General features: G+C 64.4%; 56 protein-coding genes and 2 tRNA genes (2 of these 58 running past the window's edge). 25 read left to right on the forward strand and 33 right to left on the reverse strand.

The genetic code is table 11. The annotated features are described in order from the left end of the window. From D4754_RS02155 to hslO, 5 genes are all read right to left on the reverse strand, one after another. On the reverse strand, positions 1 to 337 hold the start of the coding sequence (locus D4754_RS02155) for an ABC transporter ATP-binding protein (protein ID WP_240453718.1). The gene continues 1,532 nt to the left of window position 1, outside the view; only the first 337 of its 1,869 coding nucleotides appear in the window; it begins with the start codon at positions 335 to 337; its stop codon lies off the left edge, out of view. After that, on the reverse strand, positions 334 to 2,205 hold the full coding sequence (locus tag D4754_RS02160; protein WP_121061162.1) for an ABC transporter ATP-binding protein: 1,872 nt from the start codon (positions 2,203 to 2,205) through the stop codon (positions 334 to 336). The genes D4754_RS02155 and D4754_RS02160 overlap by 4 nt, the downstream gene beginning before the upstream one ends. 130 nt (positions 2,206 to 2,335) lie before the next feature. Next, positions 2,336 to 3,493 (reverse strand): CCA tRNA nucleotidyltransferase, encoded by a 1,158-nt coding sequence (locus D4754_RS02165; RefSeq protein ID WP_121061583.1) that lies wholly within the window; start codon positions 3,491 to 3,493, stop codon positions 2,336 to 2,338. Positions 3,494 to 3,500: 7 nt separating this feature from the next. Further along, positions 3,501 to 4,256, reverse strand: a complete 756-nt coding sequence (locus D4754_RS02170) for a CoA pyrophosphatase (protein ID WP_121061164.1) — start codon at positions 4,254 to 4,256, stop codon at positions 3,501 to 3,503. After that, positions 4,225 to 5,241 (reverse strand): Hsp33 family molecular chaperone HslO, encoded by a 1,017-nt coding sequence (gene hslO, locus D4754_RS02175; protein ID WP_121061166.1) that lies wholly within the window; start codon positions 5,239 to 5,241, stop codon positions 4,225 to 4,227. The genes D4754_RS02170 and hslO overlap by 32 nt, the downstream gene beginning before the upstream one ends. A 78-nt stretch (positions 5,242 to 5,319) precedes the next feature. Between hslO and D4754_RS02180 the strand changes: the two genes are divergently transcribed. From D4754_RS02180 to D4754_RS02205, 6 genes are all read left to right on the forward strand, one after another. Beyond that, positions 5,320 to 5,748: an NUDIX hydrolase gene (locus D4754_RS02180; protein WP_121061167.1), complete on the forward strand. Its 429-nt coding sequence runs from the start codon at positions 5,320 to 5,322 to the stop codon at positions 5,746 to 5,748. A 147-nt stretch (positions 5,749 to 5,895) separates the two neighbouring features. After that, positions 5,896 to 6,504, forward strand: coding sequence for a hypothetical protein (locus D4754_RS02185; RefSeq protein WP_121061169.1), 609 nt, complete (start codon positions 5,896 to 5,898; stop codon positions 6,502 to 6,504). Between the two features lie 152 nt (positions 6,505 to 6,656). Then, a complete protein-coding gene (locus D4754_RS02190; protein ID WP_121061171.1) occupies positions 6,657 to 7,823 on the forward strand; it encodes a glycosyltransferase family 2 protein in 1,167 nt (388 codons plus the stop codon). 143 nt (positions 7,824 to 7,966) lie between these two features. Beyond that, positions 7,967 to 8,857 (forward strand): hypothetical protein, encoded by an 891-nt coding sequence (locus D4754_RS02195; protein ID WP_163025747.1) that lies wholly within the window; start codon positions 7,967 to 7,969, stop codon positions 8,855 to 8,857. A gap of 31 nt (positions 8,858 to 8,888) precedes the next feature. Then, complete coding sequence (locus tag D4754_RS02200) at positions 8,889 to 11,228, forward strand: glycosyltransferase family 2 protein (protein ID WP_121061175.1); 2,340 nt, start codon at positions 8,889 to 8,891, stop codon at positions 11,226 to 11,228. Positions 11,229 to 11,335: 107 nt separating this feature from the next. Next, complete coding sequence (locus D4754_RS02205) at positions 11,336 to 12,946, forward strand: glycosyltransferase family 2 protein (RefSeq protein WP_121061177.1); 1,611 nt, start codon at positions 11,336 to 11,338, stop codon at positions 12,944 to 12,946. Between the two features lie 53 nt (positions 12,947 to 12,999). Here the strand turns inward: D4754_RS02205 and D4754_RS02210 are convergent, their stop codons facing one another. Genes D4754_RS02210 through D4754_RS02225 form a run of 4 tightly spaced genes read right to left on the reverse strand, consistent with a single transcriptional unit; the run spans position 13,000 to position 16,561 of the window. Then, positions 13,000 to 13,380, reverse strand: a complete 381-nt coding sequence (locus D4754_RS02210; RefSeq protein ID WP_121061179.1) for a nuclear transport factor 2 family protein — start codon at positions 13,378 to 13,380, stop codon at positions 13,000 to 13,002. 2 nt (positions 13,381 to 13,382) lie between these two features. Further along, positions 13,383 to 14,114, reverse strand: a complete 732-nt coding sequence (locus D4754_RS02215; RefSeq protein ID WP_121061181.1) for a proteasome-type protease — start codon at positions 14,112 to 14,114, stop codon at positions 13,383 to 13,385. A 49-nt stretch (positions 14,115 to 14,163) separates the two neighbouring features. Beyond that, positions 14,164 to 15,144, reverse strand: a complete 981-nt coding sequence (locus D4754_RS02220) for an alpha-E domain-containing protein (protein WP_121061182.1) — start codon at positions 15,142 to 15,144, stop codon at positions 14,164 to 14,166. Then, the gene (locus tag D4754_RS02225; protein ID WP_121061184.1) at positions 15,137 to 16,561 is read right to left on the reverse strand and encodes a circularly permuted type 2 ATP-grasp protein; all 1,425 of its coding nucleotides are present in this window, start codon (positions 16,559 to 16,561) and stop codon (positions 15,137 to 15,139) included. The genes D4754_RS02220 and D4754_RS02225 overlap by 8 nt, the downstream gene beginning before the upstream one ends. 114 nt (positions 16,562 to 16,675) lie before the next feature. Here D4754_RS02225 and D4754_RS02230 point away from each other — a divergent pair, with 114 nt between their 5' ends. Continuing rightward, positions 16,676 to 20,047 (forward strand): transglutaminase family protein, encoded by a 3,372-nt coding sequence (locus tag D4754_RS02230; protein ID WP_121061185.1) that lies wholly within the window; start codon positions 16,676 to 16,678, stop codon positions 20,045 to 20,047. A 103-nt stretch (positions 20,048 to 20,150) separates the two neighbouring features. Here D4754_RS02230 and hemP read toward each other — a convergent pair whose 3' ends face one another. The 4 genes from hemP to D4754_RS02250 all read right to left on the reverse strand — a co-directional run bounded on the left by hemP (position 20,151) and on the right by D4754_RS02250 (position 24,164). Then, entirely contained in the window at positions 20,151 to 20,309 is a 159-nt protein-coding gene (gene hemP, locus D4754_RS02235; RefSeq protein ID WP_420837190.1) for a hemin uptake protein HemP, read from the reverse strand. A 355-nt stretch (positions 20,310 to 20,664) separates the two neighbouring features. Beyond that, positions 20,665 to 22,212 (reverse strand): sialate O-acetylesterase, encoded by a 1,548-nt coding sequence (locus tag D4754_RS02240; protein ID WP_163025748.1) that lies wholly within the window; start codon positions 22,210 to 22,212, stop codon positions 20,665 to 20,667. An 84-nt stretch (positions 22,213 to 22,296) separates the two neighbouring features. Next, positions 22,297 to 23,112, reverse strand: coding sequence for a hypothetical protein (locus D4754_RS02245; RefSeq protein ID WP_121061191.1), 816 nt, complete (start codon positions 23,110 to 23,112; stop codon positions 22,297 to 22,299). Continuing rightward, on the reverse strand, positions 23,112 to 24,164 hold the full coding sequence (locus D4754_RS02250) for a GSCFA domain-containing protein (protein WP_163025749.1): 1,053 nt from the start codon (positions 24,162 to 24,164) through the stop codon (positions 23,112 to 23,114). The genes D4754_RS02245 and D4754_RS02250 overlap by 1 nt, the downstream gene beginning before the upstream one ends. Positions 24,165 to 24,300: 136 nt before the next feature. Between D4754_RS02250 and D4754_RS02255 the strand changes: the two genes are divergently transcribed. The 6 genes from D4754_RS02255 (at position 24,301) to D4754_RS02280 (ending at position 28,260) form a co-directional block, all read left to right on the forward strand. After that, positions 24,301 to 24,915: a ribonuclease D gene (locus D4754_RS02255; RefSeq protein ID WP_121061195.1), complete on the forward strand. Its 615-nt coding sequence runs from the start codon at positions 24,301 to 24,303 to the stop codon at positions 24,913 to 24,915. Positions 24,916 to 24,976: 61 nt separating this feature from the next. After that, positions 24,977 to 25,642, forward strand: a complete 666-nt coding sequence (locus D4754_RS02260; protein ID WP_163025750.1) for a hypothetical protein — start codon at positions 24,977 to 24,979, stop codon at positions 25,640 to 25,642. Then, entirely contained in the window at positions 25,629 to 26,156 is a 528-nt protein-coding gene (lptA, locus tag D4754_RS02265; RefSeq protein WP_240453720.1) for a lipopolysaccharide transport periplasmic protein LptA, read from the forward strand. Before D4754_RS02260 ends, lptA begins: the two co-directional genes overlap by 14 nt. Next, the gene (lptB, locus tag D4754_RS02270) at positions 26,153 to 26,914 is read left to right on the forward strand and encodes an LPS export ABC transporter ATP-binding protein (RefSeq protein WP_121061201.1); all 762 of its coding nucleotides are present in this window, start codon (positions 26,153 to 26,155) and stop codon (positions 26,912 to 26,914) included. The genes lptA and lptB overlap by 4 nt, the downstream gene beginning before the upstream one ends. Before the next feature lie 260 nt (positions 26,915 to 27,174). Further along, positions 27,175 to 27,738 (forward strand): ribosome hibernation-promoting factor, HPF/YfiA family, encoded by a 564-nt coding sequence (hpf, locus tag D4754_RS02275; protein WP_121061203.1) that lies wholly within the window; start codon positions 27,175 to 27,177, stop codon positions 27,736 to 27,738. Positions 27,739 to 27,795: 57 nt separating this feature from the next. Beyond that, a complete protein-coding gene (locus D4754_RS02280; protein ID WP_121061205.1) occupies positions 27,796 to 28,260 on the forward strand; it encodes a PTS sugar transporter subunit IIA in 465 nt (154 codons plus the stop codon). 4 nt (positions 28,261 to 28,264) lie between these two features. Here D4754_RS02280 and D4754_RS02285 read toward each other — a convergent pair whose 3' ends face one another. Continuing rightward, the gene (locus D4754_RS02285; protein ID WP_240453741.1) at positions 28,265 to 29,515 is read right to left on the reverse strand and encodes a PP2C family protein-serine/threonine phosphatase; all 1,251 of its coding nucleotides are present in this window, start codon (positions 29,513 to 29,515) and stop codon (positions 28,265 to 28,267) included. Positions 29,516 to 29,771: 256 nt separating this feature from the next. Between D4754_RS02285 and D4754_RS02290 the strand changes: the two genes are divergently transcribed. Further along, positions 29,772 to 30,092, forward strand: coding sequence for an Hpt domain-containing protein (locus D4754_RS02290; RefSeq protein WP_121061207.1), 321 nt, complete (start codon positions 29,772 to 29,774; stop codon positions 30,090 to 30,092). A gap of 11 nt (positions 30,093 to 30,103) precedes the next feature. Here the strand turns inward: D4754_RS02290 and D4754_RS02295 are convergent, their stop codons facing one another. Then, positions 30,104 to 30,865, reverse strand: coding sequence for a hypothetical protein (locus D4754_RS02295; protein ID WP_121061209.1), 762 nt, complete (start codon positions 30,863 to 30,865; stop codon positions 30,104 to 30,106). A gap of 135 nt (positions 30,866 to 31,000) precedes the next feature. Between D4754_RS02295 and D4754_RS02300 the strand changes: the two genes are divergently transcribed. Beyond that, positions 31,001 to 32,224 (forward strand): argininosuccinate synthase, encoded by a 1,224-nt coding sequence (locus D4754_RS02300; protein WP_121061211.1) that lies wholly within the window; start codon positions 31,001 to 31,003, stop codon positions 32,222 to 32,224. Positions 32,225 to 32,360: 136 nt separating this feature from the next. On the opposite strand, the gene D4754_RS02305 is transcribed toward D4754_RS02300, so the two are convergent. The 5 genes from D4754_RS02305 to D4754_RS02325 all read right to left on the reverse strand — a co-directional run bounded on the left by D4754_RS02305 (position 32,361) and on the right by D4754_RS02325 (position 37,486). Further along, positions 32,361 to 32,585, reverse strand: coding sequence for a DUF2798 domain-containing protein (locus tag D4754_RS02305; protein ID WP_121061212.1), 225 nt, complete (start codon positions 32,583 to 32,585; stop codon positions 32,361 to 32,363). Positions 32,586 to 32,895: 310 nt separating this feature from the next. After that, positions 32,896 to 33,372: an Hsp20 family protein gene (locus D4754_RS02310; protein ID WP_121061214.1), complete on the reverse strand. Its 477-nt coding sequence runs from the start codon at positions 33,370 to 33,372 to the stop codon at positions 32,896 to 32,898. A gap of 158 nt (positions 33,373 to 33,530) precedes the next feature. Further along, positions 33,531 to 34,835 carry a glycolate oxidase subunit GlcF gene (glcF, locus tag D4754_RS02315; protein WP_121061216.1) on the reverse strand — a complete coding sequence of 435 codons (1,305 nt, stop codon included), beginning with the start codon at positions 34,833 to 34,835 and terminating at the stop codon, positions 33,531 to 33,533. 8 nt (positions 34,836 to 34,843) lie between these two features. Beyond that, positions 34,844 to 35,968, reverse strand: a complete 1,125-nt coding sequence (locus D4754_RS02320) for an FAD-binding protein (RefSeq protein WP_121061218.1) — start codon at positions 35,966 to 35,968, stop codon at positions 34,844 to 34,846. Between the two features lie 72 nt (positions 35,969 to 36,040). After that, entirely contained in the window at positions 36,041 to 37,486 is a 1,446-nt protein-coding gene (locus D4754_RS02325) for an FAD-linked oxidase C-terminal domain-containing protein (protein WP_121061220.1), read from the reverse strand. Positions 37,487 to 37,645: 159 nt separating this feature from the next. On the opposite strand from D4754_RS02325, the gene D4754_RS02330 reads away from it, so the two are divergent. Further along, on the forward strand, positions 37,646 to 38,005 hold the full coding sequence (locus D4754_RS02330) for a hypothetical protein (RefSeq protein WP_121061222.1): 360 nt from the start codon (positions 37,646 to 37,648) through the stop codon (positions 38,003 to 38,005). 31 nt (positions 38,006 to 38,036) lie between these two features. On the opposite strand, the gene rlmH is transcribed toward D4754_RS02330, so the two are convergent. From rlmH to D4754_RS02345, 3 genes are all read right to left on the reverse strand, one after another. Then, the gene (gene rlmH, locus D4754_RS02335; RefSeq protein WP_121061224.1) at positions 38,037 to 38,507 is read right to left on the reverse strand and encodes a 23S rRNA (pseudouridine(1915)-N(3))-methyltransferase RlmH; all 471 of its coding nucleotides are present in this window, start codon (positions 38,505 to 38,507) and stop codon (positions 38,037 to 38,039) included. 47 nt (positions 38,508 to 38,554) lie between these two features. After that, positions 38,555 to 38,980 carry a ribosome silencing factor gene (gene rsfS, locus D4754_RS02340; protein WP_121061226.1) on the reverse strand — a complete coding sequence of 142 codons (426 nt, stop codon included), beginning with the start codon at positions 38,978 to 38,980 and terminating at the stop codon, positions 38,555 to 38,557. A gap of 90 nt (positions 38,981 to 39,070) precedes the next feature. Next, positions 39,071 to 40,459: a mechanosensitive ion channel family protein gene (locus tag D4754_RS02345; RefSeq protein ID WP_121061228.1), complete on the reverse strand. Its 1,389-nt coding sequence runs from the start codon at positions 40,457 to 40,459 to the stop codon at positions 39,071 to 39,073. Between the two features lie 269 nt (positions 40,460 to 40,728). Between D4754_RS02345 and leuC the strand changes: the two genes are divergently transcribed. The 5 genes from leuC to D4754_RS02370 all read left to right on the forward strand — a co-directional run bounded on the left by leuC (position 40,729) and on the right by D4754_RS02370 (position 46,119). Continuing rightward, the gene (leuC, locus tag D4754_RS02350; RefSeq protein ID WP_121061230.1) at positions 40,729 to 42,132 is read left to right on the forward strand and encodes a 3-isopropylmalate dehydratase large subunit; all 1,404 of its coding nucleotides are present in this window, start codon (positions 40,729 to 40,731) and stop codon (positions 42,130 to 42,132) included. Between the two features lie 141 nt (positions 42,133 to 42,273). Further along, positions 42,274 to 42,798 carry an HdeD family acid-resistance protein gene (locus D4754_RS02355; RefSeq protein WP_121061232.1) on the forward strand — a complete coding sequence of 175 codons (525 nt, stop codon included), beginning with the start codon at positions 42,274 to 42,276 and terminating at the stop codon, positions 42,796 to 42,798. A 286-nt stretch (positions 42,799 to 43,084) separates the two neighbouring features. Continuing rightward, positions 43,085 to 43,690 (forward strand): 3-isopropylmalate dehydratase small subunit, encoded by a 606-nt coding sequence (leuD, locus tag D4754_RS02360; RefSeq protein ID WP_121061234.1) that lies wholly within the window; start codon positions 43,085 to 43,087, stop codon positions 43,688 to 43,690. Positions 43,691 to 43,911: 221 nt separating this feature from the next. After that, a complete protein-coding gene (locus D4754_RS02365; protein WP_240453721.1) occupies positions 43,912 to 44,919 on the forward strand; it encodes an endonuclease/exonuclease/phosphatase family protein in 1,008 nt (335 codons plus the stop codon). 144 nt (positions 44,920 to 45,063) lie between these two features. Then, the gene (locus D4754_RS02370) at positions 45,064 to 46,119 is read left to right on the forward strand and encodes an MBL fold metallo-hydrolase (protein WP_121061236.1); all 1,056 of its coding nucleotides are present in this window, start codon (positions 45,064 to 45,066) and stop codon (positions 46,117 to 46,119) included. Between the two features lie 173 nt (positions 46,120 to 46,292). Here D4754_RS02370 and D4754_RS02375 read toward each other — a convergent pair whose 3' ends face one another. Genes D4754_RS02375 through D4754_RS02405 form a run of 7 tightly spaced genes read right to left on the reverse strand, consistent with a single transcriptional unit; the run spans position 46,293 to position 51,073 of the window. Beyond that, positions 46,293 to 46,874, reverse strand: coding sequence for a GNAT family N-acetyltransferase (locus D4754_RS02375; RefSeq protein ID WP_420837191.1), 582 nt, complete (start codon positions 46,872 to 46,874; stop codon positions 46,293 to 46,295). Further along, positions 46,874 to 47,335 carry an arsenate-mycothiol transferase ArsC gene (locus D4754_RS02380; protein ID WP_121061240.1) on the reverse strand — a complete coding sequence of 154 codons (462 nt, stop codon included), beginning with the start codon at positions 47,333 to 47,335 and terminating at the stop codon, positions 46,874 to 46,876. Before D4754_RS02380 ends, D4754_RS02375 begins: the two co-directional genes overlap by 1 nt. A gap of 2 nt (positions 47,336 to 47,337) precedes the next feature. Then, positions 47,338 to 47,817, reverse strand: coding sequence for a UPF0262 family protein (locus D4754_RS02385; protein WP_121061242.1), 480 nt, complete (start codon positions 47,815 to 47,817; stop codon positions 47,338 to 47,340). 15 nt (positions 47,818 to 47,832) lie between these two features. After that, positions 47,833 to 49,131 (reverse strand): histidinol dehydrogenase, encoded by a 1,299-nt coding sequence (gene hisD, locus D4754_RS02390; protein WP_121061244.1) that lies wholly within the window; start codon positions 49,129 to 49,131, stop codon positions 47,833 to 47,835. A gap of 4 nt (positions 49,132 to 49,135) precedes the next feature. Continuing rightward, positions 49,136 to 49,615 carry a DUF2948 family protein gene (locus D4754_RS02395; protein ID WP_121061245.1) on the reverse strand — a complete coding sequence of 160 codons (480 nt, stop codon included), beginning with the start codon at positions 49,613 to 49,615 and terminating at the stop codon, positions 49,136 to 49,138. Beyond that, positions 49,612 to 50,880, reverse strand: coding sequence for a UDP-N-acetylglucosamine 1-carboxyvinyltransferase (murA, locus tag D4754_RS02400; protein ID WP_121061247.1), 1,269 nt, complete (start codon positions 50,878 to 50,880; stop codon positions 49,612 to 49,614). Before murA ends, D4754_RS02395 begins: the two co-directional genes overlap by 4 nt. A gap of 4 nt (positions 50,881 to 50,884) precedes the next feature. Further along, positions 50,885 to 51,073: a hypothetical protein gene (locus D4754_RS02405; protein ID WP_121061249.1), complete on the reverse strand. Its 189-nt coding sequence runs from the start codon at positions 51,071 to 51,073 to the stop codon at positions 50,885 to 50,887. 84 nt (positions 51,074 to 51,157) lie between these two features. Between D4754_RS02405 and D4754_RS02410 the strand changes: the two genes are divergently transcribed. Beyond that, positions 51,158 to 51,232, forward strand: a tRNA-Thr gene (locus D4754_RS02410). A gap of 134 nt (positions 51,233 to 51,366) precedes the next feature. Further along, positions 51,367 to 52,005, forward strand: a complete 639-nt coding sequence (locus D4754_RS02415) for a DUF998 domain-containing protein (protein ID WP_163025751.1) — start codon at positions 51,367 to 51,369, stop codon at positions 52,003 to 52,005. A gap of 92 nt (positions 52,006 to 52,097) precedes the next feature. Here the strand turns inward: D4754_RS02415 and D4754_RS02420 are convergent. Beyond that, positions 52,098 to 52,174: transfer RNA gene (locus D4754_RS02420), tRNA-Pro, on the reverse strand. Between the two features lie 161 nt (positions 52,175 to 52,335). On the opposite strand from D4754_RS02420, the gene D4754_RS02425 reads away from it, so the two are divergent. Further along, entirely contained in the window at positions 52,336 to 52,890 is a 555-nt protein-coding gene (locus D4754_RS02425; RefSeq protein ID WP_121061250.1) for a putative pterin-binding protein, read from the forward strand. Positions 52,891 to 52,893: 3 nt separating this feature from the next. Here D4754_RS02425 and leuB read toward each other — a convergent pair whose 3' ends face one another. After that, entirely contained in the window at positions 52,894 to 54,000 is a 1,107-nt protein-coding gene (gene leuB / locus D4754_RS02430) for a 3-isopropylmalate dehydrogenase (protein WP_121061252.1), read from the reverse strand. Positions 54,001 to 54,123: 123 nt separating this feature from the next. Here leuB and D4754_RS02435 point away from each other — a divergent pair, with 123 nt between their 5' ends. Further along, positions 54,124 to 54,663, forward strand: coding sequence for a redoxin domain-containing protein (locus D4754_RS02435; RefSeq protein WP_121061254.1), 540 nt, complete (start codon positions 54,124 to 54,126; stop codon positions 54,661 to 54,663). A gap of 214 nt (positions 54,664 to 54,877) precedes the next feature. Here the strand turns inward: D4754_RS02435 and D4754_RS02440 are convergent, their stop codons facing one another. Beyond that, positions 54,878 to 55,409, reverse strand: the final stretch of a protein-coding gene (locus D4754_RS02440) for an S-(hydroxymethyl)glutathione dehydrogenase/class III alcohol dehydrogenase (protein ID WP_121061256.1). It continues 596 nt past the right edge of the window; only the last 532 of its 1,128 coding nucleotides appear in the window; its start codon lies beyond the right edge, outside the window; it ends in the stop codon at positions 54,878 to 54,880.

Here is a 55,409-nt window from a genome sequence, read left to right on the forward strand (position 1 = left end):
GCACGGCGATCGAGTTCACGGCGGACGAGGCCGCGAAGAGGATCGGCCGCATGATCAGGAAATAGGCCAGCGCCATCCCGTAGACCCACAGGTTGGCAGGCGAAAACGCGCCGTCCGGCCCGGCCGACACGGTGACGTCGATCACCTGGCCCATGATGTAGGCGTTGGCGACTTCCATGCCGCCGGCGACGGCCGAAATGGCGGCCGCGGCCCACAGGCCCGGCCACGCGCCCGACAGGCACCACGCCATGAACGCGCCCAGCTTTTGCGGCGGGGCACCGGGGGCGGGTTTGAAGGCATCGATCCAGTTGCCCATATCGAGCCATTTCGAGATCATTCCGCCGCCTCCGTCTTCGTTTCGCCGTTCTCGTCGTCGCTGTCGGTCAGCAGGAAGCCTCCCGATTGCCGTGCCCAGAACTGGGCATATAGCCCGTCCTGCGCCAGAAGCTCGTCATGCGTGCCCTCTTCCACGAGGCGGCCCTGATCCATGACGAGGATCCGGTCCATCTGCGCGATGGTCGACAGCCGGTGCGCAATCGCGATCACCGTCTTGCCTTCCATCAGACCGTACAAGACCTGCTGGATCTCGGCCTCGGCCTCGCTATCCAGCGCGCTGGTGGCTTCATCGAGCAGCAGGATCGGCGCGTTCTTGAGCATAACGCGCGCCAGCATGATCCGTTGCCGCTGCCCGCCGGAAAGCTTCACGCCGCGCTCGCCGACATGGGCCTCGTACCCCGTGCGGCCCTTGGGATCTTGCAGTCCAAGGATGAAGTCATGCGCGGATGCCTTGCGGGCGGCTTCGATGATCTGCTCATCGGTCGCGTCGGGGCGGCCATAGAGGATGTTGTCGCGCACCGACCGGTGGAGGAGAGAGCTGTCCTGCTGCACCATGCCGATCTGCCGCCGCAGGCTTTCCTGCGTGACATGGGCGATGTCCTGCCCGTCGATCACGATCTTGCCGGTTTCGGCGGCGTAGAACCGCAGCAGCAGCTTCACCAGCGTCGACTTGCCCGCGCCGGACCGCCCGATCAGGCCGATCTTTTCGCCCGGCCGGATCGTCAGGTTGATCCGGTCCAGCCCGCCCGCGCCGCGCCCGTAATGGTGCGACAGGCCGTCGAGTTCGATCAGGCCGTCGGTCAGCTGAAGGTCGGTCGCGTCCTTGTCGTCGACCAGGTCGATGGGCTGGGCGATGGTTTCCATCCCTTCGGCCACGACGCCAAGTTCGCGGAAGAAGGTCGTCAGCGCCCACATGATCCAGCCGGTCATCGCGTTGAGCCGCAGGCAGAGCGCCGTCGCGGCGGCCACGGCGCCGACGGAGGTCACACCCTGACCCCACAGCAGCATGGCCCAGCCCACGACACCGACGATAAGCAGGCCGTTCAGCGTGAACAGGCCGAAATCCATCACCGTGTAGATCCGCATTTCCTTGCGGACGGTGGTGCGAGTTTCCTCGATCGCGTCCTTGGCATAGGCCAGTTCGCGGTCGTGATGGGCGAACATCTTGACCGAATGGATGTTGGAATAACTGTCCACGATCCGCCCCGTGAGGGCCGACCGCGCATCCGATGACGCCTGGCTGGCGGGCCCGACGCGCTTCACGGTCCAGACCATCAGCGCGAAATAGGCGAGGCTCCACAGCGCCAGCGGGATCAGCAGCAGCGTGTCGGCGGCAGCCAGCAGGACCGCGGCGCCGACAAGATAGGCCAGCGCGAAGGCGATGGCATCGAAGACCTGGAACATGACCTCGTTCGCGGCCATGGGGGTCTGCATCACGCGGTTGGCGATGCGACCGGCGAAATCGTTCTCGAACCAGCCGACCGACTGGCGCAGCACGTGCCGATGCGCGCGCCAGCGGATCATGGTGCCGAAATTCGTCATCAGCATGTTGTTCAGCAGCAGCACCGCCACCAGATGTACGCCGGGCCGGATCAGCATGATGAACAGCGCGACCATCAGCAGTTCGAAACCATAGTTCTGCCAAAAGGCCACCGGCCCTTCGGGCAGCAGGTCGACCAGGCGGCCCATGTAGTGGATCAGCCAGATCTCGATCACCGCGACGATCACCGCCACCAGCGCGGCAAAGGCGAAGACACGCCGGAAGGGCTGCGCATAGCCCAGCATGTTCGGCCAGAGCCGTGTCGGAGGAGAATCGTCCTGAACATAGTCGACATAGGGGTCGACGAGGTTTTCGAAGAACCGGAACATGAGCAAATTTTGCAGAGTTTTGGACCCAGACGCGGAACCGATGGGAACGGCGGCGGGGCCTCACTGAATCAAACGTTTGGCTTGGTATAGGCCGGATGGGTCTTCAGGACCAGACAGAGGCCTGCACAGGTCAGCCGCGCTGGGCGAACAGCTCGTCCCTGGTCAGGGTGAATCCCGACGCGATCCACAGGTTTTCCAGCCGTTCGAGAGTGTCGCCCAGTTCGGGGCCCTGCAGGTCGGGCATCAGGTCGCGGGCCTTCAGCGGGAACCTGGCAGCCCGGCCCGCGGCCAGCCCGTCTTCGCCATGCCACGGCGTTTCGGTCAGGGCACAGCGCAGCAGCCAGCCGTCGCGCGCGTCGGCCTTCAGGCGATAGCCCATTTCCTCGGGGCTCTGGATCTCTTCCGCGGCGGTGCGGATCCGGTCGATCCGCTTGATCTCGGCCTTGGGCAGCCGCAGCGATTCCGCCACCCAGCCACCGCCAAGGGCCGCCAACCGGCGGGCGGCATCGGGTTTGACCCCGGCTTCGCCTTCAAGATGGATCAAGGGCGCCATCGCGCGATCATCGGCCCCCGGCAGCAACGCCCCCAGCGCCCCGCATTGCCGCATCGCGGCCACGGAAGGGGCGGGGTTCACGGCTTCCAGGAAGCGGTGCATCTCGTGGCCCACACGCTCGCGCGAGATCTTGTCGAGACCGTCGAGCGCATCGCCGATGGCGGCCAGCGCCTCGGGGTCCATCCCGGCGTCATGGTCGCCGTACCACGCGTGAAAGCGGAAATAGCGCAGCGCGCGCAGGTAATCTTCGTGCAGGCGGTCATGCGCGTTGCCGATGAATCGCACGCGCCGGGCTTCAAGATCCGGCATGCCGCCCAGCGGATCCAAGACCGTGCCATCGGGCCGGGCATAGAGCGCGTTCATCGTGAAATCCCGCCGGGCGGCGTCGTCGGCCACTTCGGTCGAAAAGGCCACCACGGCGCGCCGCCCGTCGGTGGCGACATCGCGGCGGAAGGTCGTGACCTCGAACCCTTCGTGGCCCGCGACCACAGTCACCGTCCCATGAGCGATGCCGGTCGGCACGGCTTTCAGCCCGGCGGCTTCAACCAGTTCGATCACGCGTTCCGGGACGGCATCCGTCGAAATGTCGATATCCCGCAGCGGCACTTCCAGCAGCGCGTTCCGCACGCAGCCACCTACAAAAAGCGCCTGCGCCCCGCCATCGGTCAGCGCGCGGCAGACGGCCTGCGTGTTCGGGGCAAAGACCCATTCGGCGTTGATGCGCTCCCGCGTCATCGGCCCGTCACCCGTCCGCAACAGACGCGCCGCGGCGGGCACGTTTGCCGATGTCTTCGACGGGCTCTTCGCCGCAAGCGATGGCGGCCACGGCTTCCATCCGTCCGGCCAGCCCGCGCAGCATCCGCGCGGTGGCGCCCCAGATGTAATAGGGCCCGTAGGGAACAGTGAAGTAGTGCCGCCGCACCCCGCGCCACAGGCGGCTTTCGATGATGTATTTCTCGGGCGTCATGACGTGGGAGAAGGGCACGCGGAACACCTCCTCCACCTCTCCCGGTTCGGGGGTGATGGTGAAGGGTTCGCGCACCAGCGCGATCACGGGGGTAACGTGAAAGCCGGTGACCGTCTCGTGCGCGGGCAGCACGCCCAGCACCTCTGGCAGTTCGAAGGGCAGGCCGATCTCCTCGCGCGCTTCGCGCAGCGCGGCGGCGGAGACATCGGCATCGGCCTCCTCCTGCTTGCCGCCGGGAAAGGCGATCTGGCCCGGATGGTGGGCAAGGTGCGAGGATCGTTTCGTCAGGATCAACTGCGGTGTGGCGCCCGTCACGTCGATGGCCACCAGCACACCGGCGGGCCGCAGCGATTTGGGCCGCATCTTCGCGACTTCTGCGGCCGCGGCCGGGTTCAGGTCGAAATCGGTGCTGTCATCGCCCGGCCGCGCGATCGCATCGCGCAGGGCATCGACCAGTGCGGCAGGGTCCTGCGGCACCGGTCGGGGCGCCGCAGAGGCATTACCGCTCGTCGTCCGGCCCGGAGGTGCCATCCCGGTTCTCCTCTGCCTCGAAGCCCAAGGTCGCCGGGTCCATATCGTAATGCGCGCCGCAGAACTGGCAATCCGCCGTCACGCGCCCTTCGTCCGTCGTCATCGTGCCGATGTCGCGGGCCGAATAGATCGACAGGCTCTGCCGCACGCGCTCTTCCGAGCAGGTACACCCGAACCGTACCGCCTGCGCATCGTAGACCCTGGGTTGTTCTTCGTGGAACAGCCGCACCAGAAGGTCGGTCGGTGGGACGGTGGGGCCGATCAGTTCGATATCCTCGACCGTGTTCAGCAGCACGTTCACGCGGTTCCAGTTCTCGGCCTCGTCCCCATCCAGGATGTCGGACGGCATGAGAACCGAGCCTTCTCCGCTGCCGCCACCCGATGCCACGAAGGGCGAGGCCTTGGGCATGTGCTGGAGCATGATACCGCCCGCGCGCCAGCGTTCTTCGGCACCGGGTTGGCGCGACCGTCCATAGGACAGGGAAAACCGCGTCGGAAGCTGTTCGGACTGGGCGAAATAAGCCTCCGCACAGCGCGCAAGCGATCCGCCCGCCAGCGGGGTGATGCCCTGGTAGGGTGTCGTGCCTTCGCCCTGGTCGATCAGGATCGCGAAATAGCCTTCGCCCACCTGGTCGAAAGGCGCGCCCTTTTCCAGACGGTCGGCATCGAAGGTGGCATAGGCGCGGATACGGGCCGGCATGCCTTCTTCTTCCGGGGCGAAATAGTCGGTCGCGATCATCCGCACGGGGCCGTTCGACTGCACCTGCAGCGACAGCTTCCAGCGCAGCGCAACGGTCTGGCCGATCAGCGCCGTCAAGAGCGCCATCTCGGCCACCAGCGCTTCCACCTTGGGCGGGTAATCGTGTTGTTTCAGGATACCGTCCAGTACCCCGTCAAGACGCGCGACCCGGCCACGCATGTCGCAGGCGTCGAGCTGGAAGGGCAGGACAGCGTCGTCCCACGCAAGTTTGTCACCGATGGTCATGGGGTTTCCTTGTGCGCCCGGGGTTGGCATACCGCCGCTATATAGGCTCAGCAAGGCTCGTTGAAAGGGGTCGATGATTTGCGACGTTTCGGAAACCCCCCGCTTCCCGGGCAGACTTACCGCCGCCGGACCGGCGTCTACGCATTGCTACCGCGGAATGGAAAACTGCTGATAACCGAGCAATTGCGGCCCGAACCGGACCTGCAGCTGCCCGGTGGCGGCATCGATCCGGGCGAAACGCCTGTCGCCGCGCTCCACCGCGAGGTGATGGAGGAAACCGGCTGGCGCATAGCGGGTCCTCTCAGGCTGGGATCCTTCCGGCGGTTCGTCTACATGCCGGAATATGACATGTGGGCAGAAAAGATCTGCCTGATCTACATCGCCCGCCCCACGCGCACCGTCGGACCGCCCAGCGAGCCGCACCACCTGCCCCTGTGGATGGACGCGGACGTGGCGGCGCGAAAGCTGGGGAATGCGGGCGACCGTTACTACGCCGGGTTGCTCTGACCGTGCTGCACAAGACGGCCCGAGAGATCCGGTGAACGCCCGGCTTTCGCTATCAGGGCTGCTGCCGCAGTTGCGGCGCAGGATTCCTTGGGCCTATATAACTCCTGAGGCGGAAGTTATCTGGTGAGCGTGCAAGGAGTTGCGTAGATGGAAAAACCTGTCCTGACCTTCCCCGAAGACGTGGCCGATTGGGTTTGCGCTCATTATGCCGAGGCCGATGTGATCCTTGAATATGGATCGGGCGGATCGACCGTTTACGGCTCGGAAATGGAAGGCAAGACGATCTATTCCGTCGAAAGCGATGCGGACTGGGCGACCAATCTGCAGCACTATCTTGACCGGTCTCCCGAGACCAGGTCGCATCCGCTCCTGCAGCATGTCGATGTCGGCAAGGTGGGACGCTGGGGGCGACCGGTCGATAACACAGGCTGGCGGCAATACCACAAGTACCCGGTGTCGATCTGGGACCGGGAAAATTTCGTGCAGCCGGAACTCGTGCTGGTCGATGGCCTGTTCCGCGTGGCCTGCGTGCTTACGACGATGGTCAAGACGAAGGCCACGGTCGAACTTCTGTTCGACGATTTCATGAACCCGCGCGAGGATCTGAAGACGGTGCGGCCGCGTTGGCAGGCGCTTCTGGATTTCATCGAGCCGGTCGAGATCAAGGGCCGGATGGCAAAATTCATAATTGAGCCGCAATCTCTCCCTCCTGAGCACTTTGCCACCGCTTTGGCGATGTTTTTTCGACGGTACTGACCGAACAGACCCCAAAATTGGCCGATACTCGCAGTGATCCCTGATGATGCCTGTTTCTTAAGGCGTCGGGATTGTCTATAGACGTGACGTGAAATTGGACCCAGGACAGGCCGCCGCGCCCGCCCGGACCAAGACAGGAAGGCAGTGGCAACGTGCACGCGAATGTTCTGGATCTGACCTTGTCGTCCTACGTGTTCCAACCCGGCAACGTGGTATTGACGCGGGACCGGCTGGGAACGTGGGAGTCCCGCTCTCCCGGCTATGACGAGCGGTTCGACTACTACACCTTGATCTACGACGTGTTCTACGACGAGACCGCACAGAAGGTCATAGCCATCTGCCCGGCCCTGATGAATTTCGAACGCCTGATCAACGAAGCGGAATTCGCCATCGACAACGATTCCGTTCCGGTCGCGTCGATCGAAAAGACGTCGAAGGGCACGGCGCGCGGCAGCCTGATCATGTTCGATTGGCCGCAGGACAAGGGCATTCCGCAGTTTCTCGAGATCAAGCACCCGCTGTTTTCCGGTGTCATGGCCATCAACCGGACGCACCGCGATCACTTCAAGGGCTGCAACGCGCTCTACGCGATCTCGAAGAACAACCGTCTTGACTGGATCGCCGACTGGCTTGCCTATCACGTCGCCGAACATGGCGCCAACGCGGTGGTCATCTACGACAACAACTCGACAGACTACACGATGGACGCGCTGGCCGACACGATTGCCGGTGTCGACGGGATCGAGCGTGCCGCCATCGTTCGCGCGAATTTCCCGTTCGGTCCGTCAGGCGAACAGCAGACGAACTACAATTCCAAGTTCCTGCACATGACGATGGTGGAATATGGCCGCCGCACCCTTCTAACGGAAGCGCGGGCGGTGCTGAACGTCGATATCGATGAACTGGTCTACTCCAAGACAGGGGAATCGATTTTCGACGCCACGGTGAAGTCGGAAAAAGGCTATGTCCGCATGAAAGGGCAGTGGGTCTATACCCCGCGGCCCGAACAGGGACAGGGGCATGCTGTGCGTCACGCCGATCACTGCTTCATCCGCACCGATCTGCGCCGCGGCGTGCACCGCAAATACTGCGTGGCGCCGAAAGGGCCGCTGGAAGGGTGGCCGTGGCTGACCCACCGCATCGTGTCGCGCAAGGACGTGCCGAATTCGGACTTCGGGCTTTGGCACTTTCGCGGTGTCTCCAACAGTTGGGATTACGACCGGGCCGATTTCGACGATGCGGTGCTGGAAAAGGATGATCGGCTGATCAAGACCATGGCGCGGAATTTCGGGCCCGGCGCCACCGCCACCGTGGCATGAACCGTTCCGGACGACGAAACGGAACTGCGATCAGGAGCGACCTGTGTTGATGGTGATCGATTGTCCTTGCGCCAGTTGCCCGGCCTTTGCCGGGATGCCCGCGCGAGGGATGATGTACTTCAGGACGAACGGCAAAGAATAACATGCCGACCAGACCAACGCTTGCTTTGCATATCGGCACGATCCACGACGGGGCCGACGGGCTGACCCCCGCGCTGCGCGACAATGGCGCGCTTCTGACGCCGCTTGGCAGTGCCGTGCCGCGCAAGCGGTTCTATTCCGCCCGGCTGGAAGAGGTCGCCTTCACGCAGGTGGAGAAGCCTGCAACGCTGGGTGAACTGGCCCCGTTGTGGAAAGGCACCAAGGACGGCGCACGGCCGCTTCACCGGTTCATGTCGATGCCGGATACCATCGGCGACGAGGCGGACCTGTCGCAATCGCAGGCTTTCTTCCCCGGTGCCGCGGCCGGACCGACCGCCCTGCGCCGGTATTTCGAAGGCGAAATCGACACGACCTTCCTGCTCGGCCTCGTCAATCCCGCAACCCTGATCAGCCGTGCCTGTGCGGGCGCCGAAGATGAAGCGTTGTCTGCCGGGCTTTCGACGATCCCGCCCGACAGCCTGTCGTGGCTGGACGTCGTCACCGCGATTCGCGTGGCCAATCCCGAGACACCGATCGTGATCTGGACCCGGGAACAGCTTCCGTTTGTCTGGCCGCAATTGATGCATGTCGCGGCCGGGCTCGATACCATGGTGATGACCGAACGGACAACCGACGGGCTGATCGGGCTTCTGCCGGACGAGGCAATGACATCGCTGAAAGAGTTCGTGGCCCGGGAAGACCTTGTCGAGCCATCGTCGCTGGCGAGGGTGTTCAAGATCTACATGGAGCATTTCGCCGATCCGGAAACACTGAACGAAGTGATCGAGGTGCCGGGCTGGGATGCGGAAACCGTGCGGGGGATCACCGAACGTTATCACGAGGACGTGGAGGCGATCGCGACGCTGGATGGCGTCACGGTGCTGACCGCATGATCCGGACCTCCGGATACACACGGGGATCGCGATGCCGATCCTGATCCGGACCTTTGGAAGCCATGGGCTGACCTCACCGGGCGATGGGCTGGGACATGTGCTTCAGGCCCTGCGCGAACCGGCCGACGTGCCAGGCCAGGACCTGGCGCGGATCTTTCTTGCGCAGGGGATCGCCGGAACGGCGCTGCCGGACCCGCCACCCGCGGGCGAACTGGGCCGGCGGTCGATTGGCGGCAGCCTGATCGTTGCGCTGACGGTCCCGCGAGATGCCCCGCTGCGCTACCCGTTCTTCGGGGTGGACCAGCCCGTTCCCGCCTCGGCGCCCGAGACCGACCTCTTCGCCGGGCGCGACTGCGTTCTGGCCGAACGCAACGGCGAAACGCTGGAAACGGTCCGCGACTGGATCCTGTGGCACCGCGCGCATCACCGGATGACAGGGCTTGTCATGCTGGACCGCGCCCGGCCGGAAGACGCCGCCACCTTCGCCCGCGAACTGGAGCGGGATCTTGACGGCAAGGTAGATCTGGCCGGGGAACACGACGGGCCGGACGCCGCGCTGAAGATCGTGTCGATCAGCTCGGATCTGCCGCTGGGCAAGCCCGATGCCGGCCCCGAGGCGCACCCCTTCATGGCCCCCGACGCGCCGGGCAAGGACCGGATGGAGGTGCCCGAGAACGATCCGTGGACCGCGCCCCTGGGCGCCGGGGCCGTGTTCGAAACCCTGCGCTGGCGCTTTCTGGCGCGGGCGGGCGCGGTGATGAACATCGACATGCACGATCTTCTGCCGCCGGTCGAAGACGCGATGCTGGCGGCCGCCGATTCTTCCTTTGACGGGGATCTGCCAGCCACCGTCTTCGATTGCGCGCGGCAGGTTGCGTCCGGTGTCGTCCTTCTGACCGGCGAACGCGTCTACCCGTGGAGCATCCGCAAGGGCCGTTCCGCGACATTCGGGGATCATATCTGCCGCCGGTTCGACAGCTATTCCTACCACCGCCGCTGGTGCATCGCGCCGGACAAGGCGCCCGAATCGGTCACGTGGCGGCTGACCCGGATCGTGGGCGTCGACGATCTTCCGGTGGCGCTGCGCTTCTATCGCTGCATGGCGCTGCGCTTCGACTCCACCGGCGCGCACGACGGCAAGGTCTCGCGCCTCGTGCCCAAGTCCAGCCTCGTGGAAAGCGAACAGCTGATCGCGCTGGCGAAACGGATGGGCTTCAAGCCGCTGCGCATGCCCGAGGTGAAGGTCGACCCGGTGCCCGAAGCCACGTCGGACCGCGTCGTCATCGTCACCTGCATGAAGAACGAAGGCCCGTTCATACTGGAATGGCTGGCCTATCACCGCTCCATCGGCGTGGATGACGTGCTCGTCTACACCAACGATTGCACCGACGGGACCGATACGTTCCTTGATCTCTTGCAGGAGAAAGGCCTCGTCCAGCATCGCGACAACCCGTTCAAGGGCACCGACCTGAAACCCCAGCACGCGGCCCTTGCCGCGGCCGAGGATGAAGACGTCGTGAAGAACGCGGGCTGGGTCATGTCGATGGATGTGGACGAATTCATCAACGTTCACGCGGGCGAGGGGACGCTTCAGGACCTTTTCGCGGCCGTCCCGCATGCCAACATGATCTCGATGACATGGCGGCTGTTCGGCAACGGCGATGTCGAGGAGTTCCGCGACGAGTTCCTGACCGAACGTTTCACCCGCTGCGCGCCGCAGATGACCCGCAAGCCGCATCAGGCATGGGGGTTCAAGACGATGTTCCGCAATATCGGGCTGTTCAAGAAGCTGGGCGTGCACCGGCCCAAGGGGCTGAAACCCCAGCTTGTCCAGGACGTGCGCTGGGTCAACGGGTCGGGCCAGCCCATGCCCCGGAAGGAGTACCGCAACGCATGGCGGTCGACCACGCGCACCGTTGGCTACAAGCTTGTGACGCTGAACCACTATGCGCTCCGGTCCGCCGAAAGCTTCCTTGTGAAGCGTGATCGCGGCCGGGTGAACCATGTCGACCGCGATCAGGGCCTGCACTACTGGTTCCGCATGAACAACAACGCCGACGAAGATCGTTCCATCCAGCGCGCCATGCCGCGGATGAAGGCGGAACACGCCCGCCTGCTGGCAGACCCCGACATCGCCCGCGCCCATCAGGCCTGCGTCGCGGCGCACCGCGCCCGGATCGATGTGCTCAAGGCCTCCCCCGAATACGCGGCCTTCTACCAGGACCTGATCGGCGAACGGCTGCGGCGTCTGTCGCGGCGGCATCTTCATTTCGGCTCGGCCGTGTTTCTTGCCGGGCCGCAGGTGATCCCGGACGAAGCGCTGCGGGACGATTTGCCGGATACCTATTTCTTCACGGTCCCCGAAAGCTGACCGCAGCGGCTGGACCGTGCGCTGCAAGACTGTACCATCCGGGCGACTGCCGCCCGCTGACCCCACGGGCGGCCCGACCGCCACGACAATGAAAAGGAGAGAGGCCGGTGTTCCTCATCGTATCGACCATGAAGAACGAGGCGCCTTACATTCTTGAATGGGTGGCGTTTCACAAGGCCATCGGGTTCGATGCGTTCCTGATCTACACCAACGATTGTACCGACGGCACCGACCTGATGCTCGACCGGCTCGAGGAGCTGGGCCACGTCATCCACCGCCGGAACGAGGTGCTGCGCCGCGGGCCGCACAAGTCCGCGCTGAAATATGCGATGACGGAAGAGATCTACGCGCAGGCCGACTGGGTCTACGTCACCGATGCCGACGAATTCCTGAACGTGAAAGTCGCCGATGGCCGGGTGCAGGACCTGGTCGACGCCTATCCGAACGCCGATGCGATCCCGGTCACGTGGAAGCACTTTTCGAACGACGGGGTGGCTGACCTGCCGAAGGATTTCATGATCCGCCAGTTCACCGATGCCGAAAGTGCCACGGCCGATGGCGGGGCCGAGGAAAAGGGGCGTTTCGTCAAAAGCCTGTTCCGTCCGGATGCCCGGATCGAAAAGCTGGGCCTGCATGGCCCGAACTACCTGGAAGACGCGCAGGACAGCATCGTGTTCGGATCTGCCGAACCGGGGTCCGCCATGCGACCACAGTCAGCCTTCGGCTACGATGTCGCGCAGGTTAACCACTATGCCGTGCGATCGGTCGATGCCTTCCTGCTGAAACGCGACCGGGGCCGCGCTAACCATGTGGGCGAAACGCTGGGCGCCGCCTATTGGAACCGGTGGAACAGGGGCGGCGAACGCGACACGTCCATCGCGCCGCTGATCCCGGCGATGGAAGCGGTCCATGCCGACCTGATCGCCGATGAAAAGCTCGCCTTCTTCGACCGGGCCGGCAAGGCCATCGCACAGGCCCGGCTGACGGAGCTTCTGGAAGACCCGGAAATCGCGGCCCTGCGACGCGAATTGACCGGGAGCGTCCCGCAGCCGCCGAAGGCGCCGGCCGCAGCCGTCCCGGTCGAGGCCCCCGCCCAGAAGCCCGCGAAGAACAATTTCGAAACGCCGGATCAGGCCAATGATGCGCTGCAGGCCAAGGCGCCGAACCGGCACAAGAAACGGCAGGAAATGCTGGGTCTCATGCCCCCCGGAGGGCGCTGTGCCGAGATTGGCGTCTGGAACGGCGGCTTCTCGAAAGAGATCCTGAACATCACCGCGCCGACCGAGCTTGTCTTGATCGACCCGTGGGATCTGCTGGCCCAGCGGGATTCCAGCGAATGGAATCACAAGGCGCACCAGGACGCGCAGGTGATGGAAGGCATGTACGACAACGTCGTGGACCAGTACGGCGACCGGGCCGACGTGACGATCCAGAAGGGCTTTTCCGCCGACGTGCTCAGCGGGTACCCGGACGACTATTTCGACTGGGTCTATATCGACGGCAACCACCAGTACGAATTCGTCCTCTCGGATGTCGAGATGTCGTTCCACAAGGTCCGCGCCGGCGGGATCATCGCGGGCGACGATTTCTTCTGGAAGAAGGACGGCCGCATGCATGTGCGCGAGGCGGTGATGGACGCCATCCAGGAACGCGGGCTCGACCGGGGCCGCTGCTTCTCGCGCATCGGGCAGCAGTTCATGATCAAGGTGGAAAAGTAGGGCCAGGCCGGCAAGAGCCGCAGCAAAGCGTCATGCGGTGCCACAAGCGGTGTTCAGAACATCCCGTTCGGGTTGGCGCTGGTTTCGGGCATTTCCTGCAGCACGTCCCAGTGTTCGACGATTTTGCCCGCCGCATCGAAGCGGAAGATGTCCAACCCGGCGTATTCCAGCCCCTCGGGCCAGATCTGGTGGCAATGCAGGACCACCAGATCGCCTTCGGCCACGGCGCGCTTCACCTCGACCCGCTTGCCGGGATACTCCGCCGCCATGCGTTCGAAATAATCGATGAAACCGTCCGTGCCGGTGGCCACGTGCGGATTGTGCTGGATGTAATCGTCGCCCACGAACTCCGCGATGGCTTCCCGCGGGCGGCAATCGTTGAACATCATCTCGTAGAAGGCGACTGCGTTCCGTTTGTTGGTCTGCGGATCCATCGTCACTGGAACACGTCCCGCATCGAGCTGAAGGCGTTCTTCAGTGCGTCCGACCAGCTTTGCGACAGCGCCTGAAAGCCCTGGTCCTCGGCTTCGATCCGGCGTTCCTGGTCGAAATCGAATACACCGCGGCGCTGCACCGTCAGGTCCAGCGGCATGCCGACCGACAGGTTCGACCGAAGGGTCGAATCCATCGACAGGAGCGCGGCCAGAATGCCATCGTCCAGCGCTGTTTCCGGCGTGATCACCCGGTCGAGGATCGGCTTGCCGTACTTGTGCTCGCCGATCTGGAAGAACGGCGTGTCGTCGGTGGCTTCGATGAAGTTGCCCGCCGAATAGATCATGAACAGCCGCAACTGCCCCCCCGCCCGCTGACCGGCGCAGATGATCGTCGATTCCGAGTGTTCGCCGCGGGCCGCCAGCGCCGGGCCGTATCGGCTTTGCACCACGGTCATCGCATCGCCCACGATCTCTGCCACGCGGAACATCGACGGCGCGGTGAACAGGGTTTCGATCCCTTCCTTCGGCTTGTCGATGTTCTCCTGCAGCATCGACATGACCGCCTGCGTGATCGCAAGGTTGCCGGCCGTCATCATAGTGATCGCGCGTTCACCCGGGTTCCGCCAGGTGAACATCTTCTTGTAGCGCGAGATGTTGTCCACGCCGGCATTGGTCCGCGTGTCCGACAGGCAGATCAGTCCGGCATTCAGTTTCAGCGCTACGCAATAGGTCATCGCTTTTCAGGCTCCGCTGCCGCAGCTTCGGGCCGCGACGGGCGGAGCCTTACTGCGATTGTTCTTGGGTTGTCTCCGACAGGATCGGACCGAAGCCGAAATCGCTGCCAATGGAGATCGCGAGCTTGTTGGAGCGAACGATCATCTCGGTCAAGTACTCGTGAAGTCCCTGGCCCAGGATAAAATCGACATCTGTACGGGTCATGTCCTCGCGCAGGGCACTGGCGTGGGTCAGCGACCCGTTGCTGTGGGCGCCATCGCCGTGGAGGTTGCCCAGTTCGGCCTGGATCTGATCCAGACAGTGCCGCAGAGACCGCGGGTTGCGGCGGTTCAGCAGCAGGAAATCGATCACCAGACGGACCTGCACCTGTTCGCGGTAGACCCAGCGATAGGCCGATCGCGCGCCGGCGGCCAGCAGGAGGTTGTTCCAGTGCAACTGGTCCACGCCCGAGCCCACCGGATGATCTTCCGGCATCAGCACGTGATACTTCACGTCGACAAGGCGCGATGTGGCGTCGGCCCGTTCGATGAACTGGCCCAGCCGCATGAACTGGTAGCGTTCGTCCCGCAGCATCGTGCCTTCGACGGCGCCGCGCATCCGCGCTGCATATTGCCGGATCTGGTCTACGGTGCTGGCAAGGTTCCGGGGCGCATAATCGCGTTCCGAAAACAGCCGCGTATCCGCCCAGGCATCGTTCGCCGCCGCCCACACATCCGTCGTGATGGAGCCACGCTGCGCCCGCGCATTGGCACGGGCCGCCGCGAAACAGGCCTGCACCGAAGACGGGTTTTCCGGATCCAGAATCAGGTGATGGCACGCTTCGGCGCCCGTCGCCTCCTCGGGGTCCTTTTCGAAGGTGTTCGAACAGCCCGCCGCGATCAGGATCGCGGCCCATTCGTTGCTTTCGGTCTCGATATGCGCGCCGGTCAGGTCGAACCTGCGCCCGGCCTCGATCAGGCGGGCAAGGTTGTCGGCGCGTTCCATGTAGCGGCCCAGCCAGAACAGGCCCTCGGCGGTACGACTAAGCATGGATGCCTCCCGCACCGGGTTTCAGCACCCAGGTGTCCTTCACCCCGCCGCCCTGGCTTGAATTCACCACCAGCGAGCCTTCCTGCAGCGCCACCCGCGTCAGACCGCCGGGCACCAGTTTCACCTCGGTACCCGAGATCACGAAGGGCCGCAGATCCACGTGCCGCGGCGCAAGCCCTTCGTCGACCAGCACCGGAGAGCTGGACAGCGAAAGCGTGGGCTGCGCGATGAAGCCTTCGGGGTTCTTCTTCAGCTTGTCGACGAACAGCTCCTGTTCGGCCTTCGTCGATTTCGGCCCGATCAGCATGCCGTAGCCGCCCGATCCGTGGACCTCTTTCACCACCAGATCGGCGATATTGTCGATCACGTAGGCGCAATCGTCCTTTTCCGAACAGCGCCATGTCGGCACGTTCTTCAGGATCGGCTCCTCGCCCAGGTAGAACCGGATCATGTCGGGGACGAAGACATAGGTCGCCTTGTCATCCGCCACGCCCGTGCCCGGCGCGTTCACGATGGTCACGCCGCCGTTGCGGTAGGCCTCCATCAGGCCGGGAACGCCCAGCACCGATTCCGGGTTGAAGACGGTCGGATCGATGAAGGCATCGTCGATCCGGCGGTAGATCACGTCGACCCGTTCGGGCCCCCGGATCGTCCGCATCCAGACGCGGTCGTTCTCGACATAAAGGTCCTGCCCTTCGACAAGCTCCACGCCCATCCGGTCGGCCAGGAAGGAATGTTCGTAGTAGGCCGAGTTGAAATAACCCGGTGTCAGGATCGCCAGCGTGGGTGCGCTATCGCACATGGGGGGCGCCACCGAGGCCATGGCATCGGCCAGCATCTCGGGGTAGTCGTCGATGGGACGGACCATTCCGTTATGAAACAGTGTCGGGAACATCCGCATCATCACTTCCCGGGTCTCGAGCATGTACGAGACACCCGAAGGTGTGCGGCAGTTGTCTTCCAGCACATAGAAATCTTCCGGACCCGTCCGGACGATATCGACGCCACTGATATGGGCCCAGACATCCTTGGGCGGCGTCAGCCCCATCATCACCTTCTCGAAGGCGGGGTTGTTGTCGACAAGCTCCGGCGGAACGATCCCGGCTTTCAGGATCTCCCGCGGGCCGTAGACATCGGACATGAAGGCGTTCAGCGCCTTGCACCGTTGGATACAGCCGCGTTCGACGATGTCCCATTCCTTGGCGGTGAAGATCCGCGGGATCATGTCGAACGGGATCAGTCGTTCGGGGTCGCCACCTTCGCCGTACACGGCGAAAGTTATACCGACCTTGCGGAACAGGGCCTCGGCCTCGGATCTGCGAGTCATGAGCGCTTCTACGCCTTCTTCGGCGATCCAGCGTTCTATCTGCGCATATTCGGGGCGGGTGCCACTTTGCGAAATCATTTCGTTAAACATAAGTTGAAGCTAACAGAGCCTGCGGCTAGGGCAATAAGAACGGTCGCGGCAAACGAGAAGATCCGCCTATTATTCTGACCTGTCCAAGGTCGCCACGGAGATTGTGATCAAAGTATGAGCATCGATGTCGCGCTGAACCACCGCACCCGCTACCGTTACGACCGCCTTGTGAACATGGCGCCGCACATCATCCGGCTCAGGCCAGCACCGCACACCCGAACCAAGATTCTCAGCTACTCCCAGAAGATCTCTCCGGCCGATCATTTCGTGAACTGGCAGCAGGATCCGTTCTCGAACTATCTCTCGCGTTTGGTGTTTCACAGCAAATCCGATCATCTTGAGGTTGAAATCGACGTCGTCGCCCGGCTTGAGGCGATCAACCCGTTTGACTTCTTCATGGACGAATCCGCGCAAGAGGCCGATTTCACCTACGACAAGGATTCCGCCGCCGATCTTGCCGCCTATACCAAGCGGCCGGAAATGACGCCCAGATTCAAGGAGTTCGTCGCCGCCTCGCCCGCGCAGAAGGGCTCCACGATCGATTACATCGTGGCGCTGAACCAGTACGTTCAGGAGGCTGTCGGCTACATCGTACGGATGGAGCCGGGCGTGCAGACCCCGGAAGAAACCCTGACCCGCGCGCTGGGATCGTGCCGTGATTCGGGCTGGCTGCTGGTCGAGATGCTGCGCGAACTGGGCTACGCCGCGCGGTTCGTGTCGGGCTACCTGATCCAGCTGACCTCGGATGTGAAACCCATCGAAGGGCCGTCGGGCCCCGAAAAGGACTTCACCGACCTGCACGCCTGGTGCGAAGTCTACCTGCCGGGCGCCGGTTGGGTCGGCCTTGATCCGACCTCGGGGCTGTTCGCGGGCGAAGGCCATATTCCGCTGGCCTGCACGCCGATGCCCAGTTCCGCTGCCCCCATTTCAGGCGCCGTCGACCCGTGCGAGGTCGAATTTGACTTCGAAATGAGCGTTCAGCGTCTGGCCGAACCCCCCCGTTCGACCCGCCCGCTGGAGCCCGGCCACTGGACCAAGATCATGGCCGCGGGCCGCGCGGTGGATGCGATCCTGGACAAGAATGATGTCCGCCTGACCGTGGGGGGCGAGCCCACCTTCATCGCCGCCAATGACCGTGATGCCGATGAATGGACCATCGCCGCCGTTGGCCCGACGAAACGCGCCTATGCCGACCGCCTGATCCGCCGCTTCCGCCAGCGCTTCGCGCCAGGTGGCGTGCTGCAATACGGGCAGGGCAAATGGTATCCCGGCGAACAGCTGCCCCGCTGGTCGTTCGAACTGCACTGGCGCGGCGATGGCGCGCCCTTGTGGAACAACACCGACCTGATCGCGCTGGAGGCCGACCCGAATCGTCGCCCCGCCGACGAAAAGGACGCCGAGATCTTCACTCGCACCTTGTGCCACCGCCTGGGTGTGCCGGCGAACCACGCGATCCCGGCCTATGAAGACCCGGTCGAATTCTCCCTGCGGGAACAGAACCTGCCCACGAACTCGACCCCGGAGACCAACAAGATCTCCGACCCCGAGATGCGCCGCCGCCTTGTGCGCGTGTTCGAAAAGGGTCTGGAAAAGCCCGTGGCCTTCGTCCTGCCGCTGCAGCAGGCGCAATCGGAAGCCGCTCCGCTGCACTGGCTGTCGGAACTCTGGCAGACCCGGCGCGGACGCCTCTACCTGATCCCCGGCGACAGTACGGCGGGCCTCCGCCTGCCGCTGGAATCCCTGCCGACCCTTCCGCCCGGCGTCTCGGCGATCCAGGCCGAACGCGATACGTTTACCTATCGCGGGCCGCTGCCGCACCGTTATGGCGCGCCGCCGGAATTCCAGACGGGCGAGCAGGCCGAAGCACGCCGCGAGTTCCTCGAAGAACTGCAAAAATCCCGCGATACGGGTAAGAAACCCCCCAAGGTCGAGGAATTCCTGAACGAACCCGAAGCCCCGCCGGAAGTGCCCGACGGCCCGATGGGCGGTCATGTCCGCACCGCGCTGTCGGTCGAACCGCGCGATGGCATCCTGAACGTCTTCCTGCCGCCGCTCTATTCCGCCGAAGGCTATCTTGGCCTTCTGAACGCGATCGAGGACACGGCCACCGAAACTGGCCTTCAGGTTCATATCGAAGGCTACGCCCCGCCCAAGGATGCCCGCCTGAACGTGATCAAGGTCACGCCGGATCCCGGCGTGATCGAGGTCAACGTCCATCCTGCGTCGAACTGGACCGACCAGGTCCACATCATCGACGCGATCTATGAAGAGGCGCGCAATATCGGGCTCGATGCCTCCACCTTCCTGATCGACGGACGGGTGACCGGATCGGGCGGCGGCAACCACATCGTCATGGGCGGTACCACGCCGGGCGACAGCCCGTTCCTGCGCCGGCCGGACCTGCTCGCCTCGGTGATCCGGTTCTGGCAGAACCACCCGTCGCTCAGCTACCTCTTCTCCGGCCTCTTCGTCGGCCCCACCAGCCAGGCCCCGCGTCTGGACGAGGCGCGCCACGATTCGCTCTACGAGATGGAGCTTGCGCTCGAACAGCTGCCAGCGCCCCCCTCGGCACCTGCATGGCTCGTTGACCGCCTGTTCCGGAACCTGCTGGTCGACGTCACCGGCAACACCCACCGGGCCGAGATCTGCATCGACAAGCTCTACTCCCCCGACGGCCCCACAGGCCGGCTTGGCCTGATCGAATTCCGCGGGTTCGAAATGCCGCCCCATCCGCGCATGGCCTCGGCCCAGGCGTTGGTGCTGCGGGCCCTGATCGCGCGGTTCTGGGAGAAACCCTACACCGAACCCCTGATCCGCTGGGGCACGAAGCTGCACGACACCTACCTGTTGCCGCATTTCGTGTGGGAGGATTTCAAGTCGGTGCTGGCGGACCTGGAAGGCAATCTCGGGATCGAATTCGATGCCGACTGGTTCCAGGCCCAGCTCGCCTTCCGCTTCCCCATCGTGGGCGAGACGGAAGTGGCCGGCGCCCAGATCGAACTGCGTAACGCCATCGAACCGTGGCCCACGCTGGGCGAAGAAGGCTCCATCGGCGGCACGACACGCTTCGTCGACAGCTCTATGGAACGCCTGCAGCTGACGATTCGCGATCTGCCCGAAGGGCTGGTGCCCACGGCCAACGGGGTCGAGATCCCGCTGACCAAGGTCGATGACAACACCCATGTCGCGGGCATCAAGTTCCGCGCGTGGTGGCCCGCGCACTGCCTGCATCCGACGATCCCGCCGCATGCGCCCATCGTCATCGATCTGGTGGATCCGAAACTTGGCCGTTCGGTTGGCGGCTGCACCTACAAGGTGGCCCATAGCGGGGGACGGGCACATGAAACGCGCCCGGTGAACGAACTTGAAGCGGAAGGCCGCCGCCTTGCCCGCTTCGACCACAGCCATACGCCGGGTCCGCTGGCCATCCGCAAGGTCACAAGAAGCACGGAGTTCCCGATCACGCTGGACATGCGCCGCGCCTGAACAGGGCGGCGCGCGCCGGGGGCTTCTTCTCTTCCGAAATACTCCGGGGAAGCCCGCCCCCCGGGGCGGGCGCGGGGCAGAGCCCCGTCCGCGGTGGCCCGCGTTACTTTGTCAGGATCAGCTTTCCCGCGCGGGTGATGCGCAGGATGTAGGTCTGATCGCCCAGCTGGATATGCGCCAGCTTGCTGGGGCCGACGAGGTCCTCGGCATGGTGCACCGGGGGAACGGCGGCATCGGATTCGGTATGGTTCACGGTGGTCATCATGGTCATGGCTGATCTGCCTCTTCTCGTGCGCTCAAAACGTCGCAGAGCCACGGGACGCAATCCCATTCCCGGCCGTGTTGCCCCAGAAGATCCATCAGTGCGCGCAGATCCGGACAGATCGTCCGGTCCGCCCGCAAGGACGGAACACGTGCCAGGGTAGGGGAGACGGGGGCGTCGGATACCCGCATAACTGCTCTCCGAATGAATGCCGGGCTGCCCGAATGCCTGTGAGGCCAAGGGTGGCTAAGCGGATATCCAATTCCTGACTGAAAAGATCGGGTAAGTCAATCGCGCGGTTCGGCTTCATGCAAGGGTCCGTCCGCAAACCGTTTCTGTCGGGCAGACCCGCGGATCAGATGAACAGGAAGTCACCGTCGTTCAGCGTTGCAGGCCTCACGTCGTCCAGTTTCACGACAGCATCCTCCCCGAAGCGGAGCAGCGCGGTGCCGCTGCGGCCCGAGACCGCAACGTCACCCACGCCGGACAGCCCGACGAAGACAAGCTTGTCGGTCCCCGCCTTGAAGTCGGTGACGCGGTCGCGGCCCGCATCCCGTTCGAAGACGAACAGGTCCACCCCGCCGCCGCCGGTATAGATGTCATCGCCCTGACTGTCGGCCAGCCGATCGTCTCCGCGCCCGCCCTTCAGCCGGTCATTTCCCCAGGCGCCGTTCAGACGGTTGTCGCCCTTGTTGCCCGCGATCAGGTTGTCCTGCGAATTGCCAATGCCATCCAGATCACGTTTGCCCCGCAGGCGCAGATCCTCAAGATCCTGACCGTGGTCGCGCAGGGTGAACGAAACACGCGACCGCACCGTGTCGTGTCCCTCGCCGCCGCCTTCGAAGATCCTGTCGCCGATCTGGCCCACGACATAGACATCGTCGCCCATCCCGCCCGACATGCTGTCGTCGCCGCGTTGCCCGGCCAGCAGATCGTCCCCACCGCGACCGCGAATCGTATCGTCGCCCCGGCCGCCTTTCAGCCTGTTATTGCCGCCATTGCCGATCAGCGCGTTGTCCTGCGCATTGCCGAACCCGTTCAGGTTCCGGGACCCGCCCAGCATCAGCGTCTCGACATTCTGCCCCCCCTTGCGCAGCGAGAACGAAACCGAGGCGATGACGGTATCCTGCCCTTCGCCCGCCTGTTCGGCGGCGTGGTCGTTCCTGCGATCGACATGGTAGACATCGTTCCCCGTGCCGCCCGCCATCCGCGCGGCCACGCCGTCAGGTCCCAGAAGATCGTCGCGCTTGGTGCCGGGGCCCGGTGCGACCGGGGGCGTGGCGCGATGGGCTTCGATCAGGCTGTCCAGACCGGCCGAGGCAAGAAGCGCCTTCATCACCGGGGAATAGTGAAGCTCATCCGTGAACATGTGGGCGGATGTCAGGCCGACATTGCGTGCAATCGCATCGGGCGACACCAGCGATACGGCGGGATCTTCCGCCGCCAATTCGGCCTGCGCGGCCCGCACATTGTCCCATTGCGCGCGGTCTGCCCGGCCGGCTAGCTCGCCCGACAGTTTCACGACGGCGATCGGCATGTCCTGCGCTGGCTTAACTTCGTGGCCGAACCGGTCGAACAGCATGGACAGCATGATCTTGTAGGACGACGCATCGACCCAGTCGAACGTGTCGGCTTCTCCCTGAACCCATATCAGCCCGCGCAGGTCCCCGCCGGGAACCTTTTTCAGGGCGGCCGCAGTATCCTTGATCAATTGGCGTGGCAATTCCGACGGCGTCGCCCAGTCCGGGCCACCGTCGCGGGACAGCAGTTGGGCGCCGCCCACCGCAACCGTCACCAACTGATAGCCGCCGGCGCCGTATTTCGCGGTCAGCTTCGCCTCGAACGGCGCGCGGAGCCCCTTCGCATTGCTTTGCCCGGCCAGAATGTAGATCGGAGTGCCCATGAAACCGCCCTGAATCGTCGGCGCCGATCCTGCGGGCATCTTGGTTCACGCGGGCTTAAGATTCGGGGTGGCGTCTCATCAATTTTATCGGCTGAGTACCTTGGTCATCTCCCCGGTCAGCAACGAAAGCTGTTGCCGCCCGTACTCCGCGTTGGCGTGAAAGACATCATGGGCCACATGCTCGCCATCGCCCAGCAGCCGCTGGGAGCCGCGCATGAACGCCGCATCGGTCAGGAAACCGTCGCGGATCGTATCGAGCGGTCGGGGGACAAGGTGCACCCTGTCGAACTGCCCGGCATAGCGCGTCAACGCCTCGTCCAAAAGCTGCGCCAGCGCCGGGCCATCGCCGCGGGAATGGAGATGCTGAAGCGAGGCTGTGCCCTCTCCGGTGCTGTCCAGCGCATCGGCCGACGGGTGGGGCTGGGGAACGATAAGGATTGGCAAATCCGACGCTTCGCGGACCAGAGCGATCAACCGGTGCAGCGCCATATCTTCGGCCCGGGCGGCAAGGGCAGCCAAAGCGGCAGGGCGCGAGATCGGGGTCAGGTCGGCCGGGCGGCGCCGCGCATCGAGCTGCGCCGATACCGTTTCGGCCGATGGCCAGCCCGCAATGGTGTGGGGCCGCATCAGCAGCGCGGCGAAGCGGATCGCCAGCGTCATCCCCACCATGACCACTGTATCGCATGCGGCAAGGTCAAGCTCGCGGGCGAGTCCGGCACGGTCAAGGAAACGGATCAGGTCGGGGTCTTCTGCCACCAGCCTTGTGCCCTCGCGCCGCAGCCTGTCCGGGCCGGGGCCAGTCTGTACGAGACACGAAAGCTCAAGCCCTTCCGGCGCGGCGCTTTCCACCGCCTGGATCAGCATGCCGGCATGGGAATTGCCCAGAAGTCCGATCCGCATCAACCGCGTCCCGCAAAGGCGTCGAGCAAGGCATCCTCGCAAATCGCTATGGCGTCGTCTTCGTCCTGTCCCGGCAGGATCGCAGGGGCCGCGCCCGACATCTCGGGCAGCGTCAGCCCGTAGGCGGCGAAGAAGACCTTCATCACCTCTGCGACCGCGGAGGCGGTGACATCACGCAGGTTGCTTTTGTACCGGTCAGCGCCGAACGGCGTGCCGGCGATGATCTCGTAGGCCGGGAAGTAATCGACGCCCGTGTCTTCCGCCGCGATCTCCCCGGCGACGGCGCGAAGGACCGACTTCGAATAGGTCGTGGCCGACAGCACATGGCCGCCGCTGGCCGTGGCGGTCAGCGGCACCGGTGACACGGTCAGGATCACCTTCAGGTCGGGATTGTCGACGCGCATCAGGTCGATGGCGGCTTTCAGATCGGCCTTCACGTCCGAAAAGCCGAAATTCACGAACTGGTGGCGCGCGGGATCGAAACGGCCCGCGATGATTCCGGGCGGCGACGGGTAGGCATGGCCGCTGGTCGCATCGACCCATGCCTCGGTCAGGCCAAGGGTGAAGACGATAACCTGCGACCGCCGGAACAGCCGCCTTACCTGCCGCAGATGGGCCCGGCGGTGAAACAGCACCTCCTCGACGCTCGCCAGTCCTTCTGGTTCGACCCCGGGGCGCAGCGCATCGTACCGGCGCCCGTCCCGGTCCCACACCGCGTTCGCGTCGGTGCGATCGTCCATGCAATCTTCGATCATCAGCCGCAACTGCCGGGCGGTGTAGATGTTGCCATAACGGGCCGAGAACAGCCCGTACCCGAACCGCCGCGCAACGTCTGGCGTCATGCCGGGGGGCGCGGGTTCGACATCCATCACTTGCAGTTCGGACGCCTCAAGCCACGGCCGCACGTTCTGGGCAAAGCAACTGCCCGCCGTCGCCACTTTCGTTCCGGCGGGCAGGGGGAAGGCGGGGTCGTGAAGATCGGCCATGCGGAAATCCGCCGTCTCGCGGCAGGACTTCCAGAACGCCTTGGGGGGCAGGTTGGCATAGGGCATCGCAAGGGCTCCGACCGGAAGACAAGCGCTAGCATGGCAAGGGTAAAAGATCCACGCAGAGCGGAGAGTTGAGTTCATCCCCCAAACCCCTTATCTGAACCCGGTAACGCAGCACGCCACCCGTCGGGAGAGGACAATGACCAATCACCTTTACCAGCGGGATCTGCCGGACGGACTGGACCTTGGTCCCGTCGTGGCCATCGATTGCGAGACGATGGGCCTGAACCCGCACCGCGACCGGCTGTGCGTCGTGCAGCTGTCGGGCGGCGACGGCAACGCCCATGTCGTCCAGATCGCGAAGGGCCAGACCGAGGCGCCCAACCTTGCGCGCATGCTGGAAGACCCTGCTGTCCTGAAGCTGTTCCATTTCGGGCGGTTCGACATCGCGGCCATGTTCAACGCCTTCGGCGCGCTGGCGGCCCCGGTCTATTGCACCAAGATCGCCAGCCGCATGGTCCGCACCTATACCGACCGGCACGGGCTGAAGGCGATCACGCAGGAATTGCTGGGCGTCGACATCTCGAAGCACCAGCAGATGAGCGACTGGGGCGCCGAGACGCTGACCGATGCGCAGCTGGATTACGCGGCGTCCGATGTGCTGCACCTTCACCGGCTGCGCGAGGTGCTCGACCGTCGGCTGGCGCGCGAAGGGCGGACGGAACTGGCACAGTCCTGCTTCGATTTCCTGCCCACACGCGCGCGGCTGGATCTGGAAGGCTGGCCCGACATCGACATCTTTGCCCACTCATGACGCAATCGCGCCGGGCATCACGCGGCGCGCGCGCCAGCGACGCCTGACGGCCATGCGGGGCATGGATCGCCATTCCCGCGTCGTCGCCATCCTGAAGGTGGTGCTGCCGCTGACCGCGCTGGGCCTGATGTCGACGGTCTTCCTGCTGTCGCGGTCCGTCGATCCGACAACGGCCATCCCCTTCGCCCAGGACGAGATCGACCAGCGCACTGCCGAACAGCAGGTCACCGCGCCCGTCTACACCGGCGCCACGCGGGACGGTGACGAAATCTCGGTTTCGGCGGCCCGTGCCCGGCCTGCCCTGCCGGGATTGCCGGCACAGGCCGAGGATCTGGATGCCAGGATCCGCTTTTCCACCGGCGGCTGGGTGACGCTGAAGGCCCCGAAAGGGCAGATGCCCGATGATAGCGAAGAGGCGGTGTTCACCGGTGGCGTCCAGATCGACAGCTCCTCCGGCTATGCGCTGCGGACGCAGGAACTGCGCGCCCGGCTCGACGGGCTGGCGCTGCGTTCGGGCGGGCCTGTCGAAGGGTTCGGGCCGGCCGGACACCTGACCGCCGGGCAAATGACGATCACGCGGGACGTGGCAGGGGGCGACGCAACCGCAACAGGAACCGCAACCGGAGAGCCTGCGGCCCCACGTCTTCGTTTTACTGGCGGGGTTCGGCTGATATATGATCCCGGAATTGCCCAGGGACAAGGTGGCGATGATAATGAAGACCAATAATGACCGCGCCCGTTCCGGGCGGTGGGATTCCGGCCTTGTGGCCCTGTGCCTGAGCTTGTGCCTGTGTCTCTCGCCGGTGGCTGCAACCGCCCAGTCCATGGCATTCGGGTCGGCGCCCACGACGCAGGACCAGCCGGTCGACATCACGGCCGACACACTCGACATCGACCAGAACACCGGTCGAGCCGTGTTCAGCGGTAACGTGCTGGTGATCCAGGGCGACATGCGCTTGTCGGCGAAAGAGGTCGAGGTCACCTATTCCGAAGCCCGCAGCGAGATCGAACGGGTCGAGGCGACGGGCGACGTCGTCCTTGTCAGCGGGCCGGACGAAGCTGAATCGCAAAAGGCGGTCTATACGCCGGAAAGCGGGATGGTGACGATGACGGGAGACGTGCTTTTGACCCAGGGCCAGAACGCCGTGACCTCGCAGGAAATGACCGTCGATCTGGTGAAGGGCACCGCGCAGCTGAGCGGCCGTGTCCGGACGATCCTGAACCCCCAGCAAGAACGATGAAGGACGGTCCCGCTCTGAAAGTCCAGGACGGCTCGGCCGGTCTGCGCATCGAGAAGCTGCGCAAGAGCTATCGCCGCCGTGTCGTCATCCGCGACGTCTCCATCGCGTTGAACCGGGGAGAGGTCGTGGCGCTTCTGGGTCCGAACGGGTCCGGCAAGACAACGCTGTTCTATTCCATCGCGGGGCTCGTCTTCCCCGAAGCAGGCACCGTCCATCTGGACGGGCGCGACGTGACCACGCTGCCGATGTACCGCCGCGCACGGCTGGGAATCGGCTACCTGCCGCAGGAAATGTCGATCTTTCGCGGCCTGTCCGTCGAAGACAACATCTCGGCCGTGCTCGATATCCACATCAGCAGTCGCCAGAAACGCAGCGTGCGACTGGAAGAGCTGCTTTCGGACTTTTCCATCGAACACCTGCGCCGGGTGCCCGCGCTGGCGCTGTCGGGCGGGGAGCGGCGGCGGGTCGAAATCGCGCGCTCGCTGGCCGCCGATCCCAGTTACCTGCTGCTGGATGAACCTTTCGCCGGGGTCGATCCGATCTCGGTCGGGGATATCCGGCACCTTGTCGCCGATCTGAAAACCCGGGGAATCGGTGTGCTGATCACCGATCACAACGTGCGCGAAACGCTCGAGATCGTGGACCGCGCCTATATTCTGCACGACGGGCACGTCCTGATGTCCGGCACGCCGGGCGAAGTGATCGAGAACGAGAACGTCCGGCGTGTATATCTTGGCGATAACTTCCGCATGAGTTGATCGTTCGGTCAGCGGAATCGGCAGCAATCGTCAGCCATCCGGTTACCAAGCGTCCGCTTTTCATTGACAGAACACCGGTGTCTCGCCTCAAATAGGGCCATGGCGACACGTCTTACAGATGCAATCCCGGGCCAGATCATCGAATCGATGCACTGGCTTGGCTATGCAGGACGCGCGCCCCTTCCGTTCGCCTGACCCGGATCCTGGGCCGCGATTTCGCGGTCTCCGTGTCTCGTGCGAACCCAGCTCGTGGAGTGAACATGCGCTACACAATCGCCGGCCATCAGATCGACATCGGCTCAGCCCTGCAGACCCATACCGAGACGGAAATAGAGGCCGTGGTGACAAAGTACGCCACGCAAGCCACTGACGCCAATGTGATCTATTCGAAATCGGGGCACGAATTCGCCTGCGAAACGACCCTCCACCTGTCGTCCGGGCTACGGGCGCAGGCCAGGGGCCAGGCCGGTGAAATCTATGCCGCTTTCGATGCATGTAGTGAAAAACTCGATAAACAGCTACGCAGATACAAACGTCGTCTCAAAGATCATCACAGATCACGGTCCGAGCCGGTTGAACTTACCGGCGTGTCCTCATATATCCTCGCCGCAGAAGCGCAGGGGGATGCTGAAGAGCCCGAAAGCCTGCAGCCGATCATTGTGGCTGAAATGGAGACGAAGATCCCGTCCCTTTCGGTGGGCGAAGCGGTCATGCAGATGGAGCTGGCCGGTGCGCCCGTTCTCGTATTCAGAAACGAGGGCAAGGACGAGTTGAACGTGGTCTACCGCCGTGACGATGGCAATATCGGCTGGATCGACCCGTAAGCGACGCATGCGAGGTCGGGACCCGTTCGCGGGTTCCCGGATCAGGAGACTGTTACGATGACTCTGTCCGGTATTTTGCCGCCCAAGGCGGTGAAGGTGCTTTCTGCGCCCTCGAGCAAGAAGCGCCTTCTCCATGACATCGCCGACCTTGCCGCCGGCATCTACGACCTGCCGGCGCGGGGGGTTCTGGACGCCCTGATCGAACGCGAAGGCCTTGGCCCCACCGGTGTGGGCCATGGCGTTGCCCTGCCACATGCCCGGATTCCCGAGCTCGACCGCGTGGTCGGGCTTTTCGTGATGCTGGAAAAGCCCATCGACTACGACGCGGTGGACCGTCAGCCCGTCGACATCACCTTTTCGCTGTTCGCGCCGATGGAGGCCGGGGTCATGCACCTGAAGGCGCTGGCGCTGGTGTCGCGCACGCTGCGCAACGCCGATCTGTGCAACAAGCTGCGCGCCAACCCCGATCCGGCGAAGCTGCACGCGATCCTGACCGAGGCCCAGGCCGACAAGGCCGCCTGACGGCCTATCCCGGGAAGAATTCGAACATCGCGGCCGACACGTCGTCTTCCAGCCCTTCAAGGCTGCTGTCCATGAGCGTGAAGAGACTGGCGTAAAGCTCGTCCAGGAAGGCACGACCGGGGTGGATCTGCTGGCAGGCCCGGACAATGTCCAGCAATCCCGAATCGTCCAGATACTTGCCGCCGTGCACCCGGCATTCGGTGAAGCCGTCGGAATAGGCCAGCAGCCTGTCCCCCGGCGCCATGTCGAATTCGGTCGAGACATAGTGGGCATCCGGCATCAGCCCGATGGGCAGGCTGCCGTCGCCGATGAATTCGGCCGACCCGTCGGCGTGGATCAGCAGCGGATGCGGATGGCCCGCGCGCACCATGCGCACCTTGCCCGTGGTCAGGTCCACCGTGGCGTAGACCATCGTGAAATACTCCTCGATCCCCTTGTCGGCGACGATCCGGGCGTTCAGCTGTGCGGCCACGTCCTCGGGCGGGCGCAGCGTGAAGCGGCCATCGGCCTGCCGTTCCATTGCGACGTTCTGATCGTGGAAGCTGCTGGAAAGGTACCCGCCCAGCCGGGCCGTCATCATGGCCGACGTGATGCCGTGCCCCGACACGTCGATGCTGAAGAACCCCACCTGATCGTCCTGCGGGGAAAACATGCCGACAAGATCGCCGCCGATATGCCCGCAGGGCTTCAGCAGCAGATCCACCCGCGACCGCCCGAACATGGCCGTGCTTTCCGGGACAAGCGATTCCTGGATCGTCTTGGCCTGGATCAGGTCGCGGTCAATGGAATCGTAGAAGCACTGCAGCTTGCGCAGCGCTTCCGTCAGCATGGTGTTTTTCTTCGTCAGTTCGCGGTGCATCGACAGGATGCGTTCACCGGCCGAGATCCGGGCGCGCAATTCATCCGCGTTCACGGGTTTGGTCAGGAAATCGTCGGCCCCGGCGTCCAGCCCTTCGGCGACTTCGTCCTTCTCGCTCTTGGACGTCAGGAGGATGAAATAGCCGAATTCGGGCAGATCGCGGAACTTGCGACAGAATTCCAGCCCGTTCATGCCCGGCATCATCCAGTCGCTGATCGCCAGATCGGGCATGTCAGCGGCACAGATCGCCAGCGCGTCGTCACCATTGTCAGCCTCCACCACGCTCATGCCCAGTTTGGTCAGGTGGCTGGCCAGGATGCGGCGCTGTAACCGGCTGTCATCGACGATCACCACCCGCTTGATGGCACCGCAATTGCCCGAAGGCTGTGCCTTCAGAAACGGTGCTAGGCCGTCGACGATGGATTGTGTCACGCGTGCATGTCCCTTGCAGGCCCTTCAGCCCGTCGCGCAGACCCTGCCTGAAAACGGTTAAGGCACCGTGAAATGCCGGATCCCGCTTTGCTTCGACCGCGGGGCTTAATCCGGGGTTAAATCCGGTCTGTCATGATGTCGGACGTAATGGATGCGGACCGGTTCCGCAGGATCGCGACAGTGGGCGCGCGTAACTCCCACAGGAGGGAGATGGTTTTCGATGATCGATTGGTCCCGGGTCGACGAACTCCGCAATGAAGTCTGCGCTTCGGATTTCACCGAGGTCGTCGACCTGTTCCTCGAAGAAGTGTCAGACGCAATCGAAATCCTGCCTCGCGCCGCGGCGCAGGGGGAGCTGGAGCAGGCCATGCATTTCCTCAAGGGCAGCTCGGCCAGCCTTGGCTTCAGAAGCTTCTCCGTCAAGTGCCGCAACGGGGAGAAGATGGCCGCGGAAGGCCGCGCATCGGACATCGACCTGGCGGAGCTGGCAATCGAATTCCAGAGATCGAAGGCGGCCTTCCTGAACGGGCTGGGAAAGTAGGTCCGCGCGCGTCAGGCCACCAGATCGCGTTCTTCGACGAAATAGCCGTAGATCGTCGTCATGATGCTGAGATTGATCATGAACATCAGCCATCCCGCCACAAGCTGCAGGATCAGTCCAAGGACCGTATCGCCCATGATTGCGCCGGGCAGGTTCAGAAGGAAGCTGAGGATTCCCACAGTAACGGTTAGGAATACCGGTCCGAAACCGGCTGACTGGGTCGCTTCCCATGCCTCGCCGAATGTCATTTTCCGACCCACCGCCGCGGCGGGAAGCGTCGGGCAGAGGCGGTAAAATGCGCAGAAGCATGCCAGTGTCCCAAGGATCGTGAGCGCCGCCAGCAGCAGACCGCCGCCCTGCACCATGACGTGAAACCCGGTGCTGAGGAGTACCAGGAAGAGAAAAAGTGGCAGCAAAATCAGTAAGAAGCCAAGTGCTAGGCCGCGACCCAGATAGCTGGCCATGCACGAACCATGCCAGCGAGGAAGAATTCCGGCCGGTTGCTCTTCCATCAGGACAAAGCGGTGCCAACCCACGGCCACCCACAATCCGGCAACAATTAAGACCGTCAGGAACAACAGGTATCCGATTGTGGTTGCGCCCGTTACGGGGACAGGGGGATAGGAAGCGCCGGTGAGGGGAACGAGAAAAAGCATGAGAATGGCCGCGCCAAGAGCGACGGCCCCGATGAAAGGCACAATCGACAGCCGCAGCGCAGGCCCGATATTGCGAAAGACCATCCCAAGAGCATGCACGAAAAGCTTCCAGATCATCGGATCAACCTTGTACCATTGTGACGGTACACGCCTAACACGAGCGTCGTCGTGCAGCCAGATCAGGCAAGCCACCTTGCCCAGCCCGGGGAAACCTAGTATCCGCGCGCGCACCGTCTGAATGGAGCTCCGCCGATGTCCGCACCCAAGAAAGTCGTCCTTGCCTATTCCGGCGGGCTCGATACCTCGATCATCCTGAAATGGCTGGAGACGGAGTACGGCTGCGAAGTCGTGACCTTCACCGCCGACCTGGGCCAGGGCGAGGAGCTGGAACCGGCCCGCGCCAAGGCCGAGATGATGGGCGTGAAGGAGATCTACATCGAAGACGTGCGCGAGGAATTCGTGCGCGATTTCGTCTTCCCGATGTTCCGCGCCAACGCGGTCTACGAAGGGCTCTACCTGCTGGGCACGTCCATCGCGCGGCCGCTGATTTCCAAGCGGCTGGTCGAGATCGCGGAAGAAACCGGCGCCGATGCAATTGCACACGGTGCGACGGGCAAGGGCAACGATCAGGTCCGCTTCGAACTGGCCGCCTATGCGCTGAACCCCGCGATCAAGGTGATCGCGCCCTGGCGGATCTGGGACCTGACCAGCCGGACGCGGCTTCTGGAATTCGCCGAACAGCACCAGATCCCCATTGCCAAGGACAAGCGTGGCGAGGCGCCGTTTTCGGTCGATGCGAACCTGCTGCACACGTCGTCGGAAGGCCGCGTGCTGGAAGATCCCGCCGTCGAGGCGCCGGAATACGTCTACCAGCGCACCGAAGACCCGCTGAACGCGCCGGACACGCCGGAATTTGTCGAGATCACGTTCGAGAAGGGCGACGCGGTTGCCATCGACGGCACCGAGATGAGCCCGGCCACGATCCTGACCCAGCTGAACGAACTGGGCCGCAAGCACGGTGTTGGCCGGCTGGATTTCGTGGAAAACCGCTTCGTCGGCATGAAATCCCGCGGCATCTACGAAACGCCGGGCGGAGAGATCCTGCTGGAGGCCCATCGCGGGATCGAGCAGATCACGCTGGATTCCGGCGCCGGGCACCTGAAGGATTCGATCATGCCGCGCTATGCGGAGCTGATCTACAACGGCTTCTGGTTCTCGCCCGAACGCGAGATGCTGCAGGCCCTGATCGACAAGAGCCAGGAGCATGTCACCGGCACGGTGAAGCTGATGCTCTACAAGGGCTCGGCCCGGACGGTGGCGCGCTGGTCGGATCATTCGCTCTATTCCGAGGCACACGTGACCTTCGAGGAGGATGCAGGTGCCTATGATCAGAAGGATGCGGCCGGCTTCATCCAGCTGAACGCGCTGCGCCTGAAGCTTCTGGCGATGCGCAACAAGCGGGTCGGCGGCAAGTAACGCCTTAAGGGCCGGACCGCGCCCGATCCCGGCCCGCCCACCCACCCGAACGGGTGAAATCCCTGCGGGCTTTCACCCTCGCCGGGATCGGGCGCGGTCCGGCGCTGCATTTCCGACCGTCGCGGCGGCCGCTTCCCTACTGGCCGCTGATCCGGGTCGCGAGGGTTCGCACCGGACGGTCGACGACCAGGGCGATCACAACGCCCAGCGGCCAACCGATCAGGAACCCCTTGCCCCAGGATATCATCCAGTGCTCGGTCATGCCGAGGTGCAGGAAACTGAAGAACCCTGCAAAGATGAACGACATGACAGCGGACATAAGCGCCGCCATGGCAAGGTCGAACTTGAGATCCTTGGACACTTGTACCTCCTTGAACCAACGCCACAGGTGGCGCGTTTTACCAATCAATGAAATACGTTAGCGGAGATCCCGCTGCACGCACTGCAAAATGGACCGATGCGCAAGGGGTTGCCAACCCGAAAGTCGCCGCCATGGGCGGCTCCGTGCGCAATTGCCCGGGCGATGGGCGGTTCGAGCTGTCCGGGGCCGATCCCGTCCAGTCTTCGGGCCTTGGGCCGCCCCCATTGACAAAGGCTACGCCAAGAAAAAAGCCCCGCACGGCGATCCGTGCGGGGCTTCGTGTGAATGATCGTTCCTGAAAGAACGGGTCTTAGTTCACCGCGTTCTGATCGACGCTGGCTTCGACGACATTGTTGTCGGCAGTGTCCGACGCGATGGCGACGCGGCGCGGTTTCAGCGCCTCGGGCACTTCGCGCTTCAGGTCGATATGCAGCATGCCGTCCGAATGGCTGGCGCCGGTCACGTAGACGTGGTCGGCCAGCGCAAAGCGGCGTTCGAAGGCACGGGTGGCGATGCCGCGGTGCAGGAACTTGCGCTCTTCGGTCTCGTCGGCCTTTCGGGCCGCCACGACCAGTGCGTTCTCCTTCACTTCGACCGAAAGATCCTCGGCCGAGAACCCGGCAACGGCGACCGAAATCCGGTAGGCGTCGTCCGCGGTCTTTTCGATGTTGTACGGGGGGTAGGTGGGCTGCTGAGCCTCACTGCTCATCACGCGGTCCATCATGTCTGCGATCTGGTCGAAACCGACGGTGGCGCGGTGCAGCGGTGCAAAGTCAAACGTACGCATATGTATCATCCTCATCTCGTGAGCGATTATCATGTGCCCTCCATCCGGACGGGCGGTTCTTCAGCAGGACCCAGATGTGGCGCCCTGCTGGTCAGGATGTGGGAATGTCTCCGCGGCCTGTCAAGACATGTGCACGCGAGAAATGCGACCCTGCGCCGTCAGGCGGCGTGGGCCGCCAGGGCTGCGGGTTTCGGCCCCCCGGTGGCCCAGTCGAGAAGCTCAACCGTATGCACCACCGGCACGCCGCTGCCCGATCCGATCTGGATCATGCAGCCGATATTGCCCGCCGCGATGATCTGCGGGTCGGTGGCCTTTAGCGTTTCGATCTTGCGCGCCTTCAACTGCGCGGAGATCTCGGGCTGCATCAGGTTGTACGTCCCGGCGGACCCGCAGCACAGGTGCGGGTCGGCGGGTTCCACCACCTGGAACCCGGCGGTCTTCAGCAGGTCCTTCGGCGCGAACTTCACCTTCTGCCCGTGCTGCAAGGAACAGGCGGCATGATAGGCGACGCGCGTACCGGCTGCGGGGTTCGTCATGTCCTCGGGCAGGCCGATCCGCGTCAACAGTTCGGACACATCGACCGCCAGCCCGGCCACGCGGGCGGCATCTTCGGCCAGTTCGTGGTGCGCGAACATATGCCCGTAATCCTTCACCGTCGTCCCGCAGCCCGAGGTATTGATCACGATGGCATCGAGCCCCTCGCCATCCATCTCCGCCGTCCAGGCGCGGATGTTGTGCGCGGCGGTCGCGTGGGCATCGGACGAACGGCCCATGTGATGGGTCAGCGCCCCGCAGCAGCCGGCGCCCTTGGCCACGATAACCTCGCAGCCCAGCCGGGTCAGCAGGCGTATCGTGGCGTCGTTGATATCGGTGTTCAGAGCCCGCTGCGCACATCCCGTCATCAGGGCGACGCGGAGTTTCTTCGGCGCTGTGGGGGCAAAGCTTTGCGGATCGTCATTGCGGCTGACCGGAGGCAGCCGCTTCGGCGCCATGTCCAGCATCGCGCGCAGGCGTGCATCCGGCACCAGCCCCCGGAACGGTCGCGCGACCCGCGCGCCCAGAAGCGCCAGCCGGAACCGCGTCGGATAGGGCAGGATCTGCGCCAGCACCCAGCGCAGCGCGCGGTCGGTGAAGGGCCGCTTGTAGCGTTCCTCGATATAGGCGCGCGCATGGTCGACCAGATGCATGTAATGCACGCCCGACGGGCAGGTCGTCATGCAGGCCAGGCACGACAGGCAGCGGTCGATATGCTTGACGGTCTTCGGATCGGGATCGCGCTCGTTCTCCAGCATGTCCTTGATCAGGTAGATCCGACCGCGCGGGCTGTCGAGCTCGTCTCCCAGCACCTGGTAGGTGGGGCAGGTGGCGGTGCAGAACCCGCAATGTACGCAGGCCCGCAGGATCTGGTTGGCGCGGGCGGTGCCGGGATTGGCCAGCTGGCTGTCGGTGAAATTCGTCTGCATGTGGCCTCTCAGGCGGCCCGGGCCATCAGGCCGGGATTGAACAGTCCCTTCGGATCGAACCGCGCCCGCAGGCCGGCGGTCAGGGCCGCGACAGGGGCGGGCTCAGACTGAAACGTGCCAAGCTGCGCGCGCGTCTCGGGCGCGGCGCGGACGAGTGTCGCATGGCCCCCGAAATCGCCCAGCCGGGTCCGCAGATCGGTGCCCTTTGGCATCAGCACCCAGATCAGCCCGCCGCCCCAGTCGAAGATCAGCCCGCTGGCCCCGGCCTTTTCGGCCAGTGCCGGGGCGTCGGACGGCTTGCACGACACCCGCCAGACATCGCCGGCCGCTTCGTGAAACGGCTTCACGTCGCGAATCGCCGCCCAGTCGGCCGCGGTGTCGAGCGCCACATGCGCCGCGCCGAAGCCCTCCAGCAAGGCCTGCAGCCGCCCCGTCCGGTAGCGCACCTGCTCCTCGAACCCTTCCACGCGGATCATGGTCACCGGCGCGCCATCCGGCCCCTCAGGCAGATGGGCCGCCCCCGTCACCTCGAACGGAGATCCCAGCGTCCGCGACATCGCCGCCACCGCGCGTTCGGTCGACAACCCGGTCAGTACGACACTGCCCTGCGCGGCGGGTGCTGGCAGGACCTTAAGCGCCACTTCCGTCAGCACGCCAAGGCTGCCCCAGCTTCCCGCCGTCAGCTTGACCAGATCATAGCCGGTCACGTTTTTCATCACGCGCCCGCCATTGCGGATCACGGTCCCGGTCCCGTCGACGAACCGAACGCCCAGTGCGAAATCCCGCGCCGCGCCCGCCTGTATCCGCCGGGGGCCGGAGACATTGGCCGCGATCACCCCGCCGATCGTCGGCGCGCCAACGGTCCCCAGAAGCCCGCGATGATCCATCGGCTCGAACGCCAGTCGCTGGCCCTCGGCCGCCAGCGCCGTCTCGACCTCCGCCACCGCAGTCCCCGCCTGCACTACCAGCGTCAGCGCGCCGGGCTCGTAAAGCGTGATCCCCGACAAGCCGCCGGTCTCGATCACCTCGCCGGTCTCGGGCCGCACACCCCGCGTGCCGCCCCCGACAATCGCCAAGGGCCCTTGGGCCGTCGCCACCGCTTCTGCAAGCTCTGCCTCAGTTCCCGGTCGCACCGGCCATCCCCTTCTTCTTTCCGGAAATACTCGCGGGGGGCACGGGGGGCCGCCAGCCCCCCGCCTGTGCCCTCACGCCGCCACGTCCCGTTGCCGCCGCGCGCCTGACGCATCCAGCGGGAAGACCTTCGCCGGGTTCAGAAGCCACGCCGGATCGAACACGTCCTTCACCGCCATCTGCGCCTCCAGATCCGCGTCGCCATATTGCACCCGCATCAGATCGCGCTTTTCCACGCCCACGCCATGTTCGCCCGTCAGGCAACCGCCGACCTCGACGCACAGCTTCAGGATCTCGGCGCCGAAGGCCTCGCAGATCTCAAGCTGGCCCGGCGTATTGGCATCGAACAGGATCAGCGGATGCATGTTCCCGTCGCCGGCATGGAAGACGTTCGCCACCTTCAGCCCGAACTCCTCCGACATCTCGCCCATGCGCCGCAGCACCTCGGGAAGGGCTGACACCGGGATCGTCCCGTCGAGGCACATGTAATCGTTCAGCACGCCCATCGCCCCGAAGGCGCTCTTGCGTCCCAGCCAGATCCGCGCGGCATCGTCGGCATCCCGCGCCTCGCGCAGTTCCACCGGATCGTGCCGCCGGGCGATCTCCAGGATCGTCTCAAGCTGCGCCGCGATCTCGGGGTCGGAGCCTTCGACCTCCACGATCAGCAGCGCCTCGCAAAGCGGATAACCCGCCTTGGCGAAATCCTCGCACGCCTCGATACAGAGCTTGTCCATGAACTCGATCGCCACCGGCAGCACGCCCGACCGGATGATGTCGGCCACGCAGGCGCCGGCGGCTTCGCTGCTGTCGAACCCCATCAGAACAGGCCGCGCGCCTTCGGGCTTGTGCAGGATGCGCAAGGTGGCTTCCGTCACCACGCCCAGTTGCCCTTCCGACCCGCAGACGACGCCCAGAAGATCCAGGCCGCCGGCATCCAGATGCGCGCCGCCAAGTTCCACCACGGTGCCGTCCATCAGCACCATTTTCACGCCCATCAGGTTATTCGTGGTGACACCATATTTCAGGCAATGCGCCCCGCCCGAGTTCATCGCCACGTTGCCCGCGATTGCGCAGGCCAGCTGGCTGGACGGGTCCGGGGCGTAGAAGAAGCCTTCCGCCTCGACCGCGCCGGTGACGGACAGGTTCGTGCGCCCCGTCTGCACCCGGATGAACCGGTTTTCATAGTCGGTTTCCAGAACGTCGCTCATCCGCGCCACGCCCAGGATCACGCTGTCGGCCGTGGGCAAGGCCCCGCCCGCAAGCGACGTGCCCGATCCGCGCGGGACAACCGGAACACCTTCCTGATGGCATATCTTCAGCACCGCCGCGACCTCCTCGGTCGAGCCGGGCAGGACGGCCAGCATCGGCGGGCATGCATAGGCGGTCAGCGCGTCGCATTCGTAGACCTTCGCCTCGGCCGGGTCCGAGATCACGGCCTCCGCCGGCAGGACTTCGGACAGGCGGTCGCGCAGGCGGTCCTTCTTCGCAAGGATCGACGGATCAGGCTGCGGCATCTGCATGTGGCACCTCCATCGCCGGGCGGTCGCTGACCGACCCTTTCGAACATCCAGCCTAGCGCCTTTCGATCCGTCAAGAAACCTGTTCCGGCCGGGGCAGGGTAACAGCACCCAACGAAGTGTTTACCTCCGGGACCTCCTGCGCCGGGTAAGGTCCGCAGCATGAGACTTGTTGCAACCCTGTGCCTCGGCTTCATCGCCGGGCAGGCCGCCGCCGATCCGGCTGTGATCGAGAACGTGGAGGCCGTGCAAAGCGGCGCCACCTGGCGGTTCGACGTCACCTTGCGCCACGGCGACACGGGCGCACATTATGTCGATGCGTTCCGTGTTCTGGACACGGACGGCAACGTCCTGGGCACGCGGGTCCTGTTGCATTCGCACGAGAATGAACAACCCTTCACGCGGTCGCTAATGGGCGTTGCGTTGCCTGAAGGAACTGATGTCGTGCAGGTGGAAAGCCGGGACACGACGACCGGCTGGTCAGGAAATCTGCAGGACGTTCAGCTGACGCCAGACGGCTAGGCCGCAACGCGCCACAACCAGTCTGCGCCGGTCAGGCCCGGTGATAGGGGCTTCCCGAAAGAATCGTCGCCGCACGGTAAAGCTGTTCGGCCAGCATCACGCGGACCAGCATATGCGGCCAGACCATGGTGCCGAAGGACAGCATCAGGTCGGCCTCGCCCCGCAATCCCGGGTCCAGCCCGTCGGCGCCGCCGATCATCAGGGTCACGTCACCGCGCCCGTCATCGCGCCAGTGCGCAAGGTGGTCGGCGAATTTTTCTGATCGAAGGGTCTTGCCGCGTTCGTCCAGCAGCAGCGTCACCGCGCCGTCGGGGCGGGCCTTGCGCAGCAGGTCGGCCTCGGCCGTCATGCCGGCGTTCTTCTTGTCCTCGACCTCCACCACCCGCGCCGGGCCAAGGCCCAGGGCGCGGCCGGTGCGGTCGAAACGGGTCAGGTAATCATCGACAAGCGTCTTTTCGGGGCCTGCGCGCAGGCGCCCGACCGCGCAGATCGTGATGCGCATACCAGCATCCAATCAGGCCTCGAAGGACCCCGGAAAGGTCAGTGTCTTCAGACGTTCGCCGCGGAGGCGTCGCCGGGAAGCCACATCTTTTCGAGCTGGTAGAACTCGCGCACTTCGGGACGGAATACATGAACGATCACGTCGCCGGTATCGATCAGCACCCAGTCACCGGTCTCCTTGCCTTCCATGCGGGCGGAACGCCCGTATTCGGACTTGAGCCGGTCGATGAGCTTTTCGGCCATGGCAGAGACCTGGCGCGACGAACGCCCCGTGGCCACGACCATGTAGTCGCCGATGGCAGATTTGCCGCGCAGATCAATCTGCACGATGTCTTCCGCCTTGTCATCGTCAAGAGAATTCAGGATTCGATCCAGGAGCGCTTCGCTCGTCAGATCGGTGTGGGCCATCAGGCCGGCCCGCTCGTCGGCAACCATGACCGCGTCAGCGTGGGTTGACAGGACATCGTCCTCCATTGGTTCACGCCGTGAAACCGCGGCGCTCGGGTATCGCAAAAATAGCAATCTATCGGCAAAGTTTCAATGACGCTGGCGTAGAGTGGTAACTCACGGTGCGTCAGAAGGCGGTTTCCCGGGCGAATCGTCGCCGAGAAGCCGCACTTCGCGCTGCGGGAACGGGATCGAAATGCCGTTTTCCCGGAACGCGTCCCAGAGCGCAAGGTAGACATTGCCCCGCACGTTGGTCAGCCCCAACGTCGTGTCCGAGATCCAGAACCGCAAGATGTAGTCGACGCTGCTGTCCCCGAACCCCACTATATGACAGACCGGCGCGCTGGGCACCGAAAGCACCCTCTGCACACCGGATGCCGCCTCGATGGCCACGCGGCGCACCTTGTGCGGATCGTCCTGGTAGGACGTGCCGAAGTGGATATCCAGCCGCACACGTTCGTTGGAATGGGTCCAGTTGACCACCTGTCCGGTGATCAGGTCCTCGTTCGGGATCAGGTATTCCCGTCCGTCCCGCGTCACCACGGACACGTAGCGCGCGCCCAGAGAATCGATCCAGCCGAATGTTTCGCCCAGCGAGATCACGTCCCCCGGCTTGATCGACCGGTCGAGCAGGATGATCACCCCGGACACCAGGTTCGATACCACCTTCTGCAAGCCGAAGCCGATGCCGACCCCGATGGCGCCCGACAGGATCGCCAGCCCGGTCAGGTCGAACCCCAGTGCCTGAACGCCGAACAGCACGACCATCCCGTACAGAACAAGCTGGGTGATCTTGATCCCCAGCACCTGCATCGAAGGCGAGATGTCTTCGTTCCGCCGCAACCCACCGGCGGCGGCGTTGGTCAGCAGCCGCGCACCGATCAAGAGCGCGGTAATCAGCACGAGCGCCTTGATCAGTACCAAAGCCGTCAGCCGGAAGGTTCCGATGCTCAGCGCCAGTTGATCCAGGAAGGTTACCGTCTCGTCCAGGAATCCAAGGGCGAGAAGCGTCACGTAGGCCCAGAGCGACACCTCGACCACGCGTCTCAGCGTCCGGTTGCGCACCAGCCGGGACCCGATCCCGATGGCCAGCCAGGCAAGGGCAATGGTGGCGACTATCCCGATCAGCCAGCTGCGCGAGGGCCAGGTGACCTCCTGCATCACCGCGTAGACGGTCCAGGACAGGATCACGAAATAGATCATGCTCAGCCGGTCGCGCAGGTGGATCAGCAAACGCAGCTGCCATTTCGGCCAGCCCGCGCGGGCCCGCATCCAGCCGTCGATCCGCTCGCGCGTCGCCAGCCGCAGCAGGATCGACAGGCCGACCAGCCCCAGCAGGATCAGGATCTGGTATTGCCGCCAGCCCGGTGTGATCACGATCAGCCAGAGGGATTCCAGCCAGTCGAGCACCGAATTCGCTGCGGCATGGGGATCGAGCTCAAGTTCCGTGGCAAGGAGCGGCGGCGGGTCGGCGCCCGGGGTCTCGGGGGTGATTTCCTCGTCCATCGCGTGGTGGAGGTTCCTTCGTTCTGAACACGTCTTGAAGTAGTGTCGGCGGCGAGTTCGACCATGAAGCCACGTTTCGCCGCTTGATTGCAACAGGTGGCGGGCGTATCTCCCGGGGCATGGATTATTCGCCGGAGATCAGGATCGAGCTTCAGGACCGCACGCGACTGCGTGAGCGGTTCTTTGGCGCGTCCCGGTCCGTCCTTGCGCGTCTATGATGCGCATCACCCCCCAAGCCAGACAATTCCAAGCATGACGGGAGAGGACCGATGTCCCCCAAGACACTCTATGACAAGATATGGGATGCCCACCTGGCCCACGAGGCCGACGACGGCACCTGCCTTCTGTATATCGACCGCCACCTCGTTCACGAAGTGACCAGCCCGCAGGCCTTCGAAGGTCTGCGCATGGCCGGCCGCACGGTGCACGCGCCCGACAAGACCATCGCCGTCCCGGACCACAACGTGCCGACGACGGCCGACCGCGTGAACGGCATCACGAACGAGGAAAGCCGCATCCAGGTCGATGCGCTGGACACCAACGCCAAGGAATTCGGCGTCCATTACTACCCGGTCGACGATATCCGACAGGGCATCGTGCACATCGTGGGCCCGGAGCAGGGCTGGACGCTGCCCGGCATGACCGTCGTCTGCGGTGACAGCCACACGGCGACCCACGGGGCTTTCGGCGCGCTGGCCCACGGCATCGGCACGTCCGAGGTCGAGCACGTGCTGGCCACCCAGACCCTGATCCAGAGCAAGTCGAAGAACATGAAGGTCGAGATCACGGGCAAGCTGAGCCCGGGTGTCACGGCCAAGGACATCACCATGTCCGTGATCGGCCAGACGGGCACCGCGGGCGGCACCGGTTACGTGATCGAGTATTGCGGCGAAGCGATCCGCGATCTGTCGATGGAAGGCCGGATGACGGTCTGCAACATGGCGATCGAAGGCGGCGCCCGCGCCGGCCTGATCGCGCCCGACGAAAAGACGTTCGACTACGTGAAGGGCCGCCCCCATGCGCCGAAGGGTGCGCAATGGGAAGCGGCGCTGAACTGGTGGAAGACGCTCTATTCCGATGACGACGCGCATTGGGACAAGGTGATCACGCTGAAGGGCGAAGACATCGCCCCCGTCGTGACCTGGGGCACCTCTCCCGAGGACGTGCTGCCGATCACCGCGAACGTTCCGGACCCGGCCGACTTCAAGGGCGGCAAGGTCGACGCCGTGAAACGCTCGCTGGAGTACATGGGCCTGACGCCCGGCATGCCGCTGTCCGAGGTCGAGGTTGATACCGTCTTCATCGGCTCGTGCACCAATGGCCGGATCGAGGATCTGCGCGCCGCGGCCGCCGTGCTGAAGGGCAAGAAGATCAAGGACGGGATGCGCGCCATGATCGTGCCCGGTTCGGGTCTTGTGCGCGCGCAGGCGGAAGAAGAGGGCCTTGCCGCCATCTTCGAAGAGGCCGGTTTCGAATGGCGCCTTGCGGGCTGTTCGATGTGCCTTGCGATGAACCCGGACCAGCTGGCGCCGGGCGAACGCTGCGCCTCGACATCGAACCGGAACTTCGAAGGCCGTCAGGGCCGTGGCGGACGCACCCACCTTGTCAGCCCCGCGATGGCCGCCGCCGCTGCCGTGACCGGCCGGCTGACGGACGTCCGCGACCTGACGTGATCTGCGCGCGCCCCGGCATGCCCGGGGCGCGGCACACCGGCAACTGTTTTTCCGTTCGCGCGGTGCCCTGATTCTGGGCAATGGCATTATCGGCAAAAACACTGTAAGGCTTTGGCCAGAAACAACTCTCGGGGTGGTACCATGAGTGACTGGCTGAAATTTCTTCTTCTTGGCATCGCGTCCGTCGTCTTTGGCATCTTTGCCCTGGGCAACACGGTCGCCGCATCGATGGCCGTGGTCTACGTGACCGGGGCGCTGTTCCTTGTCGCCGGCGTGATCCAGATCTGGGGCGGCGTGACGACCGAGGACATGGGCAACCGCGTGCTGACGATCCTGATGGGCGTCCTTGCGGTGCTGCTGGGCGGATCGTTCCTTTACAACCCGCTGGAAGGCGCCGTGTCGCTTTCGCTCCTGATCCTGATCCTGATGGGGCTGAGCGGTATCGTCCGTCTCGTCCTGGCCTGGTCGATGCGGCAAAGCCCGTTCTTCTGGGCGATGCTGATCTCGGGCGCTCTGTCGATCGTGCTGGCGGGCTATATCTGGGCCAATTTCGGCGCGATCTCGACCAGCCTTCTCGGCATCCTTCTGGGGATCGAGCTGATCTTCAACGGCGCAGGTTTCATCGTGATGGCGCTGTTCATCCGGTCGGTGCGCCGCAAGGTCTGATCGTCGTCGGGCGCGGGCAGGGTAGACCCGCCGCGCCTGCTTCATCGGCGCTGGGTCGCGGGGCTGGACGGGCAGGGGGCTCTGCCCCCGTCCGGGCCTGCGGCCCGGACTCCCCCGGAGTATTTGGGAAAAGAAGAACAGGGGACGCGCCCGGCCTTTTGCCCGGTCCGTTTTCCTGCATCGTTATCCCGGCGCGTGACGGCCAAGGGCCGTTTTCCATGGCCCGAAAGCTTGTCTTGGCGGCCGTTAGATGGTTTACAGCCTCATCCATTTCAGGAGACACGCTATGGACAAGTTCGAAAAGCTCACGGGCATCGCGGCCCCGATGCCGATGATCAACATCGACACCGACATGATCATTCCCAAGCAGTTCCTGAAGACGATCAAACGCTCCGGCCTTGGCGTGAACCTGTTCGACGAGATGCGCTACAAGGACGACGGCAGCGAGAACCCGGATTTCGTGCTGAACAAGCCCGCCTACCGCGAGGCCGAAGTGCTCGTTGCGGGTGACAATTTCGGCTGCGGCTCGTCGCGGGAACATGCGCCTTGGGCGATCAAGGATTTCGGCATCCGCTGCGTGATCGCGCCCAGCTACGCCGACATCTTCTACAACAACTGCTTCAAGAACGGCATCCTGCCCATCGCGCTCCCGCAGGAGCAGGTCGACGTCCTGATGAAGGATGCCGAGAAGGGCGCCAATGCAAGGATGACCATCGATCTTGAAGCGCAGACCGTGACGACCTCGGACGGCGAGTCGTTCTCGTTCGAGATCGACCCGTTCAAGAAGCGCTGCCTGCTGGAAGGGCTCGACGATGTTGGCCTGACCATGGAAAAGGTCGGCGCGATCGAGGCGTTCGAGGCGAAGGCCGCGCAGGAACGCCCCTGGGTGTGAACCCAGCGGCAACCGATTTTCAGACGCGCTCCGCAACATCTTGCGGGGCGCGTTTTCGTTTGAGCGGGCGGGCATTGTGCCGGGGGCGGATATGCCCTTCACTGGGCCGGTACTCTGGCGGGAGAGGTCCCATCCCCGATCACGCGCGACATTCCGCAGGTTTCGGGCTGGGCCTGATCCTATGCCTGTTCGCAGGTGGTGCTGATGCGGAAACGGTCCGCGTGGGGACGTACAACGCCGAACTGTCCCGCGACGGCCCCGGCGTGCTTTTGCGGGATATCGAACGGGACGATGAGCAGGTGGCAGCGGTGGTGGCCGTGATCGCGGCGACCTCGCCGGACATTCTGGCCTTGCAGAGCATCGACTGGGACTACGACGGCGCGGCACTGACGGCCCTGACCGACAAGCTGGACCGGGCCGGCGCGCCCTATCCTTACCGCTTCTTCCCGCCGTCGAACCGCGGGCATGACAGCGGTGTCGATCTGGATGGGGATGGCCGGATCGGCGGTCCGGGCGATGCGTGGGGCTTCGGGGAATTCACCGGTCAGGGGGCGATGGCGGTGCTGTCGCGCTACCCGATCCTGACGGACAGGGTGCAGTCCCATGACGACCTCCTGTGGAAGGACCTGCCGGGCGCGGATCTGCCGGAACATCCCGACGGCGCGCCGTTCCCGTCGGCCCGGGCGCAGGACGTGCAACGCCTGTCCTCTTCCGGCCACTGGGCCGTGCCGGTGGAGCTGCCGGGTGGCTCGGTGCTGACGATCCTCACCTTCCACGCCGCTCCGCCTGTTTTCGACGGACCGGAAGATCGCAACGGACGTCGGAATGCCGGCGAGATCCGGTTCTGGCAGCACTGGCTGAACGGCGATCTTGGACCGTCGGTGAACACCCGCTTCGTGCTAGCCGGCGATGCCAACCAGGACCCGGAAGAAGGCGAAGGCCGGAAGGAGGCGATCCGGTCGCTTCTGGCGGACCCGCGGTTCCGCGATCCGAAGCCGGCAAGTGCGGGCGCCACCCATGGCATGCCGGGCGCCGAGGATCCCGACGAGACCGTAATCTGGGACCAGGTGGGCCGCCTTCGCGTCGATTACGTTCTGCCGTCCAGTGACCTGCAGGTCACGGATGCCGGCGTCTACTGGCCCCCTCCCGGCGATGACGGGCACGAGGCGGCCGTCACCGCCAGCCGTCACAGGCTTGTCTGGGTCGACCTTCGCATCCCCAAGGAATGACGCAACGGACCTTCGCGTTCGCGGCGGGGAATGGCGGCTATGCTTTGCAGAGCGTTTACTCTTCGGTCAAAAGACCCGTGCAACACAGGTAACAGGCACAAGGAACGCCGCGCATCCGGCCGGCGTTCGCAAACGGAGACTCAGATGGCACACGCGATCCAGACCCGATCCAAGCTACCCCTCACAGCGGCCGGGATGACGGAGCCCCCGGCGCCGGGCGAATTCATCGAGGCGGCGCCGGGCGTTCTGTGGATGCGGTTTCCGCTGCCCTTCCAGCTGGATCACGTGAACGTCTACCTGATCGAAGACGGCGACGGCTTCGCGCTGCTCGACACCGGTATCGGCAATGACGCGACGAAGGAAATCTGGGAAAGCGCCTTCGCCAATGCGCTGAAGGGCATCCGGCTGACCCGGCTCATCGTCTCGCATCACCATCCCGATCACATGGGGCTGGCCGGCTGGATGTGCGAAAAGTTCGACATCCCCGTCCACATGACCCTGGCCGAGTTCCTGACCGGCAAGTACCTGTGTTCCGGCCCCTATGCCGACAAGGGGCACTTCTATTCCGACTTCTACCGCCTCCACGGCACGACCGAGGATCAGGCCGAAGCCGTCTCGGGCCGCGGGCTGGCCTACCTGAAGATCGTGACGGGCCTGCCGGATTCCTTCAACTCGCTCGACCCGGCCCGCGGGCTGGTGTTGGGCGGACGTCGGTTCGAGGTGCTGACAGGCGGCGGGCATTCGGTGGATCAGGCGATGCTTTATTGCCGCGAGGAAAAGCTGTTCCTCGCCTGTGACCAGATCATCGAACGGATTTCACCCAACGTGTCAGTCCACGCGATGGAACCGAACGCCGATCCGCTGGGCACGTTCATCCGGTCGCTGACCGATATCAAGGGCGTGGTCGCCGAAGACGCGCTGACGCTGTCGGGCCACCGCCTGCCCATTGCCGCGCCGCACAAGCGCGCGGACGAGTTGATCGAACACCATCACCAGCGCTGCGACCAGGTGATGGAGATCGTGGGCGCCGGCACGAAGACCGCCGCCGAGATCACGCCGGTCCTTTTCCGTCGCGAGCTGGACGCGCACCAGTTCTCCTTCGCCTTCTCCGAGGCGCTGGCCCATTTGAACCTGCTGGTCGAGCAGGGCCGGCTGACCTGGGAAGAAGAGAACGGCGTTCAGCGGGTGCGCGCCGCCTAGAGCCCTGCGCCTGCGTACCTGTCGGATGCCTCCGGCGGGAGTATTGGGAGAAAGGAGAAACAGGGGTTCTGTCCTTTCTCTACTTTCCCGAAATACTCCGGTGGAGTCCGAGCCGCAGGCTCAGGCGGGGGCAGAGCCCCCTGCGCGGTCATCCGTCCGGCGCCCCGGCGCAATTACAGCGAGCGCATCCAGAACTGCATCGGCTTTGCGGTTTCGGACCTTTCGCCCACATCCAGCCAGTTGAACGTTGCGATGACGCCCGGCAAGGGCGCGTAGCCCCGCTTGCGCCAGAATGGATCCAGCGGGGCGTAGTCGGCGGGTCGGGCGGGATGGTCTTCCGCGCGGATCACGGCGCAGAAGGCGGAACGGGAAAAGCCGAGCGCGCGGGCATGGGCTTCGCGCGCGTCGAAGAAAGCGTGGCCGATACCGTGGCCGCGATAGTCGGGCAGCAGGACCGATTCCGCGCAGTAGAAGACGGTGTCGAGCGGGATGTCCGTTCCCGCGAAGGCCGCGCCGAAATCGTCGGCATGGTCGGCCAGCGGCGTGCCCGTGGCGGCGCCTACCAGCCGGTCGCCGTCGAAGGCGCCGACGACGATTGCACCGGGGCTGGTGCGGTAGGCGTCGAGATACTGGCGCTCGTAGGCTTCGTCGCCCTCATAGAGGTAGGGGAAGGCCCGGAAGACGGCGATCCGGAGGCGGGCGACGTCGTCCAGCGCGGCCTCCAGCGCCGCGCCGGTCAGGGCGCGGGTTTCGATCACAGGAGATGCTCCGGCTCGCCCCATTTCTGGACCATGCGGTCGATCAGCTGCTTGCGGACCTGCCGGTAGGCGTCGAGCTTGGTTTCCCGGGTTTCACCGAGCCCGGTCGCGTCCAGGATGGGCCAGTATTCGACGTCGAGCGAATAGTAGCGCGTCAGTTCCAGCGCCCGGCGTTGCGAGGCGGGCGACAGGGCCACGATCAGGTCGAAGGACCCAAGATCGTCTCCCCATTGTTCCAGCTGGTCGAAGGACCGGGCGCGGTGGCGGGCCAGTTCAACGCCGATCTCCTGGCAGACGGCGATGGCGAAGCCGTCGATCTCCAGGTCGTTCTTCACGCCCACCGATTGTACGTAGGTGCCCGTGCCGTACAATTTCTTCATCAGCCCTTCGGCCATGGGTGAACGGACGGCGTTGTGGTCGCAGCAGAACAGGATGGACTGCGGCAGGCTCTCCGACACGCCTAACCTCCGAAATGCAGGACGCAGATGAGCGTGAAGAGACGGCGCGCGGTGCCGTCGTCGATCTCCACCTTGCCGTCCAGCCGCTCCTGCAGAACGCGGCTGCCCTCGTCGTGGATCCCGCGGCGGGCCATGTCGATGGTTTCGATCTGGCTGGGCGGCATCGTCTTCACGGCTTCGAAATAGCTTTCGCAGATCTGGAAGTAATCCTTCACCACCTGCCGGAACGGCCCCAGCGACAGCCGGAATTCCGCGGCCTTGTCGCCGTCGGTGGTCGACACGTCGAAGACCAGCCGCTTTTCGCGGATCGCCAGATCCAGCTTGTAGGGGCCGGGCGGGATCTCGCGGTCGTCGCGGTCGGGCAGGGTGAAGGTGTTCTTTTCCAGCAGGTCGAAGATGGCGACCTTGCGCTCCTGCTCGATCTCGGGCGTGGGCGGGGCCAGCCCGGTTTCATCAAGCGTGATTTCGGCGATATGGGACATGGAGCCGTGCCCCCCTCAGTTCAGACTGTCGAGCCGCGCCCGAACGCTGAGCCCGTGGGCCTGAAGGCTTTCGGACGTGGCCAGACGTTCGGCTGCCGGGCCGATAGCACGCAAGGCGTCGGGAGTCATCCGCGCCATGGTCGTCCGCTTCAAAAAGTCCATGACCGACAGGCCGGAGGAGAACCGGGCCGATCGCGCCGTGGGCAGAACATGGTTCGGACCACCCACGTAATCGCCAATCGCCTCGGGCGTCCAGGCGCCAAGGAAGATGGCGCCGGCATGGTGGCATTTCGCGGCCAGCGAATCGGGATCGGCCACGCAAAGTTCAAGATGTTCAGGTGCGATGCGGTTCGAGAGAGCGGCGGCCTCGTCCATGTCCTGCACCGTGATCACGGCGCCGAAATCGCGCCAGCTTGCGCCGGCGATGGCGCGGCGTTCCAGCATTTCCAGACGGCGGGCGACGGCCTCGGTCACGGCCTGCGCCATCTTCTTGCTGTCTGTGATCAGAAGCGACTGGGCGCTTTCATCGTGTTCGGCCTGGCTTAGAAGATCCAGCGCGATCCAGTCGGGATCGTTGTCTTCATCGGCGATGACGAGGATCTCGGACGGGCCGGCGATCATGTCGATGCCGACCTTGCCGAAGACCTGCCGCTTGGCCGCCGCCACATAGGCGTTGCCCGGTCCGGTGATCTTGTCGACCGGCGCGATCGTTTCGGTGCCGTAGGCCAGCGCCGCGATCGCCTGCGCGCCGCCGATGCGGTAGATCTCGTCCACACCGGCCAGATCGGCGGCCAGCAGGACCAGTGGATTGACCTCCCCCCCCGGGCAGGGGACCGCGACGGTCAGCCGTTCGACGCCCGCCACCTTGGCCGGGATCGCGTTCATCAGGACGGAGGACGGGTAGGACGCCAGTCCGCCCGGCACGTAAAGCCCCGCGGCGGTCACGGGCCCCCAGCGCCAGCCCAGCGTGGCGCCGTCGGGATCGGTCCACGAGGCGTCCTGCGGCATCTGGCGGACGTGGTAGGCCCGGATCCGTTGGGCGGCCAGTTCCAGTGCGGCGCGGTCTTCGGGGCTGACCGTTGCGATGGCCTTTGCGATCTCGTCCTTTGAAAACGCCATGGTCTCGGGCGTCAGCGTCAGGCGGTCGAAGCGTTCCGTCAGCTCGATCACCGCTGCGTCGCCACGTGCGCGGACATCGGCGATGATTCCGGCCACGGTTTCGGCCACGTCGGGCGCATCTTCACGCTTGGCGCTCAGGAGCGCCTGGAACTCGGCTTCGAACGTGGCCGAGGTTGTATCGAGGAATGCGGGCATGAGATCAGTCCGGGTGGCGGGGCGTGGCCCCCGACGGCGCGACATAGGGCCGGGTCACGTCGCGCAGGGTCACGTCGAGCGTTTCGACCTCTGCGCGGATGGCGCCATCGCCGGCCAGCGTGATCAGGACGCCACCGGTGCCGTCTTCGCCGGGTTCGAAGGTGATGGACAGCACGGACAGGACCGTGTCGGCATCCGACCGGTCGATCCCCTGGCTGGCCATGCGCAGGGCATCGTTGACGACAAGCAGCGATTGTACCCGTTCGACCGGGCGCTTGCGGCGTTCCGCGTTCGGCGCGTCCTCCCACCGGAAGCGGTTCAGCAGCAGGGCAAAGCGGCGTTGGCCGGCCAGCCACTTGATCTCGGTGATCGGGAAGACGGCATCCTGCACCAGCGATGACAGGACCTGCAGGTCCTCGGTATCGTAGGCACCAAGGTACAGAGGACGTTCCCCCCCGTCTTCAAAGCGGGCATCTTCGGTCACTGGGCGTGGGTCCGTTCGATCTTGGCGCCGACGGCGCTGAGTTTCTCGACAACCTGTTCGTAGCCGCGATCAAGGTGCTGGACTTCGGACACGATCGTGTCGCCTTCGGCCGCCAGTCCCGCAAGGATCAGCGAGACCGAGGCGCGCAGGTCCGTCGCCTCGACCGGCGCGCCCTTCAGGCGGTTGACGCCGGTCACCTTCGCGGTGCCGCCGTGAACTTCGATTTCGGCGCCCATGCGGCTGAGTTCGGGGACATGCATGAACCGGTTCTCGAAGATGGTTTCTTCCAGCACGCTGGTGCCTTCGGCGGTCGCCATCAGCGCCATCATCTGCGCCTGCAGGTCGGTCGGGAAGCCGGGAAAGGGGGCTGTCGACACGTCGACGGCCCGGATGCAGTTGTCGCGGCGGCGCACCGACAGGCCGGTTTCGGTTTCGGAGACCTCGATCCCGGCCTCGTCCAGCTTGTCGCAGAACGCGGCGACCAGATCGCGCCGGCCGCCAAGGCATTCGACCTCACCGCCGGTGATGGCGGGGGCCAGCATGTAGGTCCCCAGTTCGATCCGGTCGACGACAACGGGATGCGTCGCGCCGTTCAGGCGGTCGACGCCCTGAATGGTGATGGTGGATGTGCCTTCGCCTTCGATCTGCGCGCCCATGCGGCGCAGGCAGATGGCAAGGTCCACGATCTCGGGCTCGCGCGCGGCGTTCTTGATCACGGTCGTGCCCTTGGCCAGCGTCGCGGCCATCAGCGCGTTTTCCGTGGCACCGACAGACACCAGCGGGAAGTCGATCACCCCGCCGCGCAGGCCGTGGGGCGCCTTGGCGTGGACGTAACCGCCCTTCAACTCCATCTCGGCCCCAAGGGTTTCCAGCGCCTTCAGGTGCAGGTCGACGGGCCGCACGCCGATCTCGCAGCCGCCGGGCAGCGAGACGATGGCATGGCCGTCGCGGGCCAGCATCGGCCCCAGCACAAGGATCGAGGCGCGCATCTTGCGGACGATGCCGTGATCGGCTGTGTGGTTCGACAGGTCATGGCACGAGATCGCCTGCACCTGGCCGTCCTTCAGCGCGGTCACCTCGGCGCCAAGCGACATCAGCAGATCGCTCATCGTGCGGATATCGGAGAGCCGCGGTGCATTGGTCAGCGTCAGGGGGTCTTCCGACAACAGCGCCGCCGGCATCAATGTCAGGCAGGCGTTCTTCGCGCCGGCGATCGGGATCTGTCCGTTCAGCGCACCGTTGCCGGTGACCACAATCGTATCCATGCCTCTACCCTTCCTCATTGCCGGACATTTCCTGTCCGTTCTCATCCGCCCCATCCGCGCGCGCCCGCGCCTGTGCCTTGCGGCGCGCCAGGTTGGCCTTCAGGGCCGCCTTCAGCCGGTCATCGCGGGCATTGCCTGCGCCCTGACCGGACCGGGACGAACCGGGCCCTTTTCCCTTGGGGGTCTCTGTCATGCGACCTCCCTAACCCATGGATCAAAAAGCGTCCAGATTGGCCTTGCACGGGGTTTCGATTGAAGCTAATCCACCGCCCACGTTGCTGCCGTAGCTCAGGGGTAGAGCACTCCCTTGGTAAGGGAGAGGTCGAGAGTTCGAATCTCTCCGGCAGCACCACCTTCCGAATACATGCCCCGAACGCTGTCGCACCGAATCCCGCGGTCGACTCCAAACAATCATTCGCGGACGCGGCAAATATCGCAACCTTTGCGCGTCGGCTGCGTTCACGGCATCATGCAATGGAGGGCCGGATGTCCAGCGAAACAACCCCACCCGCCAACGAAAACCAGCCCATGCTGATGATCTGTCTTGGGTGGTTCGTGGTGTTCGGCTGCGTTACTCTTTCGGCGTCCATACTGATCGCCGATTTCGTCGTGCCCGATCACGACTGGATTGCGGACACGATCAGTGACCTCGGCGCAGGTCGCTATGAATTCATCGTCGACATCGGTCTTTATGCCTATTCGGCTGCAATTCTGTGCGCGGCGCTCCTCGCGGCCCATGTCCACATGGGCGGCAAGGGGTGGAGCATCGGCATCCTCGGGCTTCTCGTCTTCGGCCTGCTCGTGTTCCTGATCGGCGCCCGGAACGAATACGGTGACGCGGACAGCGACGGCTGGGTCATTCACGGGTATCTCGTCTACGCGCTCGGCGCAGCTGTCGCGGTCGTCGCGTTCTCGATGGCCAAGGGCCTGCAACGCGCAAACTATCGCTATGCGTATACACTGCGCGGGTTGGGCGTGCTCTGGGTGATCTGTACGCCCGCATTCTATTTTCTGCCAACAGGTATCGATGGCATCTACGAGCGCTGGCTGGGTGTCATCGCGAGCGCGATCCTCATCACCCTGGCCATCTTCTTCATTCGGCGGGGACACCAGCTGAACGCCTGATTCCGACCGCTTCATGAGACCGGCACGAGCATGCGTGTGCGTCAGCGACCCACATGGTGGGCGATCTTCGCCGATATCCAAAATTGTGAAATTGGTCGGAGTAGCAGGATTCGAACCTACGACCCCTGCCTCCCGAAGACAGTGCTCTACCAGGCTGAGCTATACTCCGACCGTGACGCGCCGGATAGCGAATGGCGCGGGGCTTGGCAAGGGAAGAACGTCCGAAAACGAAAGCGTTTCGGCGTAATGGCCCGCCGGCGTGTCTTGGGCTTGATCGGCACACGGCATGGCTGTCTTCTACGGGCAGAGGAGTCCCAGGGAGAAACCGCCATGTTCCGTTCGCTGACCCGCCTTGCCGCCGTGTTCCTGTGCCTTGCCGCGCTGCCGGCTCATGCCGACTTGAAAGAGCCCGAAGCCATGGTCGTTCTTACCCTTTCAGGCGCTATCACCGAGACGAACCGCGGCCCGCAGACACAAGAGAAATGGACGATCTTTTCCGAGCGCAAGATCTACTTCGACGCGGGCGCGGCCTTCGACATGGCGATGCTGGACGGGATGGAGCAGGCGAAGATCGCCGGCACGATCCCCGAAACCGGCGATCCGGCCACCTATACCGGCCCGCGCCTGTCGGCGCTGCTGAAGGCTGTGGGGGCCGAAGGCAAGGACATCACGGCCTATGCTCTTGACGATTACCAGATGGATATTCCGGCGGCGATGATCGCCGAACACGATCCGATCATCGCAACGCAGGTAAATGGCGAGCCCTTCGATCTTGGCGATCGGGGCCCGCTGATGATCGCCTTCCCGAAGGCAGGCGACCCGGACCTCCAGCAGCAAATTGTCGAACTGGAGGTCTGGGCGCTGTTCTACATCGAAGTGAAGTGACGCTTACAGCGACTCTTCCAGGGCGGTGACGACGGCATCGCCCATTTCGACGGTCGTGACAGGCTCCACACCTTCTTCGCCCAGAAGGTCCGGCGTGCGCAGACCCTTGGCCAGCACCGCCTGCACGGCCGCTTCCAAACGGTCGGCCTCGGCACCCTGGTCGAAGGAATAGCGCAGCGCCATCGCGAAGCTCAGGATACAGGCCAGCGGGTTGGCCTTGCCCTGACCGGCGATATCGGGGGCCGAGCCGTGCACGGGTTCGTACAGCGCCTTCGGACGGCCGCTGGCCATCGGGGCACCCAGCGACGCCGACGGCAGCATGCCCAGCGACCCGGTCAGCATCGCTGCCAGATCCGACAGCATGTCGCCGAACAGGTTGTCGGTCACGATCACGTCGAACTGCTTGGGCCAGCGGGTCAGCTGCATGGCGCCGGCATCGGCATACATGTGGGTCAGCTCGACATCCGGGTAATCTTCGTCGTGCACGCGCTGGACGACTTCCCGCCATAGCACGCCGGATTCCATCACGTTGGCCTTCTCCATCGAGCAGACCTTGTTCGACCGGCGGCGTGCCATTTCGAACGCCGACCGCGCGACGCGATCGATTTCGGATTCGGTGTAGCGCTGGGTGTTGATGCCGACGCGTTCGTTGCCTTCCTCGATGATCCCGCGGGGTTCGCCGAAGTAGATTCCAGAGGTCAGCTCGCGGATGATCATGATGTCGAGCCCCGCCACCACATCACGTTTCAGCGAGGAGAAGTCCGCCAGCGCGTCGAAGCACTGGGCCGGGCGGAGGTTGGAATAGAGATCCATTTCCTTCCGCAGACGCAGCAGGCCGCGCTCCGGCTTCACGCTGAAATCGAGGTTGTCGTACTTGGGCCCGCCCACGGCGCCCAGCAGCACGGCATCGACATTCTGGGCTTTTTCCATGGTTTCATCGGTCAGCGGCGTGCCGTGCGCGTCATAGGCCGCGCCGCCCACAAGGTCTTCGGACACGTCGAAGGCCAGCCCGCGCTTCGCACCGAACCAGTCGATGACCTTGCGCACCTCGGTCATGACCTCGGGGCCGATCCCGTCGCCGGGCAGGATGAGAAGGGAAGGGGTGGTCATCGGTGCGCTCCTTGAAAACAGTCGAAGAGCGGGTAGCTTGAACAATGCGGCAGGTCAATCCGACGCGTGTGTCGGTGGCATATCAAAGACCAGCCCTGCCCCGCCTTCAAAAGGATGAAGTGGATGCTTGTACCGTCACAACCCGTGCCTGCGCTGACCGTCGAAACCCTGGCAGGGGGCCCGTTCGATCTGGCCCGCGACAAAGGGGAGAAGGGGACGCTGGTGATCTTCTACCGCGGCCTGCACTGCCCGATCTGCATCCGCCAGATGACCGAGATCGAGGGACATCTGGAAGCCTTCACCGAGGCGGGCATCGAGGTGATCATGATTTCCGGCGATGACGAGGCAAAGGCGCGGGAGACGATCGAAAAGGCCGGCACGTCGAAGCTGCGCGTGGGCTATGGGATGGATCTCATCTCGGCGCGGGATGATTGGGGTCTGCTGATCTCCAAGGCCCGCGAAGGCACGGCCGAGGCGCCCTATTTCTTTGAACCCGGCCATTTCTACGTGTCCGAGGACAACAGGCTTTACTACGGCTGGCAGCAGACCGCGCCGTTTTCGCGCCCGAAGCCGGAAGACATGCTGCGCGGCATCACCTTCCGGATCGAAAAGGATTACCCGCCCCGCGGCATGTACACCGACCGCCTTCCCGGCGAAGGCTGACCCGAAATCCGGGCTCTACGTCAGCGGCGCCCTGGCGTGCCGGCACGACACGCCATGCCCGACCTCCCCCATGGGAGGGCATTTTCATCGCGGGATATCGGACAAACGTTGGGAATGCGGGACCTGCCGCGCTCTCACCAGATGTCGCCATGCCCTCCCGAGGTCGGGCATGGCGCGCCGCGCCTTCCGTCGGAAGGTGCGGTTTATGGCAGGATCAGAATTCCACGACCGCGCGGATCGACTTGCCTTCGTGCATCAGGTCGAAGCCGTGGTTGATCTCGTCCAGCGTCAGCTTGTGGGTGATCATCGGATCAATCTCGATCTTGCCATCCATGTACCAGTCGACGAATTTCGGCACGTCGGTCCGGCCCTTGGCGCCGCCAAAGGCGGTGCCCTTCCAGACGCGGCCCGTGACAAGCTGAAACGGCCGTGTGCTGATTTCCGCCCCTGCTGGCGCCACGCCGATGATGACCGAGACACCCCAGCCGCGATGCGAACATTCCAGCGCGTCGCGCATCACCTTCACGTTGCCTGTCGCGTCGAAACTGTAATCCACGCCGCCGATCTGGTCGGCCCCGCGCTTGGTCAGGTTCACGATCTCGGCCACCGTGTCGTCGACCTTCGACGGGTTCACGAAATGGGTCATCCCGAACTTCCTGGCCATCTCGGCCTTATCGTCGTTCAGGTCGACGCCGATGATCATGTCGCAACCTGCCATCCGCAGGCCCTGGATCACGTTCAGGCCG

Origin of the sequence: Chachezhania antarctica, from assembly GCF_003646465.1 — a bacterium.
GTDB lineage: Bacteria > Pseudomonadota > Alphaproteobacteria > Rhodobacterales > Rhodobacteraceae > Chachezhania > Chachezhania antarctica.

Excerpts from the sequence above, each read along its gene's own strand:
- D4754_RS02160 (WP_121061162.1), bottom strand. The coding sequence starts at position 2,205 with ATGTTCCGGTTCTTCGAAAACCTCGTCGACCCCTATGTCGACTATGTT.
- D4754_RS02165 (WP_121061583.1), bottom strand. The coding sequence starts at position 3,493 with ATGACGCGGGAGCGCATCAACGCCGAATGGGTCTTTGCCCCGAACACG.
- D4754_RS02170 (WP_121061164.1), bottom strand. The coding sequence starts at position 4,256 with ATGGCACCTCCGGGCCGGACGACGAGCGGTAATGCCTCTGCGGCGCCC.
- hslO (WP_121061166.1), bottom strand. The coding sequence starts at position 5,241 with ATGACCATCGGTGACAAACTTGCGTGGGACGACGCTGTCCTGCCCTTC.
- D4754_RS02185 (WP_121061169.1), top strand. The coding sequence starts at position 5,896 with ATGGAAAAACCTGTCCTGACCTTCCCCGAAGACGTGGCCGATTGGGTT.
- D4754_RS02195 (WP_163025747.1), top strand. The coding sequence starts at position 7,967 with ATGCCGACCAGACCAACGCTTGCTTTGCATATCGGCACGATCCACGAC.
- D4754_RS02200 (WP_121061175.1), top strand. The coding sequence starts at position 8,889 with ATGCCGATCCTGATCCGGACCTTTGGAAGCCATGGGCTGACCTCACCG.
- D4754_RS02210 (WP_121061179.1), bottom strand. The coding sequence starts at position 13,380 with ATGGATCCGCAGACCAACAAACGGAACGCAGTCGCCTTCTACGAGATG.
- D4754_RS02215 (WP_121061181.1), bottom strand. The coding sequence starts at position 14,114 with ATGACCTATTGCGTAGCGCTGAAACTGAATGCCGGACTGATCTGCCTG.
- D4754_RS02220 (WP_121061182.1), bottom strand. The coding sequence starts at position 15,144 with ATGCTTAGTCGTACCGCCGAGGGCCTGTTCTGGCTGGGCCGCTACATG.
- D4754_RS02225 (WP_121061184.1), bottom strand. The coding sequence starts at position 16,561 with ATGTTTAACGAAATGATTTCGCAAAGTGGCACCCGCCCCGAATATGCG.
- D4754_RS02230 (WP_121061185.1), top strand. The coding sequence starts at position 16,676 with ATGAGCATCGATGTCGCGCTGAACCACCGCACCCGCTACCGTTACGAC.
- hemP (WP_420837190.1), bottom strand. The coding sequence starts at position 20,309 with ATGACCACCGTGAACCATACCGAATCCGATGCCGCCGTTCCCCCGGTG.
- D4754_RS02240 (WP_163025748.1), bottom strand. The coding sequence starts at position 22,212 with ATGGGCACTCCGATCTACATTCTGGCCGGGCAAAGCAATGCGAAGGGG.
- D4754_RS02245 (WP_121061191.1), bottom strand. The coding sequence starts at position 23,112 with ATGCGGATCGGACTTCTGGGCAATTCCCATGCCGGCATGCTGATCCAG.
- D4754_RS02250 (WP_163025749.1), bottom strand. The coding sequence starts at position 24,164 with ATGCCCTATGCCAACCTGCCCCCCAAGGCGTTCTGGAAGTCCTGCCGC.
- D4754_RS02255 (WP_121061195.1), top strand. The coding sequence starts at position 24,301 with ATGACCAATCACCTTTACCAGCGGGATCTGCCGGACGGACTGGACCTT.
- D4754_RS02260 (WP_163025750.1), top strand. The coding sequence starts at position 24,977 with ATGGATCGCCATTCCCGCGTCGTCGCCATCCTGAAGGTGGTGCTGCCG.
- lptA (WP_240453720.1), top strand. The coding sequence starts at position 25,629 with ATGAAGACCAATAATGACCGCGCCCGTTCCGGGCGGTGGGATTCCGGC.
- lptB (WP_121061201.1), top strand. The coding sequence starts at position 26,153 with ATGAAGGACGGTCCCGCTCTGAAAGTCCAGGACGGCTCGGCCGGTCTG.
- hpf (WP_121061203.1), top strand. The coding sequence starts at position 27,175 with ATGCGCTACACAATCGCCGGCCATCAGATCGACATCGGCTCAGCCCTG.
- D4754_RS02280 (WP_121061205.1), top strand. The coding sequence starts at position 27,796 with ATGACTCTGTCCGGTATTTTGCCGCCCAAGGCGGTGAAGGTGCTTTCT.
- D4754_RS02290 (WP_121061207.1), top strand. The coding sequence starts at position 29,772 with ATGATCGATTGGTCCCGGGTCGACGAACTCCGCAATGAAGTCTGCGCT.
- D4754_RS02295 (WP_121061209.1), bottom strand. The coding sequence starts at position 30,865 with ATGATCTGGAAGCTTTTCGTGCATGCTCTTGGGATGGTCTTTCGCAAT.
- D4754_RS02300 (WP_121061211.1), top strand. The coding sequence starts at position 31,001 with ATGTCCGCACCCAAGAAAGTCGTCCTTGCCTATTCCGGCGGGCTCGAT.
- D4754_RS02310 (WP_121061214.1), bottom strand. The coding sequence starts at position 33,372 with ATGCGTACGTTTGACTTTGCACCGCTGCACCGCGCCACCGTCGGTTTC.
- glcF (WP_121061216.1), bottom strand. The coding sequence starts at position 34,835 with ATGCAGACGAATTTCACCGACAGCCAGCTGGCCAATCCCGGCACCGCC.
- D4754_RS02325 (WP_121061220.1), bottom strand. The coding sequence starts at position 37,486 with ATGCAGATGCCGCAGCCTGATCCGTCGATCCTTGCGAAGAAGGACCGC.
- D4754_RS02330 (WP_121061222.1), top strand. The coding sequence starts at position 37,646 with ATGAGACTTGTTGCAACCCTGTGCCTCGGCTTCATCGCCGGGCAGGCC.
- rlmH (WP_121061224.1), bottom strand. The coding sequence starts at position 38,507 with ATGCGCATCACGATCTGCGCGGTCGGGCGCCTGCGCGCAGGCCCCGAA.
- rsfS (WP_121061226.1), bottom strand. The coding sequence starts at position 38,980 with ATGGAGGACGATGTCCTGTCAACCCACGCTGACGCGGTCATGGTTGCC.
- D4754_RS02345 (WP_121061228.1), bottom strand. The coding sequence starts at position 40,459 with ATGGACGAGGAAATCACCCCCGAGACCCCGGGCGCCGACCCGCCGCCG.
- leuC (WP_121061230.1), top strand. The coding sequence starts at position 40,729 with ATGTCCCCCAAGACACTCTATGACAAGATATGGGATGCCCACCTGGCC.
- D4754_RS02355 (WP_121061232.1), top strand. The coding sequence starts at position 42,274 with ATGAGTGACTGGCTGAAATTTCTTCTTCTTGGCATCGCGTCCGTCGTC.
- leuD (WP_121061234.1), top strand. The coding sequence starts at position 43,085 with ATGGACAAGTTCGAAAAGCTCACGGGCATCGCGGCCCCGATGCCGATG.
- D4754_RS02370 (WP_121061236.1), top strand. The coding sequence starts at position 45,064 with ATGGCACACGCGATCCAGACCCGATCCAAGCTACCCCTCACAGCGGCC.
- D4754_RS02385 (WP_121061242.1), bottom strand. The coding sequence starts at position 47,817 with ATGTCCCATATCGCCGAAATCACGCTTGATGAAACCGGGCTGGCCCCG.
- hisD (WP_121061244.1), bottom strand. The coding sequence starts at position 49,131 with ATGCCCGCATTCCTCGATACAACCTCGGCCACGTTCGAAGCCGAGTTC.
- murA (WP_121061247.1), bottom strand. The coding sequence starts at position 50,880 with ATGGATACGATTGTGGTCACCGGCAACGGTGCGCTGAACGGACAGATC.
- D4754_RS02405 (WP_121061249.1), bottom strand. The coding sequence starts at position 51,073 with ATGACAGAGACCCCCAAGGGAAAAGGGCCCGGTTCGTCCCGGTCCGGT.
- D4754_RS02415 (WP_163025751.1), top strand. The coding sequence starts at position 51,367 with ATGTCCAGCGAAACAACCCCACCCGCCAACGAAAACCAGCCCATGCTG.
- D4754_RS02425 (WP_121061250.1), top strand. The coding sequence starts at position 52,336 with ATGTTCCGTTCGCTGACCCGCCTTGCCGCCGTGTTCCTGTGCCTTGCC.
- leuB (WP_121061252.1), bottom strand. The coding sequence starts at position 54,000 with ATGACCACCCCTTCCCTTCTCATCCTGCCCGGCGACGGGATCGGCCCC.
- D4754_RS02435 (WP_121061254.1), top strand. The coding sequence starts at position 54,124 with ATGCTTGTACCGTCACAACCCGTGCCTGCGCTGACCGTCGAAACCCTG.